Origin of the sequence: Brevibacillus sp. AG, from assembly GCF_028369215.1 — a bacterium.
Taxonomy (GTDB): Bacteria; Bacillota; Bacilli; order Brevibacillales; family Brevibacillaceae; genus Brevibacillus; species Brevibacillus porteri.
The window spans coordinates 1-57,059 of sequence record NZ_JAQMYO010000009.1 but is presented as its reverse complement, the minus strand read 5'-3'; the positions used below and the strand labels follow the sequence as shown (position 1 = coordinate 57,059).

Here is a 57,059-nt window from a genome sequence, read left to right as displayed (position 1 = left end):
TAGTTTCATTTTTGCACCGCCATGCACAACTTTTCCTGGCGAAAGGATATAAGGCGTACCATTAAATTGAAATTGTACCCTCCCTGTAAGTGGAAACACAAATCCAGGAAAGGAATCTGTATAGTCAGCGTAAGGCACACCTGGATTTCTAGCATATCGGTATATTCCTTCTACTTGGAAAGGAATGTGTGCAAAATGCTCTGCTAACTGATCAACGTCGATTTTCACATTGCATACCTCATTTCAATAGTAGTTTGCCGGAATCCTGAGATGGATCGTTGTACATCATATTCTCACATTATTGATAACGATTATCATTGTCAACCTATATGAATAATAAAAATGCCGCTACCCGGCTAGTGTTCAAACCGCCGGGTAGCGGCATCAGGTCAGGATGTTTTCAAAAATAGGGAAGGTGAGGATCAAAAGAAGTAACAAGATCTTCCTTGGTCTGTGTTGTGGTTTCGTCATCGGACGACACCCGTCCCGATCGTAAGCCTATTTCTATAGCACCTTCCTCCATCACTCCTCCACACCTCTACACCCTTCTTCTCACAAATTTTTCGCCATCACTTATGATAAGGCTCTCCGCGCTGTCCGTAACAGCAAGTTTTTAAGGCCATCCTTTGCGGAATGTAGCTATGGCCCTGTACCCACCGCCTTGTTACCCAACTTTCCTTTAACTCTCCTCCCCTTGTATCGATGGATTTTCATTAAGCCGCACTTTATAAGACTCGCCCCATGCTTTCATTGACATAATGACCGGTTCCAGAGTCCTTCCGAAATCAGTAAGGGAGTATTCCACTCTTGGAGGAACCTCTTTATATATTTCGCGATGAATGATGCCATCCCGTTCAAGCTCTCTTAACTGCAATGTGAGCATAAACTGCGTTATTCCTGGATTGAGCCGCCTGAATTCATTGAATCTTTTCGTTCCATTCAGGAGCTGATAGAGAATGATCCCCTTCCACTTTCCACCAATAACATCCAGCGTTGTTTCAACCGGACATGCTTGCATATCTGGACTTACTCCATATTTCTTTCTTCGGTCTCCCATCAGCTTATCCCCCAATGGTTTGATTTTTAATACTATACCATAAAAATATGCGTACTTACTTAAAGTAATTGAATCGATTTACAATGCAACTGTACAACATTTCCTATTTGAGAGGATGAATACCCATGAATACTCACCAAAAGATGAAAGCTGTCGGTGCTTACCGTTACCTCCCCATATCCAATCCGGAAAGCCTTATTGATCTGCACTTGGATAAACCAGAACCTACAGGCCGCGATTTGCTTGTACGTGTAAAAGCAATCTCTGTCAACCCTGCAGACGTAGGCGTCCGCGAAGTACATAACTACGAAGCCGATTCACCGAAAATTCTTGGTTGGGATGCCGCTGGAATCGTAGAACAAGTCGGTCCTGACTGCCAATTGTTTAAACCTGGGGACAAGATCTATTATGCGGGCAGTGTGTCTCGACCTGGCAGTAACAGTGAATTTCACTTAGTTGATGAACGAATTGTGGGAAATATGCCAAGAAGTTTGGATTTCGCTGCCGCCGCCGCATTACCGCTTACCTCGATAACTGCATGGGAGGGCCTTTTTGATCGTTTAGGAATTAGCGTAAATACAGGTGAAAACAAAAACATACTGATTATCGGTGCAGCTGGAGGAGTAGGATCGATTGCTATTCAACTTGCAAAATTAGCAGGGTTGACCGTCATCGGTACTGCTTCACGTCCAGAGTCAATTCAATGGGTCAACAGTCTCGGTGCGGATTTTATCATAAACCACAACGAACCTTTTCACCCTCAACTCAAGGAAGTTGGTATTGACACCGTAGATTATATCCTTTGCTTGAATGATACTGTTCAACATCTTGAAAATATGGCGGAAGTCATTGTCCCCCAAGGTAAAATTTGCTCTATCGTTCCTACAAATAAAGCTACCTGGACAGGGAGCTTGAAAATGGACTTGCTGTTTTCTAAAAGTGTAACGTTTGTATGGGAGTTCATGTTTACACGGTCCTTGTTTCATACCAATGACATGATCAAACAACACGAATTGTTGAATGAACTGGCGGACTTAATCGATGCTGGAAAAATAAAAACTACGCTGACTGAACGACTAGAGCCCATCAATGCAGCAAACCTACGTTTCGCGCATGAGAAGTTGGAGTCTGGACGGACCATTGGAAAAATTGTTTTAGAAAACTTCTGATACTATGAAGGCGAAGTAAGCGCGTTTGGTTCCAAAACGCGATAATGTGAATAAACAACTCTAAGGCCCCCTGCTAATACGGGGCCTTTTTGAGTACAACGGTATGTGCTAGCGAGACAATTTCTCCCCAGACTTCTGTAAAAGCTTGCCTTTACTTGTGATAAGGCTCAGCTTAACGGTGCCAGCTCATCTGCGATCATTTTTGCCTTTTCCGCAAGCTCTCTCATATCATCGGCCGGAACAAGCTCGGCTAATTTGTAAGCCAGCGGATTACGGGAAAACTTGTACAATTCATCCCGAAGCAGGTTCCTTTTTTCTTCGGAGGCATCTATATAAAGTTTGCACGGCTGCCTATCCTCATCCAAATCATGCAAATCGACATAGCCTGATTTTTGAGACTCCACCACAATGGCTGAAAGATCGATTAGAGCTGAGCAGGCCATATCAAGTTCTACTCGAAACGTGCCGTTAGCATTTTTTTGCAAAAAAGCAGCTTTCGGAAAGGATGAATTCACTATCTTCCAGTCGCAAACTTGTTCAATTTCGTCTCTGCAGCAAGAATGACAGCGGCAAGAACATTTCCGCGGCTACCCTGTCCTCTTCTGAAATATAGACTACGCAGAAAATTTTTACTGTTCACACGAGCGATCATCTGAACGTAGCTTCTCGGCCAGTCGACGCATTGTGTCAAACCGCTTATCCAGTCAGCGAGCTCCTGCTGTGGAAGCAGACCCTTTTCAATCATGGTATCCACGATACTGGCGATCCGCTCATCATCCTCATCGCTAAAAATTTGTTTCCCATTATGGAGCATCCCCTCAATAGCAGCAAGTACTTCAAGCTGTACCGCTGTATCGCCCTCCGGGCACTTGACCAGCTCCAGCAAAGCATCCGCACCGTGTGACGCACTATGAGCCCAGCCTCCTTCAGGCAGATAGCCGCGCAGATCCTTTTCCTCCTTATAATAGCGGAGCAGCGAATGCTTAAGATTCTGGAATTCAGCATAATCCAGAAAAGGCTTCTTGCTGTGACGCCGTACTATTAAAGCTACTGGCAGAACAGAGAACGTTCTTGTAAATACAGACTGGTCACCTTCGCTACCAATATGATAGAACAAATGATGCTCATCGGTCAGAATTGCCAAAAGAGTGCTCAATTCCGTTTCCGTAAACCGATCCTCTTCATAAATCCATTTATACAGTGTCGGATAGATCAGTTCATCCCGTAATTCCGGTTGAGGATCTCCGATAAATTGCAGCATTAGAGTTAAAAAATCCTGTGTCCGCTCACCTTCACGAAGCTGGTAATGTTCCTTCTCAATTCTTTGCAGGTCTATCATGAGTTTCATTCTTGTATTGCTCACTATCTCATCCCCTTGAATATACGCTATTTCCGGACTACTTACACCCCTACTATAAAACAAAATAACTGACACCTGTATGTCAGTCATTGTATGGTAGCAATATTGTTTTTATATATTCTTGTAATTCATTTCTCAAATAACAGGGCTCCACTATCTCGCATTCCTTACCAAAGCTTAAAATAAATTTCAGTAATCCCTCCTCATATGGAAATTGATCCACAACGATATATTGATTGTTATGTGTTTTAGTTATTTTCTCTTTTTGAAAATACTCAGTTAATTGCTCTCCCATTTTATGAGCAAACTTTAAGGTAACGGTTATGCCTCGCGTAAGATAGCTATTCTCAATTATTTCTTGGATTTCTTCATTTGGGATATCCTTTTTTTCGAAGTTCTCACCCATTTTCAAATTCTTGATCCGTACTAGCTTGAACCTTCTGTAGTCATTTCTTTCTTTGCAAAAGCCCACCAAATACCATTGACCGGCGGAAAATGTAATTTGAAACGGTTCTACTGTTCTTTCGAAATATTCCATACTTCTGTTGATATATTCGAATACCACTAGCTTATTTTTCTCAATAGCATTGTTTAATAGAAGCAGGTATTCCTTTAATTCATTTTCCATACTGAAATGAGACAGATTAATGTCTAACTTGCTTGTATTCTTTTCTTGTTTAAGCGTATTCTCAATCTTTAAAACAATATCATGAAACGTTGTGTTTTTCCCAAATAGAAAACTTAGATTATTCATTATCGCCATGAAAGTAGAAGCTTCATCTTTGTTTAAAAAAAGATTGTCCACATTATAGTCTTCCATAATGTAATAGCCCCCACCTTTACCACCAATGGATGCGATTGGGATACCTGCTTCACCTAACTTTTCTATATCTCTGTAAATTGTTCGTATGGACACCTCAAAATGTTCCGCAAGCTCTTTACCTGTAACCGTACCTTTTTTTGAGATAATGAGTAACATGGATAGTAATCGATCTACGCGCATTTATATATGACGTTGATTTGCAACGTATCCTCTCTTATTCTTTTTTACAAGACCGAACGGAGTCTTCCCTGCCCCCTCCGGTCATTTTGTTCTTTTCTCAAGTAAATAGTACTTTCTTATCTGATTCAACTGTACTTCTAGCTCGATCCGCTGTTTTACCACTATTTGTGGTAAGGCTCTCCCCGACTAATCCGAAACGCCCGATAAACCTGCTCCAACAACACCAACCGCACCAACTGATGTGGAAACGTCATCTTCGAAAACGACAGCAATGCATCCGCCCGCTTCAATACCTGATCGGACAACCCCAACGAGCCCCCAATCACGAACGCCACCTGACTGCGCCCATGCAAAGCCAGCTTGTCCATCTCCGCAGACAGCTTCTCCGATGACCACATTTGCCCATCAATCGCCAGCGCAATCACATACTGATCCTGCTTGATCTGCGCCAGGATACGCTCGCCTTCCTTGCGCTTCACCTGCTCCATCTCCGCCGCACTCATCTCTTCCGGCGCCTTTTCATCATTGACCTCAATCACTTGCAGCTTGCAGTAAGCAGACAGACGCTTGCTGTATTCATCAATGCCCTCACGCAAATATTTCTCCTTCAGCTTTCCTACCGTGATAATCGAAATTTGCATGATCCTACATTCCCTTCTCTTTCAAAAGCGCGATCTGCCCAGGCTCTCCACATTCCCGACAACGCTTGTCTACTCCATCGCCCTCAATCGCCTGTGCTGCATACGTATCCGGCGCCGCCTCAAAATCATTTACGTAATCATCCAACTCCTGCTCCAAATGCTCCATGCAAGCAAACCGCACCGGATATTCCGCCAACAGCTCAACTTCCTTGCCTTCTATCTGAATGCTCTTCATCTTCATGTCCATATCGATTGCCTCTTTTCCGTACGAATAATGTCGCTTCCTATTCTACCCCAGAACCGCAACAAAACAAATGAATCCAGTAAAATGACATAGCCTCTGCATTTTATAGCTTTTGTTTTTTAACTCTCGATCGACAGTTAAAGCTGTAGAGAGAAAAAAGAAGAAAACGGCGAAAGTCTTTGGGATACCATCCGAAGCGCAATGGAAAAAGGGAAACCTGCCTTTAGCGTCCACCTCTGAGACACTGCATAGCTGCGCGACTTTGGACGCGGGTTTCACTTTTTCCATGAAGCTGGGCAGAACCACCTCACAGCAGGTAGCCCAAGAACTTGAGCGTTTTCTTCTTTTTTCTCTCCTCCACCGAAAGTCTGATCAACAACAAAAAAAGAGAGCGCCGTATCAGCTCGGCGCTCTTAAGTAGGGATCTATTTAAAAATAGATAGAGGGGGGAACTTCAGATGCTGCATATATGCAAACGGGATAAAATGCATCCCGGAATTGCCCGTCAACGTTTGTTTCCTTCCCATGCCTGCCCGCAAAATGGCTTTGGTCAGTACCTCTTACTGCTGTGGCGGAGCGGTCAGCTTCACTTTGGCAGTCTTCTGGATACCGTCACGATAGTACGTAACCTCCATTGTATCGCCCGGCTTTTTGCTCATCGTCAAGTACTTGCGCAGCTGAGCGCTATTGGAAATGTTCTTGTCATCTAGCTTGACGATGACATCGAATTGTCTCAAGCCTGCTTCACCCGCAGGAGAGAATTTGCCTACCTCTGTTTGCACAACGACACCAGCATTCACATTGTCAGGCAGATTCAAAGTTTCTTTCCATTCGTAGCGCGGCACATTTGCCAAGTCGAGCGGCTGCACACCGAGGTAAGAACGTGCCAGCGTGCCTTTTTCCATCAGCTGGTCCACGATCACTTTGACATCATTGATCGGCAGGGCAAAACCTAACCCTTCGACACCGGCTTTGGAAATTTTCAAGGTGTTAATCCCGATGACCTGACCCTCGATGTTTACGAGAGCACCACCACTGTTACCAGGGTTGATCGCTGCGTCTGTTTGAATGACGTCCAGTTCCCAGTCATCCTGACCATCTTCGTTAATGTCCATTGGCATGGAGCGTTCCTTGGAACTGATAATGCCTTGTGTCACAGTCCGGGAGAACTGCATGCCGAGTGGGTTCCCGATGGCAATGGCCGGTTCGCCCACCTGTAAGGTAGAAGAATCACCAAACTCAGCAACGTCCGTAACCTTGGAGCCGTCGATTTCCAGTACAGCCAGATCAGTGTAACCATCGGCACCGACCACTTTCGCCGATACTTTTTCACCGGTTGGCAGGGCGACCTCTAGTTTTTGCGCCTTGTCGATTACGTGGTAGTTGGTAACGATGTAGGCTTTTCCGCCCTTTTTCTCAAAGATGACACCAGAGCCTTGGCCCTGCTCGACATCCATTGCATTCTGCATCCAGCTGTTTCTGCGCTGACCGATGTTGATTACACCAACGATCGCATTCTCCACTTTTTTCACCGCATCTACTGTACCAGAGCCCACGCTTACAGATACTGGCTTGGCAAACGGGTTAGAAGAAGAGGCATTGCTGCTTAGCGCATTTTCTGTTCCAGGCTTAACCATATTAATATATCCGGCATTGGAGAGAGTCGGCAGCGTGAGCAGGACGACCATCCCCCCAATTACAGCGGACGTTACCGATGTCACAACCATTCGTCCAATACTAGAACCGCGTTGTTTTTTCCGCTCTACATGAGTTATATCATCATAGAAACCCATGATTCATACTCCCCTTTCTACTTTCTACCATTACTAGCTTTACAGGTTTTTGATGCTCGTATACACAATGACATGCGCCGTAATTGGTTGCATGATTGATTTCGTTTATGTCTGTTTCCTTTTGACACCCTTAGTATACGACCCGCTTTCGGCAAAATGGCGTGAGAATTATGGAAAGGTTGTGGAATAGAAAAAAGCTCTCGGAATATTTCTCCGAGAGCACGGATATGATAGATTAAAAGCTTTTTCCTGCCAGACCAAATAGAAAGGATTGATAGACTTGAAAGAAGTCCACCTCATCGCCAAGCTGGCTGACCTTCAGGAAGTAGACTACCACAATACGCTTTTCCTGCATGCCTTGATCGAGCTGCTAGTAGCCAAAGGACTGCTGACACATGACGAGCTGACTGCCAAAGTGAATGAGCTCGATACACAATTAACTTTCCATATCGATACGTACGCGAAGCTCACAGAGCGCATCGCCAGTCGTCAAACGGGGATCAAACCGATCTTATAGCTCTTCCAGCTTGGTAGGCCGATCCGGGTACGTATCACGCAGATGCACATCGTCACCAACAGATAGCCCCCGCTCCTCCAAGATGTTTTTGACCGTCAGTCGGGCCAAATCAATCATGTTGTTTTCCTTACTCAAGTGGGCGAGGTATACACGTTCTGCCCCACCTGTTAGACAATCGAGCAAAGCATCGCCCGCCGCTTCATTGGACAAGTGCCCGACATCACTCAAGATACGTCGCTTAATGCTCCAAGGATACTGCGACATGCGCAACAGCTCAACGTCATGATTGGACTCGAACACGTACGCATCTGCTCCACGAATCGTCTCTTTAATCCTATCACTGACATACCCCAAATCTGTCGCGACACTGAGCTTTTTCTTGCCATCATAAAAACAGAAGCCCATCGGCTCGGCAGCATCGTGCGAGATTCCGAATGACTCGATGCCCAAATCCTCCAACTCTTTCTTTTCCCCCACAGAAAAGAAGCGTCGCTGATCTTCCTTGATCGTCCCGATTTGCCCCTCCAGCTCCGACCATGTCTTTTCATTGGCGTAAATCGGCAATCCATATCGCCGCGCCATGACGCCGACTCCTTTAATATGGTCGACGTGCTCGTGGGTGACGAGAATGGCGCTCAGATCGGCCGGATTGACACCAATAGTCTCCAGTGCCGCTTCTGCCTGCTTTCCTGTAATGCCTACATCGATCAATACGGAGACACGGTCTGTCGCCACATAAATGGCATTGCCTGTACTCCCGCTTGCCAACACACTAAATCTCACCGAACATCCCTCTTCCCGTATCTTTCCCAGGCTGTCTATCTATTCAGCGCTGCGTTACCATCGGACGCTCCAGCGCTCCTGTAATCGCGTTGACAAAATGCCATTTGCCATCGTGAACCACGCGCCATACAGGCACTAGCGTCTGAATATCCGCATCGTAAGAACCGTAATAACCCAGGCTCACATTCTCAATCCGTTCTCCTGGCGAAATGATTTGCTTGTCCACCAGAGAGCGTAGTGCCGCATAACCAGAGATCACCTGTCGTTCTCCCTGCTGCTTACGAAGGTGGAAAAAGGTCTGCCTGTATCCGAGTATCGTTCCGTTGTCCAAATACATTTCCAACGGAGCGACGAATACTGGCATTTTATCATAGACCTGCCAATACAAGAGCCGCGCTTGATTCGATTGATATGGATCGGATACGTACTGATCGGAATAAATCAGCCTCGGTCCGATTTGACGCAAGAGCTCCTGCGGATTCAGTTGACCACGAATCTGCATCGGTGGTTCCAGCTTGGCAGCCAGCGCCATCTTTTCTACCGTCGCCTCAAGTCCTGTTATCTCATGCAAGGAAATCGGATTAATTCCGATATACTCCGCATCCAAATTGGACATTTCCGGTGTATCCTGCGGTACTTCTGTATCCAATGTGATATTTTGCTGATTCAAGTACAGCTCTGTATTCCATTTCTCGCTCTGCGCGACTTCCTTGTCATTCCACAGGCTAATGCGCGTCACATACACCTGATACAGGAGAAACAAATCGAGGAGAAGAAAGGCCCAGATCAGAATCGTCTTGGTCCTACTCCAATCCATGCGCCTTCCCTCCTCCCTTATTGGTGTGCGCAGAAATATACAGGTTCGCCTGATTCGTCAATTCCACAACCCAGATTGGCATCAGGTCTACGTATCCTTCGCCTACTTTGGTCTGATAAGCCAAATAAGCGTTCGTGATTTTTTCTGTGTCCGCCAGCTTTTTGTCGCGGATATATTGATACAGCTCCGGACCAGACATAACCGTCCACTCTTTGTTATCGATATACTTGTCCAAATCCAGCAGCGATCGGCTCATCGTCACAACCTGGCCTGCCTCTGAAGTGATTTGGATGGTATCGATCTGCTTGGCCTCCCCTTCGCTGATCAAGGGATACGCCCCCAAGTAATGGCGGAACGTGATCAAGTCCTTTTCATTGTAGCTCTTCTTGATTCGTTCAAAATGATAGTCATCAAGCCAGCCCAAGTGCTTATTCATGAAGGTAACGGCACTCTGCACTTTTTCTTCATCAGACAGCTCCTGATCCCGCTGTTGGTATGCCGGATCAGTAAACGTGAACGCCTGCTGCTCCGATCTCAATTGAATCGATCTGCTGCCATCTGTAAAAATAACCGTTTTGTCCCGCTCCATAATCTGTCTGACGAGCGACTGATCGATAAAGTAGGACTCGATCAATCTATCATTCGTAACAGGTACGTAGCTGTAGCGGAATTGCTGCATGCGCATCTGATTCTTGGGCAAATAGTAAGTGCTCCACATCAGCGCAGGTCCTTCCAAATCTACGAAGCTTCGCTCTGGTTTGACGATTTTCATGATTTGCTCAGGCATTAAATCACCAGAAGCCAAATACGATTCTCGCAAATCCTTAGGGCTGATCGATGTTCGAGAACGCATCATTCGACCTTCCTCAGTCGACAAAAATAACGCGTAGACAACATCCTCGTCCTTCTCGTAGTACAACCACAATCGGTCAATCCCTTTCATTCGGTTGTCAAACTCATCCCGAAAGGTTACCAGCCGACCTACAATTGACAAGGGAACCGTGCTCCGAAAGCGCACTTCCAAACCCATCTTTTCCCGGGCAATATCTTCCCATTTCTCATTGGAGATGGTGAGCGGAGAAAAATCGAGGAAGATCCATTTCGACATTTCTCGCACGATCAAACTATAAGGAGCATCGGTCGCGGATGCTTTTGTGTGGCGATCTTCCCCATAGTGAAAAACAACGGATTCCGGCGTAACGAGCTGTTCGAGTTGTTTTTCCTGAACTGGCTTTGACTGCGTGTACTCTGCCGGCTCAATAAATTGAAGGTTAGGTTGATTCGACCACAACATCGCTGTCAAAACAAAGCTGGCTAGCACTAGCAGATTGAGTAAGACGGTCTTGGCAGGCTCTAGCATCCGCTTCATCCCGTTTTTCCTCCTTGGGCAAGTGGCACCCAGAACGTGACTGTCGTTCCTACGTTCCATTCGCTCGTAATCTCGATATCTGCACCGTGTGCCTGTACTAATTCACGGGCAATCGCCAATCCCAGGCCTGTTCCACCCTGACCGCGCGAACGCGCCTTGTCTACGCGGTAGAAGCGCTCAAAGATTCGCTTCAAATCGCGACTGGGAATACCGATTCCTGTATCGGTGATGGAGATTTGGACCCGCTTTTGCTTGTGGTTCTCTTTTGCCATGAGAACCACAGTGCCTCCTTGAGGCGTATACTTGATCGCATTGGACAAAAGATTATCCAATACTTGATTGATCGCATCCAAATCAATATAAACCAGCGGAAGCTTGCTCGGCATATCCAAGCTGAGCTGAACCTCCTGTTGCTCACTGAACATGGAAAAACGATCGGCAGCATAGCGAAGCAATCGATTGATGTCCGCTTCCTTACAATGCAGACGAACCCCCTGCGAATCAAAACGCGATAGCTGCAACAAATCGTTTACCAAGCGAATCATGCGCTCTGTCTCTGACGAAGTAACCTTCAAGAACCGTTGGGACAGCTCTGGATCTTCCACTGCACCATCCAGCAGCGCTTCCACATAGCTTTTAATGGTCGTCAGTGGTGTCCGCAGCTCATGCGACACATTCGCCACGAATTCGCGGCGCTGCTGCTCCAGTCGTTGCTGCTCCGTCACATCAGCTACGACAGCGATGATCCCACCCATTTTTTTGCTATCGTGCTGCAAGGGCGTAAACGTCACACGCAGGATCACTTCTTCCTTATTCGGCAGTGTCATCTCAATGAAAAGTGGTTCTTCCTGCGCATAGAGCGACATCTCATCCTCTGGCGGCAGACCCAGCAGATCGTACAAGGTGCGTCTCTTGAGAAGGACATCAGCCATCGTCACCTGCAACATATCTTCTGCAGCACGATTAAACAGGATGATTTGTCCATTCCGGTTAGCGGCAATGACACCGTCCGTCATGTTGCTCAAAATTCCCGCGAGCTTCTCACGCTCTTCTTCTTGCTGCAAAATCGCTTCCTGCAAACGCAAAGTCATATGATTAAAGGCCATACCGAGTTGACCAATTTCATCATCGCTATAGACACGTACACTACTGTTAAAATCCCCGTCTGCCACCAATCGTGCCTGACGGGTCATCTCCTTCACTGGCTTGGTGATGGTGCGGGCCAACACGACCCCGAGCACCGCCGTAATGACCATTGCGATCATCGTACCTGTCCCCAAGATACCGTTCATTTTACCAATCGTCGCATAAGTGCCTTCCATCGAAGCGATCATGTATACCGCGCCGTATACGATCTGATCGCCCTTAACAGGTAGTGCCAATACTTTCACCCGCGCCCCCGTCTTCGGATCGATCCGCATCGATTCACTGCGCGTCCCGAGCAAGGCAACCGTCACTTCAGGCTGCGAGGTCCGCTGTCCAATTGTACTTTTGTCCTCTGTCGTCGCAACCACCGTTCTTGTCTGATCGATGACCTGCACATTCGCTCCATTGATTTTTACCAGATTGTTGATCAGGTTGTCGATGTATTGACGGTTTTGTTCGGCGTTGGATTCCTTCCCGTCATGCGGGCGCAAATCGCTTTCCAGCAAACTCGCTAACAAACTAGCTTGTCCATTCAATGCCTCGGAAAAGTTGTTGATGTAGTAGCTCTCGACTTCCCGGGCAAAATAGGCGCTAATAAATTGCATCGCAAGCAAAATCAACAGCATGTAAATGATGACCATTTTCCACTGAACGGTTTTGAACAGCCGCCTCATCCAGGCTGGCCTCCCATGCCGGGATTGCGTAATGTATAGCCCAAACCACGCCGCGTGATAATGTACTTCGGCTGGCTCGGATCATCCTCGATTTTTTCCCGCAAACGACGGATGGTCACATCTACTGTCCGTACATCGCCAAAATAGTCAAATCCCCAGACCGACTGCAGGAGATGCTCTCGCGTCAATACTTGTCCCTGATGGCGAACAAGGTATACCAGCAGCTCAAACTCACGGTGCGTCAGCTCTAATGCTTCTCCCACCTTTTCGACGGTATATGAGTTCAAATCGATTTCCAGCTCATGCACGCGCAGTACATGCTGGCTATCCTTTTCCTCCACTTTCGAGCGGTTACGGCGCAAATGGGCCTTTACACGGGCTACCAGCTCACGCGTACTAAATGGCTTCGTCACGTAATCGTCCGCGCCCAATTCCAGCCCGAGTACTTTATCCAGTTCAGAGTCTTTGGCAGTCAGCATGATGATCGGAACATCATACGTTTGACGAACGGTTCGGCATACGTCCATTCCGTCTCTGCCTGGAAGCATAACATCTAGTAAAATCAGATCTGGTCGCTCATCCTTGACCACGACAAGTGCCTCATCACCATCGTAGGCGCATACGACCTGATATCCTTCTTTTTCAAACGTGAATTTCAAAATATCTGCAATCGGTTTTTCATCGTCAACTACGAGGAGTTTTGCCATCCTGCGCCCTCCTTTTTCTGTAAGTACGTGTTCCAACAGTCGCCTGTTTCCTCTCAAACTGCCTCTTCAAGGATTCCACTTCGACCCTCACTATTCCTCTACAATACACCATGTACGCCATGTAAAGAAGGGCTTGGCATTCAATCCCTGCCAACAAAAAAAGGGCCCCTCCTAAGAGTTGCCCTTTCTTATCCAGAAATTACATGTCTATTTTAAGTAACGAATCGGGTTCTGGTTTCGTCCATTTTGTAGAACCTCAAAATGCAGGTGGACGCCGGTCGATTGTCCAGTAGAACCCTTTACGCCGATTTTCTTTCCTTGGCTAACAACATCGCCGACTTTCACATTAATGCTGCTCATGTGACCGTACAATGTCTTCATTCCATTGCCGTGATCGATGATAACCGATTTTCCATAGTCACCATTCCAACCAGCGAAGGTGACACGTCCATTGTCTGCCGCCATGACAGAACCAGAACCGGCAATATCAATTCCTTTATGCATGCTGCCCCAGCGTTTGCCGAAGCCGCTGCTGATATATCCGCTAGCAGGCCAGCTCAAACGGCCTGTCCCGCGCGATGGAATTACTTTTGTACCGCGCTCCATAATTTTGGTTACAGGCTGCACAGTTACATCTTGTTTGATGACTTTGCGATCGACTACTTGTCCATTTTCTTTCAAAACTTCGTACTTAACTGTTTTAGTGCCGTTTTTACCTTCTTGTACGACTTTTGTTTCGCCTTTAGGGACCTTGTCATTGTTATTAATTTGAGTATTAAAAGCAATGACCTCTTGCTGATCTACTTCTTCTTTGACTTGTACAGTAACCAGTGGACGTACTGCGGTTACATTGATTTCTTGTCCCAATTTAAGGACCGTATTTTCCGTGACGCCTGGGTTGTTCGCGTAAATATCTTTTGATGTAATGCCGTATTTCTTCGCGATGCAACCGATGCAATCGCCTTCTACGACCGTGTGCTTCATATCCTTGAAGGTGCCTTTTACCAGCAACTCCTCGAGTTTATCGGCAGACAAAATTTGAGATGCATCGACTGTTTCGGTTTGCATCTCTACGTTTTCTTTAAATGCGACTTCTTTTACCGGATTTGGTTTGACTGGGACTGCTGATGCTGCTGCTACAAAAGTCTTTTTCCCTGTCGTTGCAGGAACTCCGGAATATTTTTGCTTCACTTCAGCCAGTACTTCATCAGCTGATTGCTGGTCTGGCAGGTAACCTACCACTTTGCCATCAATCGTCAGCTTAACGCTCTGAACCTTGAGATCCGCTACGGATGCCAGAGCTTGTACAGCGGCATCATTATTGAACGGTGCCTTGAATTCACGCTCTTCTTCAAATGCGATATAGTTAGCCAATTGCAAGTTAAGGCCTGTTTTTGCCTTTTCCTCTTCCAGCTTGGCTGCTGTCCAGTTATGTATCACATTTGGATCGTTTACCACGCCAATCTCTTTGCCGTTCACACTGACATGGTAGACAGAATTGACGTTGCTTGTGTAATAGTATTGTGCAGATGCTCCACCAGCAATCGTCAATACTAGACCTGCCGCAATTGAAAGCGATTGTTTTTTATGCGACTGGATGTAAGAGCTTGTACGTTTCATTGTACGTTTCGCCAGATCACTGCAATCCCGAACGATTCGTGATGACCGTTCCTGCAGCTTGGCCTTCCATTCCGACCAATGCATAACTTGTCCCTCCTGAAAACAGATACAACTTGCTCGTTCTATTTCCTGAAAATTTTTAATTTATTGATTAGGTCGTATATACCAAAATTTAGTTTCCATTTATCTGCCAAATTGCCTAAAGAAACCAACTATGTCGACTTTACCATAAGATAAACGACAACATCAAGTGTAAATTGCTGTCGAATAAAAAAATAGCCGTAGAGTCACTATATGTACAAATAATTGGTAGCATTTATCATAAATGGGAGCTGATATACGTGAAGGAACGTAACATTCTTGCAGGATTTCAAACCGAGGACGATGCCCAAGAGGCAGAAAAAGCACTTCGACAAGCTGGTTTTTCCATCATTCAGATCGACAGAATTGGACAATTCCCTGGTGATGGGAATGAACAGATCATGAATCCTATTTCCGGAGATTTTCCCAGCTTGGGCAGCCTTACATTGGCAGGTGACTTCCCAAGCGGCAGGGATGCAAGCATCATGGCAGCAGTAGATCCTGACGCCAGCGGCATGGCAGACCGGGGCGACGATAATTTATATCGGAGTGTCTTATTAACGGCAGTCGTACCAGAAGATCAGGGTGATCTTGCAATCGAGATCATCCGATCGTATGGAGGCATGATCTAAAATAAATATAGCCATCTTCCCTTAACTAACTAGGAAAGATGGCTTATTTCGTTATGGACATCTGTGAACTCACACCTCTTGCATCGAGGTAACGTCTTTTAACGCAAGTCTGCGTATTTTCGTTTTCTCGGCGTCATTTTGTTGTTTGTATGTGGTGATAAAGCATAAGTAGCCATTGTTAAAATGAGTCATGGTTCCCTTGATGACGACGCCATTGATCATCTTTACCTGTACATTTTTGCCCAGCAGCTTCATGGCCTTTTGGTCAAATCCAAAACCCATCATCACTTTTCACCTCTCCATTTCTCCCTATGTCTATCCATATGCCCAGAGGGTGTCGTTTCGTGTCTGTCCGTTGCAAAAAAAGAAAGCTGCCGATTGATCGACAGCTTTCTTCTATTATATAGTCTATTGCTTATCCGTAAATGCCACGAACAATGACAGTTTGTTCACGATCCGGTCCTACGGAGAAGATCGACATTGGAATACCAGTCAGTTGCGTGATGCGCTCAATGTAGTGACGAGCGTTTTCTGGCAAGTCGTTCAGATTGCGAACGCCTGTGATATCCTCAGTCCAACCTGGCAACTCCTCATAAACTGGCTCACATTTCGCCAGCAGGTTGAGGTTCGCTGGGAACGCTTCGATAACTTCTCCATTGTATTTGTACGCTGTGCAAATACGCAGGGTCTCGATTCCAGACAGGGTATCCAGCTTGGTGATCGCCAAACCAGTGAGACCACTGACACGACGAGCATGACGAACAACAACACTGTCAAACCAGCCTACGCGGCGTGGACGACCTGTTGTCGTACCATATTCGAATCCAACCTCACGAATATGGTCGCCTGTTGCATCAGTCAGCTCAGTCAGGAACGGACCATCACCTACACGCGTCGTGTAAGCTTTTGCAACCCCGATTACTTGGTGAATCTTAGTTGGTCCTACACCAGAACCGATAGTCACGCCACCCGCAATTGGGTTGGAGGACGTTACGTAAGGATACGTACCTTGGTCAATATCGAGCAATACGCCTTGTGCACCTTCAAACAATACGCGGTTGCCGCTATCAATGGAATCATTGAGGACAACAGATGTATCAGTTACGTAAGGACGAATGATTTCTGCCAGAGCCAAGTATTCATCCAGAATTTCTTGAAGCTCAAAGCCAGTTGTGTTGTACATTTTCTCCAGCAGCATGTTTTTCTCTGCCAGGTTGCGCTCGAGCTTGCGAGCAAACTCTTCGCTATCCAACAAGTCAGCGATACGAATACCGATACGGGCTGCTTTATCCATGTAAGCAGGTCCGATACCTTTACGGGTTGTACCGATTTTGTTAGCACCGCGGCTATCTTCCTCTACGCCATCCAGCTTGATGTGGTACGGCAGAATCACATGCGCGCGATCACTGATTTTCAAATTGCTTGTAGAAAAACCGAAGCTATGAATGTACTCCAGCTCTTTTACCAATGCTTTCGGATCGATTACCATACCGTTTCCGATTACGCAGGTCTTGTCACTATAAAAAATTCCGGATGGAATCAAATGCAGCTTATACTTGTTACCATCAAAAATAATGGTATGGCCTGCGTTGTTACCGCCTTGGTAACGAGCCACTACCTCTGCACTTTCAGCTAGATAGTCTGTAATTTTACCTTTACCTTCATCGCCCCACTGGGTTCCGACGACAACGACTGTTGACATCGAAAAACACCTCCTGATATTATCATGTCTTTTCGGGCCTGAAACAATCTAAGTTTACTAAACGAGACTCCCCATGTCAACGCTAAATACGAACATTCATATAGTTAGTTCTTAATATGTTCGGCAATTCAATATAGAAAAAAAAGCCGGAATTTCTCCGGCTTTTTTTCCATTCCAACTATTAACCTGCTTGATTTCGAAAGCGATGATCCAAGTTAACGAACTTGTTGAATTCTTTCAAGAACGCCAACTCCACCGTCCCGGTCGGGCCGTTACGCTGTTTGGCGATAATGACTTCGATGACATTCTTGTTTTCTGATTCCTTGTCATAGTAGTCATCACGGTACAAGAAGGCAACGATATCGGCGTCCTGCTCAATTGACCCCGACTCACGGATATCAGACATCATCGGTCGCTTGTCCTGCCGTTGCTCTACACCACGGCTCAACTGCGACAGGGCGATAACTGGCACGTTCAGCTCACGCGCGATCCCTTTTAGCGTACGAGAGATCTCAGATACTTCCTGCTGACGGTTATCTCCTTTGCCTCGTCCATGAATCAGCTGAAGGTAGTCGATCAGGATCAAGCCCAAGCCCTTCTCTGTTTGAAGGCGACGGCATTTCGCCCGGATATCCTGTACAGTAACCCCGGGTGAATCGTCGATGTAAATCGGCGCTTTCGCCAGCGTACCAATTGCCATCGTTAGCTTTTGCCAATCATCTTCCTCCAGTGACCCTGAACGCATCCGGGACGCATCCAGATTGCCCTCCGCACAAATCATACGCTGTACCAACTGAGGAGCCCCCATCTCCAAGGAGAAGATGGCTACGGTCTCACCTGCACGTGCTGCTACATTTTGCGCGAGATTCAAGGCAAAAGCCGTCTTCCCTACAGAAGGACGGGCTGCCAAGATAATCAGGTCACTACGCTGCAATCCTGCTGTCATCTTGTCCAAATCCGTATATCCCGTAGAAATCCCCGTAATATCACCGCGTCGCTGACTCAAAAACTCAATCCGCTCATACGTTTCCAGAAGGGCATCACGAATCGGTGTAAAACCGCCACTGTTGCGATTTTGACCGATCTCCATGATGTACTTCTCCGCATCCGCGATGATCTGCGTGACATCATCTTCACGGGAATATCCGTCATTGGCAATCTTGGTAGCTGTATGAATCAATCGCCGAAGCAGCGATTTTTCTTCTACAATTTTTGCATAGTATTCGATATTGGCAGCCGTTGGAACTGAGCTGGCGATTTCCGTGAGATACGTAACGCCACCGACTTCATCCAACAGCTTGTGGTCCTGTAGATCCGCTGTAACAGTAACCAGATCGACAGGTTCGCCTTTTTCATACAGGTCCACCATCGTTTGAAAGATGCGCTGATGCGCTGTCTTGTAAAAATCCTCCGGACGGAGAATCTCAATGGCCGTGATTAAAGCTTCCTTAGACAAGAACACGGCACCCAGTACCGATTGTTCCGCTTCCTTGTTCTGTGGCGGCACACGATCCAAAAACAGGTCGCTCACGTCACACCCCCCACAATTGAGACATTATTCTTCCACAACGTGTACTTTCAGAGTCACAGTTACTTCGTTGTGCAGTTTTACTTTGATTTGCGTCACGCCCAAAGCACGGATGGCATCCATTTCGAGCTTACGCTTGTCTACTTTGATTTTATACTGATCTTCCAGCGCTTGCGCTACTTGTTTGCTGGAAATTGCACCGAACAAGCGACCACCTTCGCCTGCTTTTCCTACTACTTTCACTGTCAGCTCTTCCAGCTTTTTGCCCAGCTCCTGAGCATCCAGCTTTTCTTGCTCCTTGCGCTTATCTTCGCTGCGCTTTTGAGCGTCGAGCGTTTTCACGTTGCTATCTGTCGCTTCTTTTACCAGCTTCTTTGGCAACAAGAAGTTGCGTACATAGCCCTCTGACAAATCCTTAACTTCGCCTTTTTTCCCTTGGCCTTTTACATCTTGAAGAAAAATGACTTTCATCATCGTTTCCCCCTTTATATTTTGGCCTATACGACCGAGTCAATCGCTTCTTTCAAACGACGTGTAGCTTCTTTTATTGATATGCCTTGAATTTGTGTCGCAGCACCAGTGAGGTGACCGCCTCCACCCAGCAGTTCCATGATGGACTGAACATTGATGTCGCCCAGAGAACGTCCACTGATCAAGATCGTATCGTCGGATCGCTCTGCAACAACAAACGACGCCTGGATACCTGACAAAGTGAGTAGCTGCTCAGCAGCTTGAGCCACCTGTACCTGCGTGTAATCCTCGGACGGATCGCCTATGGCAATCGCCATGTTGTCGCGGTACGTTTCCGTGTTCATGATGATTTTTGCCCGCTTCACATACTGTCCCAGATCTTCCTTCAACAGACGCTGGACAGCCGCGGTATCGGCCCCGTTACGGCGAAGAAAAGACGCCGCTTCAAAGGTCCGTGAACCTGTGCGGAAGGCAAAGCTTTTGGTATCCACCACAATCCCTGCTAAAAGTGCCGTTGCTATCAGATTGTCGATATTCAATCGCTCGCTCTGATATTGCAAGAGCTCCGTGACGAGCTCGGCTGTAGAAGAAGCATATGGTTCCAGATACAAGAGTACTGGCTCAATGAACTCCTCTGAACGTCGATGGTGGTCAATCACTACAATTCGGCTCGTTTCCGTCAACAGCTTCGGCTCAATCACCAGCGATGGTCGATGCGTATCAACAACTACCAGCAATGTGCGGCCAGAAATGAGTCGGATCGCCTGTTCTGGCGTGATAAAGGTCTCAGCCAACTCTTCATTGGCATAAATCTCTTTCATCAGACGCTCGACAGAATGATTGCCTTCGTCCATGACGATATAAGCCGTTTTGTTGTGCAGCTGCACAGCCTTCAATACACCAAGTGATGCCCCGATGGAATCCATGTCAGGCTGTTTATGCCCCATGACAATGACGTGCTCCGCCTCATGAATGAGATCACGCAAAGCATGTGCAATAACACGAGCCCGGACACGTGTCCGCTTTTCCACCGCATTCGATTTCCCACCGTAGAAAGTGAGCTTGTTGCCAATCTTGACAGCGCACTGGTCGCCACCGCGCCCCAATGCGATATCCAAGCTTGATTGCGCCATTTGTCCCAGCTCAATGTAAGTGGTAGCAGCCGCTCCAACCCCGATACTAAGCGTAATCGGAATTTTGTTGTCAGCCGTCATCTCCCGTACTACATCGAGAATGTCAAATCGCGATTCTTCCAATTTATCAAGTGCTTCCCGTTCCATCAGAGCCAAAAACTTGTCGGCCGTGATTCGGCGAAGATATATGCCATGTTTGTTGGCCCACTCTGTAATCACACCAGCCACGCTTGTAGAGAGCAGCGTACGGCTCTGATCATCCATGACTTGTCCAACCTCATCCAAATTGTCGAGGTGAATGATGGCAAGTGCAGCCTTTTCTCGATGGTAACGAGTCGTCAGTTCTTTGAAGTCCGTAATGTCCTTGAAATACAAAAGGCGCTCATCGGACCGCACAATGACCTCGTATACCCGCTCGTTATAAGTAAACTCCAGCCGTTTTTGCTCCGGCTTCCAAACCAGTTGGGGGAATACCTCTTGGAGGCTTTTCCCGATCATGGATTCATCCCCGGACATATGCGTCATATACGGGTTTACCCACTCAATTGCCTTTTCCTCGTTGTATAAAAGAATTCCGATCGGCAGTTCCTGGATAACGCCTTCTCCCGCCTTCTTCACGCGATGGGTGACCGTCGCCAAATACAGGCGCAAGTCTCGTTGGAACCCCTTTTCTGCTTGAAGAGCGTAAAGAACCAAGCCAATCAAGCAAATCATGCCGATCGCCCCGTACATCCAATGGAACAAGGTCAAAATCCCCAACAACAGCAAGCTAAAGCTGAGTGCCAGGACCATGTGCATCCCGTACCAACGCTTTAACAGGAACTTGGGCATTTCCTCAGCCCCTCTTCACTCTTGTTTCCAGTTTTTCACGCAAACGAATTCCTAGGTCAAATATCCCTACCAGACTAAGTATAGTACTTAGGGGGGGAAAAATAAATAGACAGACAATGAGCACAGGAGTCAATCTCTTCCAGCCATACAAATAGGCAGCAAATAGACAAAAACTCAAGCCCTGCAAAACAAAAATAACATCCAGCATGACTTTCAGGTTCATCAAGGCAATTTCCCAAAACGTGCCCTGCATGCTTTCAGCAAACAACAAAAGACTGATCATCGCAATGAAGTAGTAATAAATCAATGATCGCGGGAAGCTCCATTCCCGAATTGGCTTCAATGCTGGAATCGGTCTGCGCAGACGTCGCCCAATCAGACTCGCCAATCCATGAATAATGGCGGTCGATAAAAAGCTGAACATGATAAGACTCGTAGGCAAAACGATTTTACCCAGTTCAAGGAGCTGATCAAACTGCTCTTTTGGCATCATTGCTGGACGCATCTTAGCAACTTCTTGCACGATGGCATTAAAATCAACGTTCATTCCGAATGCCGCGAATGCCAGCATGGAAACGACACTCAAAAAGGCAACGCCTGCCCCTGCCACAATCGCCGGAAGAGCCGCTCCTTTTTTCGCATAAAAAATCCCCATGACTGAACCCCAAACCGCACTTGAAAAAGCAAGTGTAGCCGCAAACGGACCAGTAATGATCCAGCCTAGAAACGAAAAGGCAAGGGAGATCCAAACCATGTTAGGTACTGTTCGATTTACTGCCAAAAGGATAAAAGGCAGAGGTATCAAGAAACTGACGAGTCCTCCCAGTATGGTATATGTACTGAGAAACAGCAGCACCAGTGCGATACCCAGCATAAGGGCATTTTCAGCCAAGTGTTTCGTTTTGGACGGCATGTCAGCACCTCATTATTCATGTCTCATGTACACTTTCCATAGAAAACTATGGAAAAAAGAGGGCCACGCAATTGTGCCCCTCTTTGTATAGCTTTTGAAAATTATTCAGCAGTGTAAGGCAACAGTGCTACTTGACGGGATCGCTTGATTGCGATTGTCAGTGCACGTTGATACTTCGCAGAAGTACCAGTTACACGACGTGGCAAGATTTTGCCGCGTTCGCTGATGAACTTTTTCAGCAAATCAATATCTTTATAATCGATGTGCTTGATTTTGTTCACTTTAAAGAAGCATACTTTACGACGCTTATTAGGACGTCCTTTGCGTGCCATGATAGTCCCTCCCTCTTAGGAATGTGAAAGTTATACGATACTAGAACGGCAAGTCATCATCTGAAATGTTGATCGGCTTGCCTGCACTCGCGAAAGGATCACCAAACGGATCATAGTCATTATTTCGTTGACCGGATGGTTTGTTACCGCCACCCATGCCTGGTCCTGGATCGTATCCTGAATTGTCTCCGCCGGATTCATTGCCTCGACCGCCCAAAAATTGAACGTTCTCCGCAACGACTTCCGTCACGTATACCTTTTTACCTTCTTTATTATCATAGGAGCGTGTTTGCATACGTCCCTCGATGGCTGCTTGTCTACCTTTACGCAAATAGCTTGCGCACAGGTCGGCAAGTTTTTGCCAAGCGACAATGTTAATGAAGTCCGTTTCTTTCTCTCCCGCTTGATTGGTGCGGGGACGATTAACGGCCACAGTAAAAGTAGCAACGGCAACGCCATTTGGCGTGTAGCGAAGTTCAGGATCTTTCGTCAGGTTGCCGATGAGAATGACTTTATTCATCTTGGTTCCCCCTCTGATCGCGACAATGATTACTTCTCATCACGAACAAACATAAAGCGGATTACGTCGTCATTGATTTTCATCAGACGCTCAGCTTCCGCAACAGCATCGGAGTTCGCTTTGAAGTTCATCAAAACGTAGTAACCTTCACGGAACTTGTTGATCTCGTACGCAAGACGACGTTTACCCATTTCTTGAAGCTTAGAGATTTCGCCACCATAGTTAGTTACAACATCGCTGTAACGAGCTACATTGGATTTTACTTTCTCTTCTTCAAGGTCTGGACGCAATACATACATTACTTCGTATTGGCGCATACCTTTTCACCTCCTTATGGACTTTAGCGGCCCTGTTCGGGCAAGGAGCGAGTGCTAAAACGAAACGCACAAAACATGCACTCCATAAATACTCGCATTATCGTATTATAGCAAACCGCCTAGTTCGAATCAAGAATTTCGTACTAAACATTGAAGCGGAAATGCATAACATCTCCATCTGCCACTACGTACTCTTTCCCTTCAAGGCGGTACTTCCCACGTTCTCTAGCTACTGCTACGGAGCCAGCATCTACCAGATGATCATAAGCAATCACTTCGGCACGAATGAAGCCGCGCTCGAAATCAGTATGAATCACGCCTGCTGCTCCTGGAGCCTTTGTACCTTGACGGATGGTCCAAGCGCGTACTTCTTGTACACCTGCTGTGAAGTATGTTACCAATCCCAGCAGCTTGTAAGCAGCACGAATCAAGCGGTCGAGACCAGACTCAGAAAGTCCCAACTCTTCCAAGAACATTTCTTTGTCTTCGCCCTCGAGCTCAGCAATTTCTGCTTCCACCTTCGCGCTGATGACAACCACTTCTGCGCCTTCACCCGCTGCATGCTGACGAACTGTCTGCACATGCGGGTTGTTGTCTGCATCGTTAATGCCGTCTTCTGCTACGTTGCACACATAAAGCATCGGCTTGATTGTCAGAAGATGCAAATCACGAATCCATTTGCGCTCTTCGTCATCGAGTTCAACACTGCGAGCAGATTGACCCTCTTCAAATGCTGCTTTCAATTTCTCCAGCACGTCCAGCTCTTGCTTGGATTCCTTGTCACCGGATTTCACTTTGCGTGCAATTCGGTCAATACGACGATCAACAGAGTCCAGGTCAGCAAAAATCAGCTCCAGGTTGATTGTCTCGATATCGCTCAAAGGATCGACACGACCTGATACGTGAGTGATGTTCTCATCTTCAAAGCAACGTACAACATGAGCAATCGCGTCCACTTCACGGATGTGTCCAAGGAACTGGTTACCAAGTCCTTCGCCTCTGCTCGCGCCTTTTACCAAGCCTGCAATGTCTACGAACTCAAACGCAGTTGGAACTACCTTGTTTGGTACAACGATCTGTGTCAGCTTTTCCAGACGCTCGTCTGGTACCTCTACGATCCCTACGTTCGGGTCAATCGTACAGAACGGGTAGTTAGCCGATTCAGCGCCCGCTTGTGTAATGGCATTAAACAATGTCGATTTTCCTACGTTAGGAAGACCTACAATCCCGCATGATGCACCCATCTATATACACCTCGTTCATTTATTATCCAACTCAAATAGTCTATCACATTCTGTCATTGCGTCCAATCAGCCATTAACTTGAAAACAATGAATACGATTTAAACTAGTAAACACCCCGTCTCCTAAAATAAGGTCGGGTTAAATAGGCTACTCACACGCTATTCCCATTTCGTGAGCTGATAGAAGTAGGTAATAAATACCTTTTTTAGCAGTAGGTGGATTCGTGATATTAATACGAGGTATAATAAAGCTAAATGCACCTATAACAGAGAGCGGAGTACAACTAGATTGGACGAATGCTACGTACCATGTTCCATGGGGAGTCGAGCAGAGAAATAAGAGGAGGAGTAAAATGTTACCTAAGAAATCAAAAATAATTATTACTTTATCGCTTTTGTCAATCGTTTTCTTTAGTTTTTGGATTAATGATAGTAATGCCGTACAACAAAAAATATCTATTTATCTTAATGGTGAACAAAAGACAGGTTGGGATCCCCAATTCCTAAATGGGCGTGTCTATGTACCAGCTAAGTTAATTGCGGAATCTCTAGGTTCTAAAGTAAGTTGGGAAGACAACAAAAAGACAGTTGATATTAACGCTGATATCAAAATGATTGCGTCTATTCCAGAAGAAGAAATTTACGTATATGCTTTAAATAAAAATGAAAACATGTATAAGGATTTAATAGTAAGCATTAATGGGGTTAAAAAAGTTTTTGATTGGGAAACCATTGCAAAGATTGAAGATTTACCCCAATTGCATTATTTAGATTTAAATAATGATCAAAAGAAAGAATTGGTTATTATTTTAAGTAAAGGTCATGGGACAGGTTTTTCTAACAAAACAATTCATATTGTAAATCCTGAAAACTTTACTGAGTATCATATAGAAAATCCATTAGATATCATTAAAAACAACGTTACAACAAAAATAATATCTGATACTGAAGTGGACATAAAAATAGGCGAAACTATTTCAAACATAAAGTTAAAGGATATCCCTTTTAAATTGTCCAAACTTTTTCCTGAGAAAATTTCTGAAATTAGTTATGGAAATCTTATTTATTATGAAATCTCAAATCATACAATAAAGGCCATCATTGGTGTGGAAGGTGATTATTTGAAATATGTAGGAGACATAATCATTGAATATGATTTTAAAGATGGCAAATTCAAAATGAAAAATATTTCATTTAAAAAGACAAGCGTGACGAACTAAGTAATATTTCACAGCCCCTTGTATATGAAAAAAAGGGAGTGTCACCAGACTACTACAAAGTAGTAAGGCGACACTCCCTTATCACTATCTTCAATTAATAATTGAAAAACCAATGATTCCCAAGTTGAAAGATATCTTTTGCTTTCGAAGATTTAGGTTTATTAGGCAAGAAGTATAGCCGGTTACCAATCGGATTATGCTGTTTAGCCATATCCGAAGCGATAGAAAGTGATTCCTCCCACGCTTGCGAATTTAAATCCGGTTCCCGTGCCCTTTTCGTTGTCATACCTTCAAATTGACTTTCAGCTAACAATACCGCTTCATAAGTTTCACCAAATCGGCCATCAGCTTTTCTATTTTTAGCTACATGTGCAACTCCTTGTTTGCCTACGTACTCTTCCCCTTCGGCCTCACTATAAATCATTCTTGCAAGCAAATCTACGCTATCTCTACCTTTAAATTCCGAAAGATCCCACTTATCCTTCCCTTTATTCGCTATTGGTTCTCCGTACGTTGCCATAATTATGATTCTCCTTTTTGAGTTTCATTGATAAGCAACAGTTTTTGACCGGTCAATGTCGCCTTCACTTATCTAGGAAAAAAACAGGGGTACAACGGAACAGCTTATACGAAAAAAATGCGAAAATTTTTCATCCCCTGATTTTCTCAATAAACTGCGCTGTAATCTCCTGAATCCCCTCCTCTTTCGGGAGCATAAGAAAACCAGCTAGGGAGTCAATTTCAGATCGCATCTCTTCCAAAACTCTTAGTAATGCCTCATTATCACCCTCTTTTGCTTGCTCCAACGTTAAACTGAATGCGTTATTACATAATTGTGTAGTTTCTTTAGGCCCCGATTTTTGCATTGATTCACGCCTCTTTCCCCCATTTGTAAACTTTCCCCGACTTCTTTTGCTGTGAAGCCTTCCAGTACAACCTTTCGAATTACGTATCTTTCCTTTTTACTAGAAAGTTGCTGTAACAGTTCCTCAACATAAAGACTATTGTCCTTATCAATCGTTCCTTGTTGCTTGCCAAAGTCGTCTAAGATCGGGCACTCATTACTTAACCGTTTTCTCTCTCGATAGTTCAGGTTCCAAGCAATACGTCGCAGTATTTTTCTGCATTCCTCTCTCGTCAAACGCTCACCTACTTTCCTGTTATGAAAGTTATAAGAACAAGATCGTACGTTCGGTTCTTAGAACAAAAAATAAACGTACCAGCTTTACACTGGCACGTCTCTAATCAGCGCTTTCCATGCATGAGCACTAATAATAATTTTTACAGTTCGTCGTTCATAGTTTTATCCCCCTTCTGTGGTTTTTGTTCAACCAGCCTTCGTACCTCTGTGAAATTCCTGCTGTCCAAACGGTTTCATTTCTATTTTTTTTATCTTACCAAATCATTTAATTCCATCACTGAAAACGCCTGATATGTAAATTTATGTAAACTTTGTAATATTACACACTACCTTTCAGGTGGTGGGACAAAAAAAGAAATGCTAAACTGGAAAAAACTTGTTCTTTGAAATATCTCGACATTTTCATAAATGAGGTGACTACAAAAATGAAGCTCTTACTTCTCGGTGCCACTGGTCGCGTAGGAAGCCATATCCTCGACTATGCATTAAAAGATAGGCATGAAATAACCGTGCTCGTTCGCTCAGCAGACAAGCTCGCTCACCTGGCTGCTGAAAACCTGCGTGTCCTGACGGGAAATGTCCTCGATCAAAAGGATGTTGCATCAGCCATGCGTGGAGTTGATGCGGTCATTAGCGCACTCGGGACAGACAAGGCAACGACGTTATCCGAGGGAACTCCTTATATAATTGAAGCAATGAAGCGAGAAGACGTTTCACGCATTATTACGGTGGGCACCGCCGGCATCTTGCAAAGCAGAGTTTCTCCTGACCTGCTCCGCTATCAATCCAGTGAGTCCAGACAAAAATTGACGCGTGCTGCCGAGGAACATCACAAGGCATACTCGCTCTTGGAACAGTCCGAGCTCGATTGGACCATTGTATGTCCGACATATTTGCCTGATGGAGAGTATACTGGCAGTTACCGGGCCGAGGCTCACCAGCTGCCTGTAGATGGGATGCAAATCTCCGTGCCGGATACGGCGGAGTTTACGTATCAGCAGCTTTCTACTTCTGAATACATACGAGCGCGAGTCGGCATTGCCTATTGATACATACAGGAAAAAAACAGGCTCCTATCCGTAATGGAAGGGAGCCTGTTTTGCTTCTGCCGTTTCTTTACTTCTCGTTTACCAGCTTTTCCAACTCATTCAATGTCTCTTCAAAGATTTCCATTGCTTGCTCGATCGGCTGGGACGTGGACATGTCCACACCCGCTGCTTTCAGTACCTCGATAGGCGGAGCAGAGTTACCCGCTTCGAGGAAGTTTTTGCGAACTCGATCCACTGCTGGCTGACCTTCATCCATGATTTGCTTCGCTAATGCTTGTGCAGCGGCAAAGCTCGTCGAGTATTGATAGACGTAGTATTTATAGTTATAGAAATGGCTCACACGTGCCCATTCCATACCGATTTCCTCATCGGAAACCATGTCTTTTCCGTAGTACTTTTTGTTGATGTCGAGGTAGATCTTCTTGATCGCTTCCGCATTCAGAGATTCCCCAGCTTGCTCCTTCTCGTGAATCGCTCTCTCGAACTCCGCGAACTGCGTCTGACGGAACAGCGTAGAACGGAAGTTTTCCAGATAGTGATTCAAGAGATACATCTTCTCTTCTTTCGTCTTCGCCTTCGCGTACATGCTCTTGAACAGCAGGGTTTCATTCATGGTAGAAGCCACTTCTGCCGTAAAGATTGGATAGTTGGACGAAATGTACGGCTGGTTTTTGTTCGTGTAATACGATTGCATGGCATGTCCCATCTCATGGGCGATGGTATACACATCATCGAGCGTACCTTGGTGATTCAACAGTACGAATGGATGTGTGTCATATGCCCCCCATTGGTAAGCACCGGTGCGCTTGTCATCCGTGGAATAGACATCTACCCAGCCGCCATCCAGGCCGTCAGACATTGCCTTCACATAGTCATCACCCATTACCTGTAACCCATTAACGACAATTTTCTTTCCTTCGTCGAAGGAAATATATTTGTCATCAGATGGAACGATCGGCACGTAAATGTCGTACATGTGCAATTCCTTCACGCCAAGCATTTTCTTTTTCAAAGAAATGTAGCGATGCAGCAATGGTAAATTGTCATTCACCGTGTCAATCAGCTCATCATACACCTTCGTCGGTACGTTGTTCGGTGTCAGGCTTGCTTCCAGCGCAGAATCGTAATTGCGTACAGCTGCGTAAAAATTATCCCCCTTTACTTTGGCAGCCAACGTCGATGCAAACGAGTCTTGGAAATTGATCAGTGCACCATAGTACGCCTTAAACGCTTCTCTGCGCACATTTTGATCCTTGCTTTCCAGATAGGAAATGAAATTGGCACGCGTCAACTGAACTTCCTTGCCTGTCTCATCCTTGATTTTAGGGAACCTCACGTCTTTGGACAGCATGCTGTAAATGTTTGTCGGTGCACCGCCCAACGGAGACGATTTTGCCAAGAGCTGCTCCATATCCGCAGAGAGTGAGTACGGCTTCGTTCTCAGCATGTCTTCGATAAACAGCTTGTAAGGCTCAAGCTCCTTTTCGGACAGCAAGCTCTTTATTTTGTCATCGGGAATCGCAACGATTTCAGGCTGTACCCACGAGGTTTTTTCTGTGACAAGCGTGGACATTTTCTCACCACGGTCTCCCAGCTTTTGCAGATCAGGATTCGCGGAGTTTACATCGAGAGACATGTTTGCGTACACGTATGCTTTGTCATTTAAACGCATCAATTCAACATAGTCATCGAATGCCGCCTGCATCGCAGCAGATGATGTACCCAGCTTGCCTTGGTGCTTTGTGAAAGCGTTTGCCAAAGATTCAACCTTAGCAACATCCTTTTCCCATTCCTTAACAGTCGGATAAATATGATCCAGCTTCCACTTGTACGCATCTGGGATCTCAGCGCGAGTTTGATAAGAAGGCTTCTCAGCAGCAAGAGCTACCGCCTGCGTGCTGTAAGGAATGAATGGTACGGATACTGTCGACAATGCAATGGCCAAAGCCGTAACTGATGCAAATACTTGCTTCTTCAAATCTCAATCGCCCCTTTTCTTCTATCTATTTTTGCCAAATTTATAAGTGTGTAATTATATTTTCACCTGCCAAATTCCTTCTTACTAATAAAAATTTTTCAAATATTCAATAACAACCGTCAATTTATCCAGAGAAAATCCCCTTTTGTGGATAAGTCTGTGGATAAGTATTTACTAACAACTTTTTATCCCCCACAACGATTGCAGACACTCCTTTTTCCTGCAAAAAGTTGTCCACATTTTCTGTGGATATGCTGTGAATAACTTATTTTCTTTGGAACTAGGGCATCCGCCTATACCTCATATTGGGTTCCTACATAGCATGAGTATTGAAACTACGGTAGGAGGTGTTAGCAAGTGGGTATCTTTAACGGCTTCGACGATTTCGCGCTGATCTTGGTTCTGTTCATCCTTCTCGTTATCGTAGGTTGCGACTGCGACTAACCTACTCCGCTGCCATCCAGCCTATCTGAAGGTAAGCTTGCATCCTCAGCAGCCTTACCTTCTCCATTGCACATAGATCATAACCAGGCGATGCAGCCCAGGGATAATGATCAGTCATAACCTAAGTACCACCACCGGGAGATACATGTAATCGTACAAAAGGAAAAAGGATGCGCCTCTATTGGCTGCATCCTTTTTTTTTACCCACATGCTTGAATTATTTAGATCCTGTTTGAAAAGTTATCCACTGCACTTGATTTACATTACCTGCTGTGTCCTTTACCAAACCCATAATGAGACTTACCTGATATCTCGTATGTGGCTGCCATTTTCCTTTTGGCTTCACAGACAACATCCGCTTGCTTTTGTTCCACGTAATGGTATGCGGAACGATAGCCCCTTTTTCATCTGTCACGCGAACTAATGGCCCGGCCGTTTTGCTGGAGAGGACTCCACCACCAACCAAAGCAATCTCTTCTGCAAACTGGAGTGTCACTTTATTCTGGAGCCCTACATTTTTAGCCCCGTGACCAGGCAATATGACTGCTTGTGGAGCGATATTATCCACAGGTTTTTTCGTTTGAAACGTGCTGGTCAGCTCTGGATTCAAATTACCGCGCTGATCCTTCACTTTTTTGGCCAGCAAGCTTATTCGATAAGACGCCCCTGCTTCCAGATTTCCTATCGGATCAATCGTCATGCTTCGATCTGTTTTGTTCCATTTTGCCGTAAAACGAACCTTCTTTTTTTTCGCATCCGTGAGCGAAATGATCGAGAGACCAGATTTGTCAGTGAGCTCTTGACCATTTTTCAGCGATACTGTTCCCGAAAATGTCAGTGTAATGATTTCATCCGGGTCTATTTCTGCCGATTTGTCAGCCAGGGATATTCTCACTCCCCATTCGTTTGCTGACTTTGCCCACACTCCCTGTGATGGAAGTAGGAAAATCGCAAGCACTACTACCCACTGCAACCACCGAACACTCATCTTTCCCATCGAACCCCTCCCGTCTATAACGACAAAGCCGCTCCCTGAAGCATATAAACGCATCGCTTCATCGTTTACAGGCATTGTAGAAAAAGACAGATGGGTTGATCAAAGAAATATGGTCTATGCTTGCGGTTCTTCCTCTGCGCGAATCAGTATCTTTTTCAGCTTGCGTTCAAATTCTAGTCGTCCAATCATCACACTATGATCGCAACCCGTACATTTGATTCGCACATCCATGCCCATGCGTATGACCTTCCACGCATTCGTGCCACATGGATGTGGCTTTTTCATCTGTACGACATCCCCCAGTCCAAATTGCTTGCGTTCCATTTCTCTTTCTCCTCTCTACACTGTTCCCTTTCCAGACACCGCGACAATTTTGGGATACGGAATTTGAATGCCTCGGTTTGTTAATTCCGTTCTGATCTTCGCACGCAAATTTCGATTGACCCCGTGATGCGTGTTTGGCTTGCACTCAGCCGTAACCCGGATGATGACTTCGGAAGGTCCCAGTGCATGTACTCCCAAAATTTGCGGCTCAGCTACGATATCCGTCAATTCCGTTTGAGCCGATGCCAACACTTCTTTGAGCACAGACTCAACTTGGTTCAGATCTTCTTCATACGCTACAGATACGTCGACAACCGCTAACGTATTTTGCAAAGAAAAGTTGGTCACTTGATTAATCGTGCCGTTTGGAAAGATGTGTACCTCACCCGTCCAGCTTCGCACCTTTGTAATGCGCAGACCAATCTCCTGCACCGTGCCCGTCAAATTGTTGATCGTTACGACGTCTCCGACAGCAAATTGGTCCTCAAAAATAATGAAGAATCCCGTAATGATATCACGAACGAGACTCTGCGCCCCAAAACCAACTGCCAGCCCAAGTACCCCTGCGCTTACCAAAACAGGACGCAAATCAATGCCCAACAGCTGCAAAATCATGAGAATCGCCAAAAAGTAAATGCCATACTGCACGACATTGTTGACAAGAACCCGCATCGTGTCTACTCGACGTTGATCCATTTGAATCTTGCTTCCATGCCGGTGCTGGAACACTTTATTTACGCCTGATTGCACAACCGACACGACGATTCGCGATAACAGGATAATCGCTGCGATTTTCAGTACAGCCATCCCTATATTTACCCACATATCTGCATCGGTCACATACGAATATACTTGGGCATAAATTCTCTCAAAAAAACCAGCCTGATTCATTCCTCCCGCTCCTTCTGCTCCCCGTTTTCGTCGACCTCGCTATACTGGCCAAAAAACTGACGGAAGTATCCTCGTATTACCACTTGTTGTTCCATCATGATCGCTTTCGCTCGTGAGTAATCCGACAGTGGGAACTCAATGGAAAGGGCACAGCCTGCCGTTATTTCTTTCGGCGTTGGTCTTGTATCGATCTCAATATCTTCGTACTCCAGCAGCATTTCTGCCCGCAAGGCTTGCTGCGTGGAATCAAACGCGATCAGCACTGTCTCTCCTCCCATTTCACTCCCCCTCATCTATTTCACACAAACTGCTATAGGCTCCTCTTATTTTACCTGTTCGTTTTCATGCATGCCAGCCTCACTGAGTTTTCAAAACCTACGTAACTTTCCCATTAGCAGGTATAAAAATGTCATATCGGTACGATACTGTGAATACTTTTATATAACCTTTTACAGGTTGGTTTAAGCCAAGTCGGCAAGAGTGGGGGTTTCCATGAGCACATCCGATAATCGCAAGGATTATTCTTTGCCACCTTTTAAAGTGGAATACCGCAGTGAAAACGCAGACGAGCATCTCGCCGGTCACCTTGCACAGCGCTTTCGCTTAAATCGGTTCGATGACGACCTTGTCATTGTATGTATTGGGACAGACCGTTCTACTGGTGATGCTCTAGGCCCATTAGTAGGAACCAAGCTCATCGCACAGTCAACTCGTTTTTTGCAAGTGTACGGAACGCTTGAGGACCCTGTACACGCCATGAATCTTAAGGAAAAATTAGAGCTCATCCAAGCGAATCATCCGACAGCTACACTCATTGCAGTCGATGCCTGTTTAGGTCAATTTAGCCACGTCGGAAACATCAATGTGATTAATGGTCCACTAAAACCAGGGGCTGGTGTTAAAAAAGAGCTGCCTCCTGTTGGTTCCTTTCACATTACCGGGATTGTCAACGTAGGAGGATTCATGGAGTATTTTGTCCTTCAAAATACCCGCCTCTCCATCGTCATGAACATGGCAGATATCATAGCTTCCGGACTGGCAAAAGCCGTAACACTGGCTTCTACGCCGAGTCGATTCGATAGTGTCTTATATGATTGACCGTTTCTTTTTGCAAAAGGTTCCATCCCTCTTTAGAAAACTTGCTTTACGATCTGTTCTCTCCCTCAACGGATGACAGGTCTATTTTTTTTTACACAAAAATCGTCAGACGCTTTTCAATCACTTGAGCACTGATCGTCGTTGGCGCTACGCTTTCTCCATCTGCATGGACGGGCAGTTGTCCTGCTGCTTGTATCGTTACCTGCTTGCCCCTATAAAAACGGACACCCGGATGATGACGGTGAGCTCCTGTGAATATTTTCGGGAAAGCTGCTAACAATCCGAATCGACTCATACCACTTACTACGCAAATATCCGCAATCCCATCGTCCGGTATAGCATCGGGGCAAATCAGCATTCCGCCTCCGTAATTCGGAATATTGGCAGCGACAACTAGCCAGACAGCCTTTAAACGAACCTCAAGACCATCAACGTTCAGTACGATGTCACGTGGCTGATACGTAAATACGACGCGAATCACCGATATAATGTAGGCGAGTGCTCCTAGCTTGTACTGATTCAGCCAAGCTTTGTACACAGCTTGATCCGTTATCTTTGCTACCTGTGCATCGAATCCGGCCCCGATTGAATTCGCAGCCACTTCTCCATTCAATAAAATCAGATCGATTCGCTTTTCCCCTTTTTCCGACAGAATTCTCTCTAATGCCTGTAACGGTTTCATCGGAATTCCATGTCCGCGAGCGAAATCATTCCCGGAACCAGCTGGTACCAATCCAAATCGGCAATCTTGATTCGACTCGTATATTCCGTTTATCACGCCGCGGACCGTTCCATCGCCTCCGACAGCAATGATTTTATTTACTCCCTCTTTTTGAATCAGCTCTTTTGATAATTTTTCTGCTTCCCCCTCTCCTGATGTCATCCTGACATGAAAAGGCGCTCCTAGACGTCGTAGCGTTGGCTCAATTTTCCTCCATACTTTCAACCCTGTGCCATTGCCCGATACAGGATTGACGATTACACCCAACATAGTAATTCTCTCCCCAACATGCCGTCATACTGTACTGTTTCGTCCCACTTATCCATACTTGCTCGCAAATCAAGTTTTTGTATCATATTATCGCATGCTATTTTTATCGATGATAGTTGATTTTTCATTAAAAAAGACTCCTCCCGAAGGAAGAGCCTCTGTGCCATCTATGAAAACAGCTTTGAAATCCAATCTATAAAGGGAACTCCGACTGCTGCGATCACTAATGCTGGCATCATGTTGGCTACCCTTATCTGTTTGATCTCTAAGACGTTTAATCCAATGGCAATGATCATCAAGCCACCTACCGCCGTTACTTCTACCAGGATCGCATCCAGCATCGTTTCGCTTACCACACTGTAAATGCGTGTAGATAATAACGCAATCATGCCTTGATATAAAAACACGGGCACAGCCGAAAAGATAACACCGATTCCTAGCGTTGATGTGAAAATGATCGCAGAGAATCCGTCTAGCAATGCTTTCATAAACAATACATCATGGTTGTTACGCAAACCACTGTCCAATGCACCCAGTACAGCCATGGCTCCAATACAGTACACCAGCGTCGTCGTGATAAAACCAGTGGCGATACTGCCTTGGCTTCCCCCAACTTTCCTCTCCAGCCAATGCCCCAGATTGTTTAAGCCTTTTTCTATCCCAATCCATTCACCTAGTACTGTTCCTAGCACAATACTGATAATCACGAGTAAAAAATTATCCGAACCCAGGCACATTTTAATGCCCAATATGAATACGGCCAGAGCAATTCCTTGCATGACGGTTTGTCGCATCGACTCCGGAATTCGCTTCAACATTCTGCCTAACAATGCTCCTAAGATGATTGCTCCGGCGTTGACCAATGTTCCAAGCAAGATCACTTGCGCTGTCCCCCTACAGATGCCTTACCCTTACACAAACGCTGCTGCTATTTCTCGAACAGCGTTATGAAGCGCTTCTACATCTTTCTCTGAGTTGAAAATTCCAAAGCTGGCGCGAACCGCTCCACGTTGTTCGGTACCGGCAGTCTGGTGACCCAGTGGCGTGCAATGAAAACCCGATCTGGTCGCAATCCCGTATTGTTGATCCAGGATAAACGATACCTCTGCTGCATCCACCTCTCCGATATTAAAAGCAACCACACCTACACGTTCCGTCTCAATCCCCGGTCCGTAGACATGTACACCCTCGATCTGCTGCAATCCAAGGATCGTTTGTTTCACTAACTCCCATTCGTGCTGACGAATGTTGTCCACACCTTTTTCCATGACAAAATCAACGCCTGCTTGCAGCCCTGCCAAACCAACCGTATTGAGTGTCCCGCTTTCGTATCGATCTGGACGAGTTGTTGGTTGATCGATCGCTTCAGACTGACTACCTGTCCCCCCATGAATCAAGGGCTCGAGATCAATATCATTGCTCACGTACAAACCACCTGTACCTTGTGGACCATACAGTCCCTTGTGCCCAGGAAAAGCAAGCATGTCAATATTCATTGCCTCTACATCGATAGGCAAAACACCAGCAGATTGAGAAGCATCCACCAAAAACGTAATTCCGTGCTCTTTTGCCAGTTTCCCCAGTTCGGCTACAGGCAGGATGACACCTGTCAAATTGGAGGCATGACTCACAACGATTAACCGCGTCGCGGGCGTAATTGCCTTGGCAAAATCCTCTACATAGAATTGATGGTCTTCTCTCGGCTCGACAAAAGTAGCTTCTACCTGGTTGTTTTTGCGCATGTACTCGATGGGACGTCTTACCGAATTATGCTCAACAGACGAAGAAATAACATGATCGCCTGCTTGTAAGAATCCTTTTATCGCCTGATTAAGTGCTTGAGTAGCATTGAGATAAAAAAAGAGGTTATTCGGGTTTTGAATCCCAAACAACCGCGACACTTGCACCCGTGTCCGAAACACAGCTTTACTCGCTTTCATCGCCAGTGCATGTCCACCTCGGCCAGGATTTGCAGCAAAATCTTCGATGACTTCCGCCATCATTTCTTTGACTGCTGGTGGCTTCGGCCATGTAGAAGCTGCGTTATCCAAATAGATGATCGCCATGACTACCTCCTGGACTTACTTCTCTATATTCAACATATCGATGATTCGCTCCAAGTCTTCCTGTGAATAGAAGTCAATTTCGATCTTGCCGCGCTTCGATCCTTTTTTAATCTTGACCGATGTTCCAAAACGACTGCGTAGCCGTTCCTCCATCTCGATCAATACTGGCTCGTTTTTCGCTGGCTTTTTCTTTTTTGTTTCACGTGAAACATTGAGCTGCTTCACAAGCTCCTCCAGCTGACGAACACTCAATCCTTTTTCCACCACGTCATTTGCGAGCTGTTGTTGTAATTTCTTATCCGTTACCCCAAGCAAAGCACGCGAATGTCCCATGGATAGTTCGGATGCCGAGACCATTTTCCGGATCTTCTCTGGCAGTTGCAGCAAACGCAGCATGTTGGCTACATGTGGTCGACTCTTCCCTATCTTTTGTGCAAGCTGTTCTTGCGTATAATCATGGTGAGAAATTAGCTTGTCATAAGCCTCTGCCTCTTCGAGTGGATTCAGATTTTCCCGTTGCAAGTTCTCAATCAGGGCAATCTCCATTAATTGCTGATCTGTGTACGCCTTTACTACTACCGGAACCTCTTTTAACCCCGCTACTTTTGCAGCACGCAATCGTCTTTCTCCAGCTACCAGCTCGTAACCTTTGATGCTTTTCCGAACTATCAGCGGCTGGATGATCCCATGCTCTTTGATCGATTGTGCTAGTTCCTCGATAGCCGATTGCTCGAATTCTTTCCGGGGCTGATAAGGGTTAGGACGAATCTCATTGATGGAAACTTCTTTTACCTGTTCCCCTTCTTCGATGAGATTGGAAGTAATAAGCGCATTCAGCCCTTTTCCCAATCCTCTACTCATACCCCTACCACTTCCTTCGCCAAATCAGTATAGACTTCCGCTCCTCTTGAGCGTGGATCGTACGTAATGATGGCTTGTCCGTGTGACGGCGCTTCACTCAAGCGAACATTTCGAGGAATAATTGTCTTGTATACTTTGTCCTGAAAATACTTTTTCACTTCTTCAATCACTTGCAAACCGAGATTCGTACGTGCATCGAGCATTGTCAGCACGACACCTTCGATAGCAAGCTGTGAATTCAAGTGTTTTTGGACCAAACGAATGGTGTTCAACAGTTGGCTTAATCCCTCTAGCGCATAGTATTCACACTGGATTGGAATTAAGACGGAATCAGATGCTGTCAAAGAATTAACGGTCAAAATCCCTAAGGATGGCGGGCAATCGATGATGACGTAATCGTACTTGTCCTTGACAACTTCCAGTGCCTTTTTCAGACGAACCTCACGAGAAATCGTAGGAACCAGCTCGATTTCCGCACCTGCCAATTGAATGGTGGCAGGAATGATCATTAATCCTTCAATTTCAGTTGGCAAAGTCGCATCGACGGGGTTGATATCATTGATCAGGACATCATAAATGCAGTACTTAACATCTGCCTTATTTACCCCGATCCCACTGGTTGCATTTCCTTGCGGATCAATATCAACCAGCAGCACCTTTTTCCCCAATGCGGCCAAACAAGCACTTAGATTGACGGACGTAGTCGTTTTCCCGACGCCGCCTTTCTGGTTCGCAACCGCAATGATTTTTCCCAACTTCTCCACCTCTTTTTTGTCGTGTAGGAAAGCTTGTGGTTTGACCAGTACACTCTCCAGTACGTCTTTCAAAGTCATCTTCTGTATCCTCATCTAGTTAGTCATTCGAGTCTATTTACGATTTGCTCGTATTCTTGTAAAACGATAGTCTTTTATACATTTTCCTTCGTTCGTTGCCATTCAGTAACCTTACATGGCCTGTACATGATAAGACGAAAAAAGTCTCTGCAAAGTTATCCTCATTTATTATTGAGTAAACCTGCTAGTATGCACAGGTTGGTACTCTCCATGTTATCAGATTTACAGCTTGGTCGTACGCTGTTTTTTTTAGATAATGAGACAAAAAAGCCTGATTTTTGTCCCAAAAATGCAAATTTCCCTAGCTTTTTTTATACGAAATGCTTTTTTCTGGAAATTAAACATTACCGAACGTCTCTTTTTCCTCTAAATAATCAGCATTTGCCCAAAAAGAAAGGCGACCTTGTCGCCTTTTTTGTTACCATCTCATTTATTTCCCTGTTTCCTTGTTTTTCGGAATACGAATGGTGAATTGATAGAATTCATCATGATCTTCTTCCGCCGTCTCTACAGGTAGGCCCGTCTGGATCACCATATCGATCGATTGTCGAACAGTATTAATCGCAATCCGCGTATCTCTTGAAAATGCTTTCCAGCGAGGCTTCGCATCTTTTTCCGATTTTGGGTTCTCAGCCAATTCTAGAAGCTGCTTCACGCGCACTTCCGTCTGTTTCACATTCCATTCCCGCTCCAAAATCTCCAACAAGACCTTATTTTGTAATTCTGGATCTTTTAACGGAATCAGAGCCCTTGCATGACGCTCTGTTACTTTTCTGGACAACAATGCATCTTGAATTTCTTGCGGTAAATGGAGCAAGCGCAGTTTGTTTGCGATTGTCGATTGTCCTTTGCCTAAACGTTGAGCAAGACTCTCTTGCGTCAAATTGTGCAAATCAATCAGCTTTTGATATGCGACTGCCTCTTCAATGGCTGTCAAACCTTCTCGTTGCAAATTCTCAATCAAAGCGATAGAGGCTGTTTGCGAGTCATTAAACTCTTTGACAATCGCAGGAATCCTCTCCATGCCCAATTTTCTAGTTGCGCGCAAACGTCGTTCTCCAGCAATCAATTCATAACGACCATCGCGAACCCGCACGACAATCGGTTGAATGAGCCCATGAGTACGTATCGTTTGACACAACTCATCAATTTTCTCGTCATCAAATACAGTACGAGGTTGATATGGATTCGGTACAATCTCCTCAACTGGTATTTGTTTGATTTCTTCGTTATCTGTCTTGTCCGTCAAGCCAAAAATCCGAGAAAATGAATCTTTAACTGCCATAGAAAAATCCCCCACTTCTACCCGTTCCATCCGTGCTATTTTAAAGTCTTTGAAGAGGTGTTCAAAAAGTCATTTTTGATCACGAAGTAATCCTGAAAGATTGCGCAACAACGAAACAAGCGTTCACCTTCGAAATCCTGGTGCTCATGTAGCTCCCCTACATTCCGCCCCTCCATCTTCAGCTTCTCGCCACTTTCTTGGTGCTGAAAAGACAACTTTTTGAATACGTCCTTGAAACTGAAAAAGGTCCTGTCCAATCAACGACAGAATCTCCCTCGAAATATTTTGTATCCCTCGCCCATCCATTGTCCGGATATGACAGATTGAATATGTTCTTTGATTGTTGCTGCTAAGGAAAAATGGCATATTGGCGTCGTAAGTGAGTGCAGTCCTACTCTTTTTACATAGGTCCTCCTCTTACATCGTTAGAGACAGCATGCATTTATTTGAAAAAAGCTTCACAAGCCCTATCGTACACACTGCTTAACAGACTCTTCCTGCCCATCCGGTCGGTTTGTAAAATTGCCTTTGACCTAATATTCTTTCCCTATACGCTTTCTTCAGGTTCATTTATATATATGTAATTCTGCAAGATTCGTCCAATTCCTGCTAACGAAAAACGTTTCACGTGAAACATCAATCGTGATCTTCGTCATAAAAATCGCGATCGTCACGGTGCTTTGGCCTCTCTTCACTTCCAATGCTCTCATCAGTAGGATGTGAAATCTTGGTGACAGAAAACAATCGAGGGAAAAGTCTATGAAAGTCTAACGTCAGGTACGAGAAAATCGCGGCAACGATCGCAGCGACATACATTCCTGCACTGAACATTAGACCAATGGCTGAAGCAACCCACATCCCTGCTGCCGTCGTCAGGCCTTTCACCGTACCATTGAATTTAATAATAGCTCCGGCTCCCAAAAATCCCATTCCCGTCACGACTTGTGCAGCTACCCTCCCTGGATCGTGATTTACACCACTCGAATAAAAGCCATAAATAGAAGCTAGTCCAAAAAGACACGAACCAAAGCAAACGAGACTATACGTTCGAAACCCAGCGCCTCTTTGCCTACTCACATCCTTTATGAATCTCTCTCGCTCCCATCCCATGATGGCACCTGCTAGAAAAGCAAGAAAGAGCCGAAGCAATATGGTCGGGAGTTCTGGCGGAAAAAAGGAGGAAAGTACTGCTGCTTGCATAGTCTAATCACCCTCTCATACGATGTCATTCCTTCGAAGGAGCTAGTACTATGTATATGCCGAGCTGTAGACTCCATGATCCAAGAAACAAACCTGAGAGACTACTTTTGAGGCATACTTTCCCTTTCATCAGGAATGGGCAATTTCACTTAAACTATCCATACGAAAAAAGGCCGCAGCACGTGGCTACGACCCTCTCGTATGACTGACTCCTACACTAACGGCTTTTTCGCAGGAACTCCTGCCTTCCGCGGATAGCTTTTCGGTGTCGCTTCTATTTTTTCCATGATGACGATGTTACGCTCTCCCGCTTCCTCTAGAAGCTGGAATGTCTCGACCTTTCTCGTCTTTCCACCGAGCGTCTTGATTGCCTTTTTCGCTTCAGCAAGCTCTGGAGTAATCTCCGCTCCCTTGAGAGCGACGAAGTGTCCTCCGACTTTGGCAAAAGGAAGGCAGAACTCCGATAACAGATTGAGTCTCGCAACAGCACGTGCCACTACGAGATCAAACTTTTCCCGATAAATCGCTTCTTGCCCTCGATCTTCAGCACGCCCATGTACGGGATTTACGTTCTCCAGGCCCAGTTCCTTAGCCACATGCTGCAAAAAGCTCATTCGCTTATTCAAGGAATCAATGATCGTCATTTTCAGATGTGGGAAGCAAATTTTCAAAGGAATGCTCGGAAAGCCTGCGCCCCCACCGATATCTACAACCGATTGCACCTGGTCAAATGGGAAGTAAAAAGCCGGCGTGATCGAATCATAAAAATGCTTGTTGTACACTTGCCCCTCTTCGGTAATCCCGGTCAGGTTCATCTTCTCATTCCATTCCACCAGCAGGCGGTAAAAATGATCAAACTGCTCCTTCTGACGATCCGTCAAAGAAATCCCCTGGGCTGCAAGTACCTCGGCAAACTGTTCTTTCGTCATAGCTTTTCTCCTTATTCGGCTACTCCCACGCGTTTGTACTCCAGATATACCATCAACACGGAAATGTCTGCTGGAGTAACCCCTGCAATACGAGCCGCCTGCCCGATGTTCAATGGACGAATTTTGGTCATATTGTCGCGGGATTCCTTGGACAAACCAGAGATTTGGTGGTAGTCAATATCCGTTGGGATGCGGCGCTCCTCCATTTTTTTCATCCGCTCAACCTGTTGCAAAGACTTTTTGATGTAGCCATCGTATTTAATCTGGATTTCAACCTGTTCGGTCACATCCTCTGGCAGTGCTTCTGGTGCAGGGACCATTTGAGCAATGTGGCTGTAGTTGATTTCCGGACGACGCAGCAATTGAGCCAGCTCGATGACATCTGTCAGTTCAGGAGAGCCTGCGTTGCGCAAAACCTCTTGGACATGTGCCATTTCAGGGCGTACACGCGTGTTTGCCACACGTTCTTTTTCTTGCTCGATCAGCTCGCGTTTTTGGATAAATCGATTATAGCGCTCTTCGCTAATCAGACCAATTTCACGGCCGATATCCGTCAGGCGTAAGTCTGCATTATCATGACGCAGCAGCAAGCGATATTCTGCACGAGAAGTAAGCAAACGATAAGGCTCATGCGTTCCTTTCGTAACAAGGTCGTCAATCAAGACACCGATGTACGCCTCTTCTCGTCCCAAAATAACTGGTGGTTTCTCTTGAACGCGACGTGCTGCGTTAATTCCTGCCATGAGACCTTGACCCGCTGCTTCTTCATAGCCAGAGGTACCATTGATTTGTCCTGCTGTGAACAAGCCAGGCAAGATTTTGGTTTCCAAAGAAGGCCAGAGCTGCGTCGGCACGACCGAATCATACTCAATCGCATAGCCAGGGCGCATCATTTTGACTTCTTCCATTCCAGCCATGGAGCGCAGCATGGAAAGCTGAACATCCTCCGGCAAGCTGGTCGACAAGCCTTGTACATACATTTCTTCGGTATTGCGTCCTTCTGGCTCCAAGAAAATTTGGTGACGCGGCTTATCGTTAAAACGAACTACTTTATCTTCAATCGAAGGGCAATAACGCGGGCCTGTTCCTTCGATCATCCCCGAGTACATTGGAGCACGATGCAGATTGCTATTGATGAGTCCATGTGTTTCTTCATTCGTATATGTCAGCCAGCAAGGAAGCTGATCCATAATAAACTCCGTTGTTTCATAAGAAAAAGCGCGCGGTACCGGATCACCAGGCTGAATCTCCATTTTAGAGAAATCCACACTGCTGCTATGAACACGTGGTGGCGTCCCCGTCTTGAAACGTGTCATTTCAAAACCGAGTTCCTTCAAATGATGGGCCAGACGAATGGACGGACGCATGTTGTTCGGTCCACTTTCGTATTGGAGATCTCCGAGGATGATCTTTCCGCGCAAATAAGTTCCGGTCGTCAATACAACAGATTTGGCCATGTATCGAGCCCCAGTTTGCGTAATAACCCCTTCACAGACACCGTCGTTCACGATCAGCTCTTCCACCATCGCTTGACGCAGGATCAGATTCGGAGTATTTTCAATCGTTTTCTTCATTTCATGCTGATACGCAAATTTGTCTGCTTGTGCGCGCAAGGCATGCACAGCAGGTCCTTTCCCTGTATTCAGCATACGCATTTGGATATGGGTTTTGTCAGTATTGCGTCCCATCTCTCCACCAAGCGCGTCTAATTCGCGTACGACGTGGCCTTTTGCCGGACCACCTACGGAAGGATTACATGGCATGTACGCCACAGCATCCAGGTTGATCGTCAACAGCAATGTACTGCAACCCATACGTGCAGCCGCCAATGCAGCTTCCGCACCGGCATGACCCGCACCAATGACAATGACGTCAAACGAGCCCGCTTCATATGCAGGTACAACGTTCATTTTTTGTCCTCCTCTATCACTTACCCAGACAGAACTGGGAGAAAATCTGGTCAATCAAATCCTCGCCGACGCTTTCCCCGATGACTTCCCCAAGCAGCTCCCACGACTTTTTAATGTCGATCTGAATCATGTCTACTGGCATCAAGTCGTCGATTCCACCCAGTGCTTCATCTATGGCTCGCTCTGCCTGACGAAGCAGTTGAATATGTCTGGCGTTACTCACGTAGGTCAAGTCATCCTGCTGCACGCGGCCACTGAAGAAAATCTCCCCAATTGCCTGCTCCAGAAGATCGATCCCCGTCTCCTCACGCGCAGACGTCATAATCAACGGCTGCTGAGGGAAATGACGCTTGATCTCTTCCAAATCCACTTTTTGCGGCAGGTCGAATTTATTAACAATCACAATCACATGGAACCCTTTTGCCGCTTCAAAAATCGCGTAATCATCGGCGGAGAGAGGCTCGTTGTAGTTGATCACGAGCAACACGAGGTCAGCCTTTTGCAGCAGCTGTCTGGACTTCTCTACCCCGATTTTCTCCACGATGTCCTCTGTATCACGAATTCCTGCGGTATCGATGAGTCGCAAAGGAACCCCACGCACATTGACATACTCTTCGATAACATCGCGTGTCGTTCCGGCAACGTCAGTCACAATCGCCTTTTCCTCTTGGACCAGACTATTTAATAGAGAGGATTTTCCTACATTCGGACGTCCAATAATCGCGGTCGACAAGCCTTCACGCAAAATTTTTCCTTGCTGTGCGGTCTGCAACAGTCGTTGGATTTCACCTTTAACCTCCAGGCACTTTCCTCGCAAGAAATTTTGTGTAAACTCCTCAACGTCATGCTCTGGATAGTCCAGTGTTACTTCTATATGGGCCATCGCTTCAATCAAGTTTTGGCGCAGCTGCCGAATGAGCCTGGACAGCTTCCCTTCTACTTGATTCAATGCGACCTTCATCGCTCTGTCTGTTTTCGCCCGGATCAAATCAATGACGGCCTCAGCCTGAGACAAATCGACACGTCCATTTAAGAACGCACGCTTTGTGAACTCGCCCGGCTCCGCCAATCTTGCACCATTATCCAAGATTAACTCCAGAACCTTTTCAACGGAAACAATTCCTCCGTGACAGTTGACCTCAACTACATCCTCCCTCGTAAATGTACGGGGAGCCTTCATTACGGAAACCAGTACCTCTTCCACTCGTTCACCTGTGTTTGGCTCATACAAGTGCCCATAATGGATCGTATGGCTGTCCACAGTGGACAACCGCTGCTTTCCTTTATATATCTTATCCACAACTTCGATCGCTTCCGTACCGCTTACCCGGATCACGGCAATACCGCCTTCACCCATCGGTGTTGCGACCGCCGCTATTGTATCGAATTTCATGCTGTTCACCTCAAGCTTTCCACTCTTACAAGTCAGCCACTAACTTACTAGCATAACAGATCGTCTAGAAAAATTCCAAAAGAAAGTGCAGCCAATCCATATAGCTAAACATCTAATAGGAAAAAGCAACCCTATCCGCCAAGGTTGCTGTCCATTTTGGTTATCCACAGTATAATCATTTTCGCAAATCCTCAACCATTTGGTCAATTATCCACAGTGGACAACTTTTTGAAGAGATTGTTCAAAATGTCGACGCTTGCTCACTTAATTTCAGCAAAAAAAAGAAGCCTAGCGAGAGGCTTCTTTCGGTGCAATCACGATATAACGATTTGGCTCGTCTCCTTCACTGAAAGTAACCACATCCGCTCTCTTTTGCAAGAAGGCATGGATTACTTTCCGTTCAGCAGCAGACATTGGTTCCAGACGCACATCCCGTTTGGTCGATAACGCTTTTTTCGCCACACGATCTGCGAGCTGCTCCAATGTTTCCTTGCGACGCAGCCTGTAATTTTCGGCATCCAAAGTGATACGTACATGTTTGTCCGCATGACGGTTCGCTACGACGTTTACGAGATACTGTAATGAATCAAGAGTTTGTCCCCTGCGGCCAATAATGATTCCCAGATTGGTTCCCTGGATGTCAAACAGCATACCCTCTTCATTTGTACGCGTCTCCACTTTGGCATTCACCTTCATGTTCGACAAAACGTCTTGAAGAAAGTCACGTCCCTGTGCAACCGGATCAAAGTGAAATTCTACTTGCACTTTAGCGTCCTTTGCCCCAATCAGTCCAAACAATCCTCTGCTTGGTTCTTCTAGAACTTGGATCGTTGCCCGCTCACGCGGCACTCCCAATTCCAGCAAAGCTTTTTGCACAGCATCGTCGATCGTTTTTGCCGTAGCTACCACCTTTTTCACTTGGAGGCTCCCCCTTTAGGAGTAGGCATATTTCCTTTATCACGATACAGGAAGTAGGTTTGTACAATGGTAAACAGGTTACCGTATACCCAGTACAGAGACAGCGCTGATGGCAATGTGACGGCAATCGCCAAAATCATCAGCGGCATCATGATGATCATCATTTGCATTTGTGGATTTCCTTGTGTTGCTTGACCCATCATCTTGGATTGCAGGTACGTCGTAATCGCCGCAACAATCGGCAAAATGTAGTACGGGTCTTTTTCTCCCAACGTTAACCACATGAACGTTTGCGAGTTAATCTCGGTCGTACGGATGATCGCATGGTAGAACGCGATCAAAATCGGCATTTGTACCAACATTGGCAAGCATCCAGCCAACGGATTGACACCGCTCTTCTGGAACAAAGCCATCGTTTCCGCTTGCGCTTTTTGTGGATCATTCTTGTGCTTCTCACGGATTTTTTGCATCTCCGGTTGAATCTCTTGCATTTTCTTGGAGCTCTTGATTTGCTTGACCATCAATGGAAGCACAATGATTCGAATGATGATCGTTGCAATCAGAATACCCAGACCGTAGTTGTTTCCGAGTATCAATGCGCTCTCTTTAATTAGCCAGGACAGTGGATAAACAAAATACTTGTCCCAAATGCCGGTTGCGTCAGGGCCAATTGGTGCAGCAGCTTGGGGGTTACAGCCCGACAAAACTAGAACCAGCATAGTCAGCATAAGAATGCTGAGTGTACGTCTACTCAAGGGTGATCCTCCTTTTCCCCGCTTCAATTGAGGTAATCTTATTTGTGCTGATCCGGGACTGGATCATACCCGCCCGGGTGGAACGGATGGCATTTCAAGATGCGACGAAGGGCCAACCAGCCTCCCCTCCACGCCCCAAATCGACGAATCGACTCGATTGCGTAGTGAGAACAGGTGGGCGCGAATCTGCATGAAGGTGGTTTATACGGAGAAATCATCAGTTGGTATCCCCGAATCAACCAAACCATGATCTTCACCATCATCGTTTCACCCTCTTTTTCCATTATGTACGGGTGCCTGTTTGATCACTTTGGCTCGCTTCATCACATGTAACAGAGATTGCTCAATGGCTTCAAGCGTCATCGCTTCCACACCCGGACGGGCGATGATGACGAGATCGAGACTGACCGGAATATCAGACTCCATTCGAGCTACTGCTTCGCGTATAAGCCGCTTGACTCTATTGCGGACAACAGCATTGCCAATTTTTTTACTGACGGAAATTCCCACGCGAAAAGCCGCTTGTCCTTCTTGCTTTGCTGAATACAAGACAAACTGCTTATTAGCAGCAGAACTTCCTCGTTGAAACACAGCTTGGAATTGCTCATTTTTTTTGAGCCGGTGTGAACGATGCAAAGGTAAACAACCCCTAACATCACAATTATAGTAGAAAACGTACACAGCATCTACCAGTATATCCTTGTTTCGTCCACTTTTTTCCCTAAGTATACTCGGTTTAGAACAAAATCAAAAATTCAGTGGAAAAAATGAATGCTATCAGCCAATTTCCGCGATGATTTCTGCACTGGCATAGCGCAAGTCAGAGAGCAATTGCTCATCCGCTTGGAAAAAGCCCAATTTTTGAAGGGACAAGGAAAGCTTAGCAGGCAGATCCGCCCAATGATTCTCCAGCCATTCATCAGAATCCACGCTATGATATAACCAGATCGCCTCTGAAAATAATAAAAACCCGGCCATATCAAGCTGATTTCTCTCCTGCAATCTCTGAACCTTCTTCTTTACTAACCAATCATTTTCAACCGCCAGCGCAAACTGGGTCCCCTCATATTTTGACCGTAGATGAGCTCGATAGTCCGCCAATAGCATGAGTGCATCCTGTACCTCTTCATTACGCTGGTATGTCTCCTGAAAAAAGCCTTCCATACCGTCGGAACGTCCTGCTTTCTGTACCAACTGATACAACTGTGCATCACTCAATGAATGCCCCTGGAAAAAGGCACTCATTTGATGCGCACCGATCCATCCTGCCCATGCAGCCAAATAAGCAGAGTAAGGGAAGCCTTCCATTAAGGCAGCCTGCGCCTCTTCGTGGAATGAATCTACCACCGCTTTTGCCTGTGCGAACATTTTCTCTTTTCCAGCCAGAGAATCCATGTAGGCACACATGTCATTCATCCAGGAAGTGAAACGATCCTCTGGGTCCAGAACAACCTTTGCTTCCTTTAAGTAACGCCATGCCCACGGATTCTCGTATACTTCTTCATCTGTAGGAACAGCTTGGACCTGTAGCTGTATCACATGCCCTCTAAACAGACGATTTTCACAGGAAGGATCACCTTCTCCCTCCACAAAGATGTGTAAATCGAGGTCGCTGTATGCGTCCGCTTCTCCCCTCCCGACAGATCCACCAGCATAGGCACATACCAAGCTAGCTAGAGGCCATTCGTCAAGAAACTCTCGCGCCAATGATACAAAAAACTCGGTTACGTCCTTGCTTTGCTCCATCGGCCTCCTCCTGTCCCTTCAATAAATAGTAGGATTTTCGGTAGCTAGGTAACGATTATCCCTCAAAAGTTTTCCACATCGGAGAGAGCCTTCCTCTTTTTATAAGAACAAAGAATTTTCAGACATATGTAAGCAAACAAAAAGGCCACTGAAAGTGTGGCCTAAGCGGAAAGAACTTTTCTACCTCTTTGACGACGAGCAGCCAAAATTTTGCGGCCATTCTTTGTGCTCATGCGCTTACGGAATCCATGATCCTTTTTGCGCTTGCGGTTGTTAGGATTGAAAGATGGTTTCATTACGTATACACCTCCGTCTTGCAAAGACATTCTTTTGCATTATAAGAACATATGCCTAAAAAGTCAAGTGACAGTGGAATTTCATTACCAAGGCAAATATCCCCATAAAACTATTTCCCGAACCTGTGGATATCATTTTATCCACAAAAACAGGTTTCGACAAGTTTATCTACAGCTTGTACACAAAATATAGGGATGTGAATATGTGGGGGGTACCAGAAGTTGTGTTTGTGGATAAGTATGAAAAAACCATTGATACCATGCCTTATATCTGTTATTATGTTTTTGTTTTGAAGCGTGAATAACTCCGATACGTAAATCGGTTTTTCCACAGGGTGTGGATAAGTTTGTGGACAGATTCTTTCCTATGTGTATGTCGTTACTCACAGGATTGAGGATAACCGTCTGCTTTTTTTCACTTCTACGAGCGGAATCCCTATATTTCGACTTTTTTTATCCACAGTCGCTACATTCGACTGTGTTGACAATTAGGTCACAACATAGCAGGTTTTTGCACTTTTTCTCGATCATTATCGATCGGTGCTTCATCAATTTTTCGGATGGTCCAGAGGGAGGGATTCTGGTTGGATGCAGCGATTAGCGAACTATGGCGCAAAGTACTCGCCAAGATAGAAAAATCGCTAAGCAAACCCAGTTTTGATACCTGGCTGAAGGCGACAAAGGCAACTACATTAGAAGAAGATGCACTGATCGTCGTCGCACCAAACGACTTTGCTCGTGATTGGCTAGAAACCAGGTACGCACAACTGATTACCGATACACTATATGAAGTGACGGGTATCAATATGAAAGTAAAGTTCGTCGCGATGCAAAATCCTGATGCGGCTTTTGCCGACGAACAACCTGCCCCACGGGTGAAAATGAGCGAGCCGCCAACAGTCGCGGATGACCAGCCACCCAGTATCTTAAATCCCAAATACACCTTTGACACGTTTGTCATCGGCTCAGGGAATCGATTCGCTCACGCCGCATCGCTTGCGGTTGCTGAAGCTCCTGCAAAAGCTTACAATCCCCTCTTCATATACGGAGGAGTCGGACTTGGCAAAACCCACTTAATGCATGCAATTGGCCATTATGTCATTCAGCACAACCCATCGGCGAAAGTGGTCTATTTGTCGTCTGAGAAATTCACCAATGAATTCATCAACTCTATTCGTGACAACAAAGCCGTCGAATTCCGCAATAAATACCGGAGTGTTGACGTTCTTTTAATTGATGACATTCAGTTTTTAGCGGGCAAAGAATCGACACAAGAAGAGTTTTTCCATACGTTCAATGCCTTACATGAAGAAAGCAAACAAATCATCATCTCCTCCGATCGGCCTCCCAAGGAGATCCCGACACTGGAGGATCGCCTCCGCTCACGCTTCGAATGGGGACTGATTACGGATATTCAGCCGCCAGACCTCGAAACGCGGATTGCGATTTTGCGCAAAAAGGCGAAAGCGGAAAATCTCGATATCCCTAATGAGGTAATGGCGTACATCGCCAACCAGATCGACAGCAACATCCGCGAGCTGGAAGGCGCACTGATTCGTGTCGTTGCCTACTCTTCCTTGATTAATCGCGATATCGACACGCAGCTGGCAGCGGAAGCACTGAAAGACATTATTCCTTCCTCCCGCCCACGCGTGATTACCATTATGGACATCCAACGAACAGTCGGAGAAGCGTTCAGCCTGAAACTAGAAGATTTCAAGGCGAAAAAACGGACAAAAACCGTCGCTTTCCCACGTCAGATTGCGATGTATCTCTCTAGAGAGCTGACGGATGCCTCCTTGCCGAAAATCGGTGATGAATTTGGCGGCCGTGACCATACGACAGTCATCCATGCCCATGAGAAAATCTCTCGTGCGCTGGCAAATGACCCTCATATGCAAACAACAATTCAGTCGCTCATTGAAAAGTTAAAAGCAAACCATTAAACCTGTGCATAACGCAAAAAGCCTATACACAACTTACCCACATGTGTATAGGCTCTCTTTTACGTATTGAACCCACATATCCACAAATCCACAGGCCCTATTACTACTTCTGTTAAAAAGATCTATCCTAATAAGTTATGATAAAGGCGCAGCCATTATGCAGATTCCAACCAAAAATAATGGCGCCGGAGAGGGAGGCTCACGTCGATGCATATTACCGTTCAGCGTGAAAAGCTATCGAACGCCGTATCGCATGTTAGCAAAGCAGTTTCTAGCAGAACTACGATTCCAATTTTGACCGGGATTAAAATCAAAACGGATGATGAAGGTTTGACACTGACAGCAAGCGATTCTGATGTGTCTATTGAAGTTCAGATCCCGCTGGAAGAAGCCGGAGAATGGGGAGTAACCGTACATCAACCTGGTAGCATTGTGTTGACTGCACGTATTTTCAGCGAAATCGTGCGTAAGTTGCCAAGCAATGAAATCGATATTCAAGTTGATGATCGTCTCGTAACCCAAATTCGTTCCGGACAAGCGGAGTTCACCATTAACGGAATGGATGCCAACGAATATCCACAGCTGCCGCATCTGGAAGAAGATAAAGTCTTCAGTGTTCCCTGTGATTTACTGAAGGCAATGATTCGCCAGACTGTATTTGGTGTCTCTACTTCCGAAATGCGTCCGATCTTGACTGGTTTGATGTGGTCGCTTGATCAAGGCAAATTGCGTTTTGTGGCAACCGACAGCCATCGCTTGGCTAGTCGTACTGCTATGGTCGAATGCCCAGAGGATCTTTCTTTCCATAACGTGGTTGTTCCGGGTAAAAGCTGCAATGAATTGGTAAAAATATTAGATGACGACCAAAATCTCGCGGATATCGTTGTTGCTGACAATCAAATTTTGGTGAAGTCCAAGCATATCTTGTTCTATTCCCGTCTCTTGGAAGGAACATATCCAGACACGACCAGAATTATTCCACAAGGAAGTAAAACGGAAATCACCGTCAGCACCAAGGAGTTTTTGCAATCCATTGAGCGCGCTTCCTTGCTGAGCCGCGAAGGCAAATCGAACGTAGTCAAGCTCGTTACGATGCCTGATGGAACCGTCGAAATTACGTCCAATGCACCTGAGATCGGGAAAGTAACGGACATTTTGACGCCAAAAGCAATGAATGGCGAAGAATTGAAAATTTCCTTCAACGCCAAATACATGATCGATGCGCTGCGTGCAATCGATAGCGCGGAAATCAAAGCGAGCTTTAGCGGCCCGATGAGTCCATTTGTGATTCGTCCGACCGATCACGACTGGATGCTCCATTTGATTTTGCCGGTTCGTACGTACTAATTTGTTTTTACGTAAAAGAAAGGAGCCAAGCCATGCGTGAGGTTTCCATTAGCACAGACTATATTGCTCTCGGCCAATTTTTGAAGCTGGCTGAAATCATTGACACAGGGGGAATGGCCAAAGCTTTTTTGGCTGAGGTTCCGATCCAGGTCAATGGAGAGTTGGACAACAGACGTGGACGCAAGCTATATCCTGGCGATGAAGTGGCGATTGAAGGCTATGGTCGCTATCAAGTGGTACGCCCCTGAGAGGAGAGCGTGATTCTTGTTTCTCAAGAACCTGTCTCTAACCAATTATCGCAACTACGAAACGATGTCCCTGTCGTTTGACGGTCCCATCCAGTTGTTTATTGGCAACAACGCTCAAGGGAAAACGAATGCTCTCGAATCGATCTATGTTTTGGCACTCGCCAAATCCCACCGAACGCCCCGTGACAAGGAGCTAATTTCCTGGGATGCCGATTATGCCACGATCCGTAGCGATGTTCTTCGTCGCTACGGTTCTGTTCGTTTAGAGCTACAGTTGACAACCAAGGGAAAGCGGGCCAAAATCAACGGAATGGAGCAGCAGAAGCTGAGCGCCTATGTGGGGGCATTGAATGTCGTCATGTTTGCACCTGAGGATCTTTCCATTGTCAAAGGCGCACCTGCCCAGCGCAGACGCTTCATCGATATGGAAATCGGTCAGGTTTCACCTACGTATCTTTATTATTTGAGCAATTACAACAAAGTGCTGGCCCAGCGAAATCAGCTTTTAAAGGATTTGGCCATGAAAAAAAGTAACTCGCTGGAAATGCTGGCAATTTGGAATACCCAATTAGCCGATTTAGCGGTAAAATTGTTACGGAAGCGTTTTGAGTTCCTTCGGAAGTTGGAGACGTGGGCACAGGAAATCCACACCGGCATTACCGATGGCAGGGAAAGACTTTCTTTGCATTACGTAAACTCATCGCCCGTTACAGAAGAAATGACGATAGATCAGGCTGTAGATAAAATGCTTGCTGCCTACGAAGAGGTTCGCGACCGGGAAATCATGCGGGGGAGCACCCTTATTGGGCCACACCGTGATGATTTTTCACTTAAAGTGAACAACATGGATGTGCAAACGTATGGTTCCCAGGGACAGCAACGCACCAGTGCGCTGTCTATTAAATTAGCCGAAATTGAGCTGATTAAAGAAGAAGTGGGAGAATACCCCGTTTTGTTGTTGGATGATGTCTTGTCAGAGTTGGATGAACATCGGCAAACATTGCTGCTCGAAACCATTCAGGATCGAGTACAGACGTTTGTAAGTACCACAGGTGTGGAAGGCTTAAAGCATCAGGTTCTCCAGCAAGCCTCTCGTTTTTACGTGAGGGAAGGGAAAATCTCCGGAGAAAGGTAGGGGGTACAGGGATGTTTATTCACATTGGTGGAGATACTGTGGTGAGCACGAAGGAAGTCATTTCCATTCTTGATCATCAGACTGTGAAATCCTCAAAAATCAACAAAGCGTTCTTACTCGAAAAAAGTAAGACAATTGTTGATCATAGCGAGGAAGAAACGAAGTCTTATGTAATCACCCAGAACGCCATTTACTGTTCACCTATTTCTTCTCTGACGCTGAAGCGACGCGCTCAGTTCGTGGACAGCTTGGATCAGTTTCCCTTTGTACAAGCTGAAGTGGAGGAGTTGACAGAGTAGTGGATCAAGTGACGACGAAAGATACAAACTACGATGCGAGTCAGATTCAGGTACTGGAAGGGTTAGAGGCAGTTCGGAAACGTCCCGGCATGTACATCGGTTCGACCAGCAGCCGAGGTTTGCATCACCTGGTATGGGAGATTGTCGACAATGCCATTGACGAGGCGCTGGCCGGTTATTGCGACGAGATCTTGGTGGTCATTCATCCAGACAACTCCGTATCTGTAACCGATAACGGACGAGGAATCCCGACTGGCATTCATGAAAAGACCGGAAAATCTACTGTTGAAACCGTTTTGACTGTATTGCACGCCGGTGGTAAATTCGGCGGTGGCGGATACAAAGTGTCCGGCGGTCTTCACGGGGTAGGTAGTTCGGTAGTGAACGCGCTATCCGAATGGATGGAAGTCGAGGTTAAACAAAATAATCAGGTATACTACATGCGCTTTAAAGTAGGCGCACCGGATGCCGATCTTGCTGTTGTGGGCGAGACCGAAGAGACGGGAACAAAAGTTACCTTCAAGCCCGACCCGACTATTTTTACCGAAACAACGGTATTTGAATACGAGATTTTGCAAAAACGTATTCGCGAGCTGGCGTTCCTTAACAAAGGATTGCGCATCACGCTGAAAGATGCGCGTCCAGATCATGAGAAGGAAGAATCCTTCCACTACGAGGGCGGTATCATCCAGTTCGTAGAATACTTGAATAAAAACCGGGAAGCCCTGCATGACGATGTGATTTATTGCGAAGGAGAAAAAGAAGGTCTTGTCATTGAGGTTGCCCTTCAGTACAACGACAGCTATGTGAGCAACATCTACTCTTTTGCCAATAATATCAACACGCATGAGGGTGGTACCCACGAAACCGGATTTAAAACGGCTCTTACCCGTGTTATCAACGACTACAGCCGCAAGTTTAACTTCCTGAAGGAAAAGGATCCGAATCTTTCCGGGGACGATGTGCGTGAAGGTATTACCGCGATTATCTCCGTAAAAATTCAAGAGCCTCAGTTTGAAGGACAAACAAAAACGAAGCTGGGCAACTCGGAAGCGCGAAGCATTACTGAGTCAGTCTTCGGTGACCGTTTTAACACCTTTATGGAAGAAAACCCGGGTGTAGCCAAAAAAGTTGTGGAAAAAGCGCTCATGGCATCTCGTGCCCGTGAGGCAGCTCGTAAAGCACGTGAAATGACTCGTCGCAAGAGTGCCCTGGAAGTAAGTGCTTTGCCAGGGAAACTGGCGGACTGCTCTTCCAAGGACGCATCCGAATCTGAACTGTTCATTGTAGAGGGTGACTCTGCGGGTGGTTCTGCGAAGATGGGACGCGACCGTCATTTCCAAGCCATTCTTCCTCTTCGCGGGAAGGTATTGAACGTAGAAAAAGCACGTCTGGACAAAATTCTCGGGAATAACGAGATCCGTGCCATTATTACTGCTTTGGGAACGGGTGTTGGCGAAGATTTTGATATTTCAAAGGCACGTTACCACAAAGTCGTCATTATGACGGACGCCGACGTCGACGGGTCGCATATTCGTACGCTTCTGCTGACGTTCTTCTTCCGTTACATGAAACAGTTGATTGAAGCGGGGTATATTTATATTGCGCAGCCGCCTCTCTACAGCATCAAGCAAGGGAAGACGTTGCATTATGCTTATACCGACAAGCAACGTGATGCGGTACTCGCTACCTTGAAGGCTCAACCTAAGCCTAACGTCCAACGTTATAAAGGACTAGGTGAGATGAATGCGGATCAATTGTGGGAGACTACGATGGACCCAGAAGTCCGTACGTTGCTTCAGGTAGATCTCGAGGATGCTATGGATGCCGATATGGTGTTTGAGACACTGATGGGAGACGAAGTAGAGCCTCGCAGGGAGTTTATTGAGCAATACGCGGCAAACGTACGCGATCTTGATATTTAAGTTGGAACGAAGAAAAGCTTGTCCTTTACCGGGCAAGCTTTTTCTTTATGAAAATACAAAACACATTTGAAAAATACGATGAACATAAATTATAATAGAGTGTACGTTTGTTAAGCTCGTATTTCACAAAAAAAGTTCACCCATGCAATAAAAAAAATCAAATTTTCTATTGCAATGAATTTAAAAGTGTGATAGATTTAAGTTCCGGAAGTAATTATGGGCCTATAGCTCAGTTGGTTAGAGCGCACGCCTGATAAGCGTGAGGTCGGCTGTTCGAGTCAGCCTAGGCCCACCACTTACATAGCTGACATGGCAATTGCGTCATTAAAGCATTAGGATGGGGCTGTAGCTCAGTTGGGAGAGCGCCTGCCTTGCAAGCAGGAGGTCATCGGTTCGATCCCGTTCAGCTCCACCATTCTAAAATATGATTATTCCTCGGTAGCTCAGTTGGTAGAGCAATCGGCTGTTAACCGATCGGTCGGCGGTTCGAGTCCGTCCCGAGGAGCCATTGAAACGGCCCGTTGGTGAAGCGGTTTAACACAGCAGCCTTTCACGCTGTCATACAGGGGTTCGAATCCCCTACGGGTCACCTAGCAAAACGCCCTGCAAACGCAGGGGTCCTGGAGGCTTAGCTCAGCTGGGAGAGCATCTGCCTTACAAGCAGAGGGTCGGCGGTTCGATCCCGTCAGCCTCCACCACTTTTAACAACTGAATGTTTTACATGGAGCTGTGGTGAAGTTGGAGTTCACGCCGGTCTGTCACACCGGAGGTCGCGGGTTCGAGTCCCGTCAGCTCCGCCATTTTTCTCAAGCGATGGCGAAATAATTACGCTTGAGGCTCGGTAGCTCAGTCGGTAGAGCAGAGGACTGAAAATCCTCGTGTCGGCGGTTCGATTCCGTCCCGAGCCACCATTTATACAAAACACGCCGGTATAGCTCAATTGGTAGAGCACCTGACTTGTAATCAGGGGGTTGTGGGTTCAAGTCCTATTGCCGGCACCACTTTTTCTTTGAAAGTTGAATAAGGTTTACTTTTGAAGGACAAGCTTGGGGAGATAGTGAAGTGGCTAAACACGGCAGACTGTAAATCTGCTCCCTCCGGGTTCGGCGGTTCGAATCCGTCTCTCCCCACCATCTTTACTTCATGGCTATTGGGGTATAGCCAAGCGGTAAGGCAACGGACTTTGACTCCGTCATTCCTAGGTTCAAATCCTAGTACCCCAGCCATTTTT

The 57,059-nt window shown here is 46.0% G+C and carries 61 protein-coding genes and 10 tRNA genes (1 of these 71 running past the window's edge); 23 read left to right on the top strand and 48 right to left on the bottom strand.

Going from position 1 to position 57,059, the window contains the following annotated elements; translation table 11 throughout:
* Together POF51_RS23405 and POF51_RS23400 are read right to left on the bottom strand one after the other, a co-directional pair.
* Positions 1-228, bottom strand: the 5' portion of a protein-coding gene (locus POF51_RS23405; RefSeq protein WP_069850127.1) for a helix-turn-helix transcriptional regulator. The gene continues 600 nt to the left of window position 1, outside the view; 228 of the gene's 828 nt are visible here — the first part of the coding sequence; it begins with the start codon at positions 226-228; the stop codon falls past the left edge of the window.
* Positions 229-679: 451 nt separating this feature from the next.
* The gene (locus POF51_RS23400) at positions 680-1,057 is read right to left on the bottom strand and encodes a winged helix-turn-helix transcriptional regulator (protein ID WP_069850130.1); all 378 of its coding nucleotides are present in this window, start codon (positions 1,055-1,057) and stop codon (positions 680-682) included.
* A 125-nt stretch (positions 1,058-1,182) separates the two neighbouring features.
* Between POF51_RS23400 and POF51_RS23395 the strand changes: the two genes are divergently transcribed.
* On the top strand, positions 1,183-2,226 hold the full coding sequence (locus POF51_RS23395; RefSeq protein WP_069850132.1) for a zinc-binding alcohol dehydrogenase family protein: 1,044 nt from the start codon (positions 1,183-1,185) through the stop codon (positions 2,224-2,226).
* Between the two features lie 167 nt (positions 2,227-2,393).
* On the opposite strand, the gene POF51_RS23390 is transcribed toward POF51_RS23395, so the two are convergent.
* The 6 genes from POF51_RS23390 to POF51_RS23365 form a co-directional block, all read right to left on the bottom strand.
* Positions 2,394-2,741: an imm68 putative immunity domain-containing protein gene (locus POF51_RS23390; RefSeq protein ID WP_244521795.1), complete on the bottom strand. Its 348-nt coding sequence runs from the start codon at positions 2,739-2,741 to the stop codon at positions 2,394-2,396.
* A complete protein-coding gene (locus tag POF51_RS23385) occupies positions 2,741-3,589 on the bottom strand; it encodes a DUF2785 domain-containing protein (RefSeq protein WP_271756184.1) in 849 nt (282 codons plus the stop codon). Before POF51_RS23385 ends, POF51_RS23390 begins: the two co-directional genes overlap by 1 nt.
* A 79-nt stretch (positions 3,590-3,668) precedes the next feature.
* Positions 3,669-4,565: a helix-turn-helix transcriptional regulator gene (locus tag POF51_RS23380; protein WP_244521796.1), complete on the bottom strand. Its 897-nt coding sequence runs from the start codon at positions 4,563-4,565 to the stop codon at positions 3,669-3,671.
* A gap of 185 nt (positions 4,566-4,750) precedes the next feature.
* Complete coding sequence (gene rlmH / locus POF51_RS23375; protein WP_017246805.1) at positions 4,751-5,230, bottom strand: 23S rRNA (pseudouridine(1915)-N(3))-methyltransferase RlmH; 480 nt, start codon at positions 5,228-5,230, stop codon at positions 4,751-4,753.
* Positions 5,231-5,234: 4 nt separating this feature from the next.
* Positions 5,235-5,477, bottom strand: a complete 243-nt coding sequence (locus POF51_RS23370; RefSeq protein WP_069850145.1) for a CxxH/CxxC protein — start codon at positions 5,475-5,477, stop codon at positions 5,235-5,237.
* Positions 5,478-6,034: 557 nt separating this feature from the next.
* Complete coding sequence (locus POF51_RS23365) at positions 6,035-7,267, bottom strand: S1C family serine protease (RefSeq protein ID WP_069850149.1); 1,233 nt, start codon at positions 7,265-7,267, stop codon at positions 6,035-6,037.
* 280 nt (positions 7,268-7,547) lie between these two features.
* On the opposite strand from POF51_RS23365, the gene POF51_RS23360 reads away from it, so the two are divergent.
* Positions 7,548-7,784 (top strand): hypothetical protein, encoded by a 237-nt coding sequence (locus POF51_RS23360; RefSeq protein ID WP_069850151.1) that lies wholly within the window; start codon positions 7,548-7,550, stop codon positions 7,782-7,784.
* Here the strand turns inward: POF51_RS23360 and POF51_RS23355 are convergent.
* From POF51_RS23355 to POF51_RS23330, 6 genes are all read right to left on the bottom strand, one after another.
* The gene (locus POF51_RS23355; protein ID WP_069850153.1) at positions 7,779-8,567 is read right to left on the bottom strand and encodes an MBL fold metallo-hydrolase; all 789 of its coding nucleotides are present in this window, start codon (positions 8,565-8,567) and stop codon (positions 7,779-7,781) included. The two genes, POF51_RS23360 and POF51_RS23355, sit on opposite strands and share 6 nt — an antisense overlap.
* Positions 8,568-8,610: 43 nt before the next feature.
* On the bottom strand, positions 8,611-9,384 hold the full coding sequence (locus POF51_RS23350; RefSeq protein WP_069850155.1) for a two-component system regulatory protein YycI: 774 nt from the start codon (positions 9,382-9,384) through the stop codon (positions 8,611-8,613).
* Positions 9,371-10,753 (bottom strand): YycH family regulatory protein, encoded by a 1,383-nt coding sequence (locus POF51_RS23345; RefSeq protein WP_069850157.1) that lies wholly within the window; start codon positions 10,751-10,753, stop codon positions 9,371-9,373. Before POF51_RS23345 ends, POF51_RS23350 begins: the two co-directional genes overlap by 14 nt.
* Positions 10,750-12,573 carry a cell wall metabolism sensor histidine kinase WalK gene (gene walK, locus POF51_RS23340; protein WP_069850159.1) on the bottom strand — a complete coding sequence of 608 codons (1,824 nt, stop codon included), beginning with the start codon at positions 12,571-12,573 and terminating at the stop codon, positions 10,750-10,752. The genes POF51_RS23345 and walK overlap by 4 nt, the downstream gene beginning before the upstream one ends.
* Positions 12,570-13,280 (bottom strand): response regulator YycF, encoded by a 711-nt coding sequence (gene yycF, locus POF51_RS23335; protein WP_017246812.1) that lies wholly within the window; start codon positions 13,278-13,280, stop codon positions 12,570-12,572. The genes walK and yycF overlap by 4 nt, the downstream gene beginning before the upstream one ends.
* Positions 13,281-13,487: 207 nt before the next feature.
* Positions 13,488-14,984 carry a LysM peptidoglycan-binding domain-containing M23 family metallopeptidase gene (locus POF51_RS23330; protein WP_069850163.1) on the bottom strand — a complete coding sequence of 499 codons (1,497 nt, stop codon included), beginning with the start codon at positions 14,982-14,984 and terminating at the stop codon, positions 13,488-13,490.
* A 173-nt stretch (positions 14,985-15,157) separates the two neighbouring features.
* Between POF51_RS23330 and POF51_RS23325 the strand changes: the two genes are divergently transcribed.
* The gene (locus POF51_RS23325) at positions 15,158-15,613 is read left to right on the top strand and encodes a hypothetical protein (protein ID WP_083261692.1); all 456 of its coding nucleotides are present in this window, start codon (positions 15,158-15,160) and stop codon (positions 15,611-15,613) included.
* A gap of 69 nt (positions 15,614-15,682) precedes the next feature.
* On the opposite strand, the gene POF51_RS23320 is transcribed toward POF51_RS23325, so the two are convergent.
* The 10 genes from POF51_RS23320 to ychF all read right to left on the bottom strand — a co-directional run bounded on the left by POF51_RS23320 (position 15,683) and on the right by ychF (position 24,604).
* A complete protein-coding gene (locus tag POF51_RS23320; RefSeq protein WP_020477510.1) occupies positions 15,683-15,898 on the bottom strand; it encodes a hypothetical protein in 216 nt (71 codons plus the stop codon).
* Between the two features lie 130 nt (positions 15,899-16,028).
* On the bottom strand, positions 16,029-17,315 hold the full coding sequence (locus POF51_RS23315; RefSeq protein ID WP_069850168.1) for an adenylosuccinate synthase: 1,287 nt from the start codon (positions 17,313-17,315) through the stop codon (positions 16,029-16,031).
* A 181-nt stretch (positions 17,316-17,496) separates the two neighbouring features.
* Positions 17,497-18,846 (bottom strand): replicative DNA helicase, encoded by a 1,350-nt coding sequence (gene dnaB, locus POF51_RS23310; RefSeq protein WP_017246818.1) that lies wholly within the window; start codon positions 18,844-18,846, stop codon positions 17,497-17,499.
* A 24-nt stretch (positions 18,847-18,870) separates the two neighbouring features.
* Positions 18,871-19,314, bottom strand: coding sequence for a 50S ribosomal protein L9 (gene rplI, locus POF51_RS23305; RefSeq protein ID WP_017246819.1), 444 nt, complete (start codon positions 19,312-19,314; stop codon positions 18,871-18,873).
* A gap of 26 nt (positions 19,315-19,340) precedes the next feature.
* Entirely contained in the window at positions 19,341-21,278 is a 1,938-nt protein-coding gene (locus POF51_RS23300; protein WP_007720189.1) for a DHH family phosphoesterase, read from the bottom strand.
* Between the two features lie 4 nt (positions 21,279-21,282).
* Entirely contained in the window at positions 21,283-22,191 is a 909-nt protein-coding gene (locus tag POF51_RS23295; protein WP_069850170.1) for a DUF2232 domain-containing protein, read from the bottom strand.
* 101 nt (positions 22,192-22,292) lie between these two features.
* Positions 22,293-22,523 carry a 30S ribosomal protein S18 gene (gene rpsR, locus POF51_RS23290; protein ID WP_007720187.1) on the bottom strand — a complete coding sequence of 77 codons (231 nt, stop codon included), beginning with the start codon at positions 22,521-22,523 and terminating at the stop codon, positions 22,293-22,295.
* Between the two features lie 40 nt (positions 22,524-22,563).
* On the bottom strand, positions 22,564-23,043 hold the full coding sequence (locus POF51_RS23285) for a single-stranded DNA-binding protein (protein ID WP_007720185.1): 480 nt from the start codon (positions 23,041-23,043) through the stop codon (positions 22,564-22,566).
* A gap of 29 nt (positions 23,044-23,072) precedes the next feature.
* Positions 23,073-23,360, bottom strand: coding sequence for a 30S ribosomal protein S6 (gene rpsF, locus POF51_RS23280; RefSeq protein WP_007720183.1), 288 nt, complete (start codon positions 23,358-23,360; stop codon positions 23,073-23,075).
* A gap of 143 nt (positions 23,361-23,503) precedes the next feature.
* On the bottom strand, positions 23,504-24,604 hold the full coding sequence (gene ychF, locus POF51_RS23275; protein ID WP_017246821.1) for a redox-regulated ATPase YchF: 1,101 nt from the start codon (positions 24,602-24,604) through the stop codon (positions 23,504-23,506).
* 352 nt (positions 24,605-24,956) lie between these two features.
* Here ychF and POF51_RS23270 point away from each other — a divergent pair, with 352 nt between their 5' ends.
* Positions 24,957-25,823 (top strand): stalk domain-containing protein, encoded by an 867-nt coding sequence (locus tag POF51_RS23270; RefSeq protein ID WP_069850172.1) that lies wholly within the window; start codon positions 24,957-24,959, stop codon positions 25,821-25,823.
* Between the two features lie 94 nt (positions 25,824-25,917).
* Here the strand turns inward: POF51_RS23270 and POF51_RS23265 are convergent, their stop codons facing one another.
* From POF51_RS23265 to POF51_RS32210, 3 genes are all read right to left on the bottom strand, one after another.
* Positions 25,918-26,343, bottom strand: coding sequence for a cell wall hydrolase (locus POF51_RS23265; RefSeq protein ID WP_069850174.1), 426 nt, complete (start codon positions 26,341-26,343; stop codon positions 25,918-25,920).
* 130 nt (positions 26,344-26,473) lie between these two features.
* Positions 26,474-26,689 (bottom strand): hypothetical protein, encoded by a 216-nt coding sequence (locus POF51_RS23260; RefSeq protein WP_069850177.1) that lies wholly within the window; start codon positions 26,687-26,689, stop codon positions 26,474-26,476.
* A complete protein-coding gene (locus POF51_RS32210; RefSeq protein ID WP_139135941.1) occupies positions 26,632-26,964 on the bottom strand; it encodes a sigma factor-like helix-turn-helix DNA-binding protein in 333 nt (110 codons plus the stop codon). The genes POF51_RS23260 and POF51_RS32210 overlap by 58 nt, the downstream gene beginning before the upstream one ends.
* Before the next feature lie 425 nt (positions 26,965-27,389).
* On the opposite strand from POF51_RS32210, the gene POF51_RS23255 reads away from it, so the two are divergent.
* Positions 27,390-28,013 (top strand): NAD(P)-dependent oxidoreductase, encoded by a 624-nt coding sequence (locus POF51_RS23255; protein ID WP_069850179.1) that lies wholly within the window; start codon positions 27,390-27,392, stop codon positions 28,011-28,013.
* A 67-nt stretch (positions 28,014-28,080) separates the two neighbouring features.
* On the opposite strand, the gene pepF is transcribed toward POF51_RS23255, so the two are convergent.
* Positions 28,081-29,991 carry an oligoendopeptidase F gene (gene pepF / locus POF51_RS23250; RefSeq protein ID WP_017246823.1) on the bottom strand — a complete coding sequence of 637 codons (1,911 nt, stop codon included), beginning with the start codon at positions 29,989-29,991 and terminating at the stop codon, positions 28,081-28,083.
* A gap of 357 nt (positions 29,992-30,348) precedes the next feature.
* On the opposite strand from pepF, the gene POF51_RS23245 reads away from it, so the two are divergent.
* Positions 30,349-30,435, top strand: coding sequence for a YjcZ family sporulation protein (locus tag POF51_RS23245; RefSeq protein WP_017246824.1), 87 nt, complete (start codon positions 30,349-30,351; stop codon positions 30,433-30,435).
* A 217-nt stretch (positions 30,436-30,652) separates the two neighbouring features.
* Here POF51_RS23245 and POF51_RS23240 read toward each other — a convergent pair whose 3' ends face one another.
* The 4 genes from POF51_RS23240 to POF51_RS23225 all read right to left on the bottom strand — a co-directional run bounded on the left by POF51_RS23240 (position 30,653) and on the right by POF51_RS23225 (position 32,925).
* Complete coding sequence (locus POF51_RS23240) at positions 30,653-31,432, bottom strand: Ig-like domain-containing protein (RefSeq protein WP_069850182.1); 780 nt, start codon at positions 31,430-31,432, stop codon at positions 30,653-30,655.
* A gap of 114 nt (positions 31,433-31,546) precedes the next feature.
* Positions 31,547-31,756: a DUF951 domain-containing protein gene (locus POF51_RS23235; protein WP_007720174.1), complete on the bottom strand. Its 210-nt coding sequence runs from the start codon at positions 31,754-31,756 to the stop codon at positions 31,547-31,549.
* Positions 31,757-31,771: 15 nt separating this feature from the next.
* Positions 31,772-32,647, bottom strand: a complete 876-nt coding sequence (locus POF51_RS23230; protein ID WP_069850184.1) for a mechanosensitive ion channel family protein — start codon at positions 32,645-32,647, stop codon at positions 31,772-31,774.
* Positions 32,644-32,925, bottom strand: coding sequence for a DUF3343 domain-containing protein (locus POF51_RS23225; protein WP_026042915.1), 282 nt, complete (start codon positions 32,923-32,925; stop codon positions 32,644-32,646). Before POF51_RS23225 ends, POF51_RS23230 begins: the two co-directional genes overlap by 4 nt.
* 214 nt (positions 32,926-33,139) lie before the next feature.
* On the opposite strand from POF51_RS23225, the gene yyaC reads away from it, so the two are divergent.
* The gene (gene yyaC / locus POF51_RS23220) at positions 33,140-33,745 is read left to right on the top strand and encodes a spore protease YyaC (protein WP_017246828.1); all 606 of its coding nucleotides are present in this window, start codon (positions 33,140-33,142) and stop codon (positions 33,743-33,745) included.
* A 91-nt stretch (positions 33,746-33,836) separates the two neighbouring features.
* Here the strand turns inward: yyaC and POF51_RS23215 are convergent, their stop codons facing one another.
* The 16 genes from POF51_RS23215 to rpmH form a co-directional block, all read right to left on the bottom strand.
* Complete coding sequence (locus tag POF51_RS23215; RefSeq protein ID WP_069850186.1) at positions 33,837-34,736, bottom strand: diacylglycerol/lipid kinase family protein; 900 nt, start codon at positions 34,734-34,736, stop codon at positions 33,837-33,839.
* Positions 34,737-34,903: 167 nt separating this feature from the next.
* A complete protein-coding gene (locus tag POF51_RS23210) occupies positions 34,904-35,617 on the bottom strand; it encodes a DUF554 domain-containing protein (protein WP_069850187.1) in 714 nt (237 codons plus the stop codon).
* Positions 35,618-35,647: 30 nt separating this feature from the next.
* Positions 35,648-36,802: an aminotransferase class V-fold PLP-dependent enzyme gene (locus tag POF51_RS23205; protein WP_069850189.1), complete on the bottom strand. Its 1,155-nt coding sequence runs from the start codon at positions 36,800-36,802 to the stop codon at positions 35,648-35,650.
* A gap of 15 nt (positions 36,803-36,817) precedes the next feature.
* On the bottom strand, positions 36,818-37,663 hold the full coding sequence (locus POF51_RS23200) for a ParB/RepB/Spo0J family partition protein (RefSeq protein ID WP_017246833.1): 846 nt from the start codon (positions 37,661-37,663) through the stop codon (positions 36,818-36,820).
* Positions 37,660-38,418: a ParA family protein gene (locus POF51_RS23195; RefSeq protein ID WP_015894094.1), complete on the bottom strand. Its 759-nt coding sequence runs from the start codon at positions 38,416-38,418 to the stop codon at positions 37,660-37,662. Before POF51_RS23195 ends, POF51_RS23200 begins: the two co-directional genes overlap by 4 nt.
* Positions 38,419-38,926: 508 nt before the next feature.
* Positions 38,927-39,781, bottom strand: a complete 855-nt coding sequence (noc, locus tag POF51_RS23190) for a nucleoid occlusion protein (RefSeq protein WP_106835589.1) — start codon at positions 39,779-39,781, stop codon at positions 38,927-38,929.
* Between the two features lie 636 nt (positions 39,782-40,417).
* Entirely contained in the window at positions 40,418-40,981 is a 564-nt protein-coding gene (locus POF51_RS23185) for an MgtC/SapB family protein (protein ID WP_271756182.1), read from the bottom strand.
* Between the two features lie 212 nt (positions 40,982-41,193).
* Positions 41,194-41,910, bottom strand: a complete 717-nt coding sequence (gene rsmG / locus POF51_RS23180; protein WP_017246837.1) for a 16S rRNA (guanine(527)-N(7))-methyltransferase RsmG — start codon at positions 41,908-41,910, stop codon at positions 41,194-41,196.
* Between the two features lie 11 nt (positions 41,911-41,921).
* Positions 41,922-43,820, bottom strand: a complete 1,899-nt coding sequence (gene mnmG / locus POF51_RS23175; protein ID WP_017246838.1) for a tRNA uridine-5-carboxymethylaminomethyl(34) synthesis enzyme MnmG — start codon at positions 43,818-43,820, stop codon at positions 41,922-41,924.
* A 16-nt stretch (positions 43,821-43,836) separates the two neighbouring features.
* Positions 43,837-45,213 (bottom strand): tRNA uridine-5-carboxymethylaminomethyl(34) synthesis GTPase MnmE, encoded by a 1,377-nt coding sequence (mnmE, locus tag POF51_RS23170; RefSeq protein WP_047070294.1) that lies wholly within the window; start codon positions 45,211-45,213, stop codon positions 43,837-43,839.
* Positions 45,214-45,501: 288 nt separating this feature from the next.
* Positions 45,502-46,131, bottom strand: coding sequence for an RNA-binding cell elongation regulator Jag/EloR (jag, locus tag POF51_RS23165; protein WP_007720132.1), 630 nt, complete (start codon positions 46,129-46,131; stop codon positions 45,502-45,504).
* Entirely contained in the window at positions 46,128-46,886 is a 759-nt protein-coding gene (gene yidC / locus POF51_RS23160) for a membrane protein insertase YidC (RefSeq protein ID WP_017246840.1), read from the bottom strand. Before yidC ends, jag begins: the two co-directional genes overlap by 4 nt.
* A gap of 38 nt (positions 46,887-46,924) precedes the next feature.
* The gene (gene yidD / locus POF51_RS23155) at positions 46,925-47,149 is read right to left on the bottom strand and encodes a membrane protein insertion efficiency factor YidD (protein ID WP_205669431.1); all 225 of its coding nucleotides are present in this window, start codon (positions 47,147-47,149) and stop codon (positions 46,925-46,927) included.
* Between the two features lie 4 nt (positions 47,150-47,153).
* Positions 47,154-47,522, bottom strand: coding sequence for a ribonuclease P protein component (rnpA, locus tag POF51_RS23150; RefSeq protein WP_271756181.1), 369 nt, complete (start codon positions 47,520-47,522; stop codon positions 47,154-47,156).
* Positions 47,523-47,663: 141 nt separating this feature from the next.
* The gene (locus POF51_RS23145; protein WP_271756180.1) at positions 47,664-48,632 is read right to left on the bottom strand and encodes a hypothetical protein; all 969 of its coding nucleotides are present in this window, start codon (positions 48,630-48,632) and stop codon (positions 47,664-47,666) included.
* 161 nt (positions 48,633-48,793) lie between these two features.
* Complete coding sequence (gene rpmH, locus POF51_RS23140; RefSeq protein WP_007720125.1) at positions 48,794-48,928, bottom strand: 50S ribosomal protein L34; 135 nt, start codon at positions 48,926-48,928, stop codon at positions 48,794-48,796.
* 584 nt (positions 48,929-49,512) lie between these two features.
* Here rpmH and dnaA point away from each other — a divergent pair.
* The 16 genes from dnaA (at position 49,513) to POF51_RS23060 (ending at position 57,054) form a co-directional block, all read left to right on the top strand.
* Positions 49,513-50,874 carry a chromosomal replication initiator protein DnaA gene (dnaA, locus tag POF51_RS23135; RefSeq protein ID WP_017246844.1) on the top strand — a complete coding sequence of 454 codons (1,362 nt, stop codon included), beginning with the start codon at positions 49,513-49,515 and terminating at the stop codon, positions 50,872-50,874.
* A gap of 207 nt (positions 50,875-51,081) precedes the next feature.
* Positions 51,082-52,221 (top strand): DNA polymerase III subunit beta, encoded by a 1,140-nt coding sequence (gene dnaN, locus POF51_RS23130; RefSeq protein ID WP_017246845.1) that lies wholly within the window; start codon positions 51,082-51,084, stop codon positions 52,219-52,221.
* Positions 52,222-52,253: 32 nt separating this feature from the next.
* Positions 52,254-52,469 (top strand): S4 domain-containing protein YaaA, encoded by a 216-nt coding sequence (yaaA, locus tag POF51_RS23125; protein WP_017246846.1) that lies wholly within the window; start codon positions 52,254-52,256, stop codon positions 52,467-52,469.
* Between the two features lie 16 nt (positions 52,470-52,485).
* The gene (gene recF / locus POF51_RS23120; RefSeq protein WP_106835596.1) at positions 52,486-53,604 is read left to right on the top strand and encodes a DNA replication/repair protein RecF; all 1,119 of its coding nucleotides are present in this window, start codon (positions 52,486-52,488) and stop codon (positions 53,602-53,604) included.
* An 11-nt stretch (positions 53,605-53,615) separates the two neighbouring features.
* Positions 53,616-53,903: an extracellular matrix regulator RemB gene (gene remB, locus POF51_RS23115; RefSeq protein ID WP_017246848.1), complete on the top strand. Its 288-nt coding sequence runs from the start codon at positions 53,616-53,618 to the stop codon at positions 53,901-53,903.
* Positions 53,903-55,828: a DNA topoisomerase (ATP-hydrolyzing) subunit B gene (gyrB, locus tag POF51_RS23110; protein WP_069850204.1), complete on the top strand. Its 1,926-nt coding sequence runs from the start codon at positions 53,903-53,905 to the stop codon at positions 55,826-55,828. The genes remB and gyrB overlap by 1 nt, the downstream gene beginning before the upstream one ends.
* A 218-nt stretch (positions 55,829-56,046) precedes the next feature.
* A tRNA-Ile gene (locus POF51_RS23105) sits at positions 56,047-56,123 on the top strand.
* Between the two features lie 44 nt (positions 56,124-56,167).
* A tRNA-Ala gene (locus POF51_RS23100) sits at positions 56,168-56,243 on the top strand.
* 17 nt (positions 56,244-56,260) lie between these two features.
* Positions 56,261-56,336, top strand: a tRNA-Asn gene (locus tag POF51_RS23095).
* Between the two features lie 7 nt (positions 56,337-56,343).
* A tRNA-Glu gene (locus tag POF51_RS23090) sits at positions 56,344-56,417 on the top strand.
* 33 nt (positions 56,418-56,450) lie between these two features.
* A tRNA-Val gene (locus POF51_RS23085) sits at positions 56,451-56,526 on the top strand.
* 25 nt (positions 56,527-56,551) lie between these two features.
* Positions 56,552-56,628: transfer RNA gene (locus POF51_RS23080), tRNA-Asp, on the top strand.
* A gap of 35 nt (positions 56,629-56,663) precedes the next feature.
* A tRNA-Phe gene (locus POF51_RS23075) sits at positions 56,664-56,739 on the top strand.
* Positions 56,740-56,753: 14 nt separating this feature from the next.
* Positions 56,754-56,829, top strand: a tRNA-Thr gene (locus tag POF51_RS23070).
* Between the two features lie 47 nt (positions 56,830-56,876).
* Positions 56,877-56,961, top strand: a tRNA-Tyr gene (locus tag POF51_RS23065).
* Between the two features lie 18 nt (positions 56,962-56,979).
* A tRNA-Gln gene (locus tag POF51_RS23060) sits at positions 56,980-57,054 on the top strand.
* The last annotated feature ends 5 nt before the right edge of the window (positions 57,055-57,059 follow it).

Excerpts from the sequence above, each read along its gene's own strand:
- rlmH (WP_017246805.1), bottom strand. The coding sequence starts at position 5,230 with ATGCAAATTTCGATTATCACGGTAGGAAAGCTGAAGGAGAAATATTTG.
- ychF (WP_017246821.1), bottom strand. The coding sequence starts at position 24,604 with ATGGGTGCATCATGCGGGATTGTAGGTCTTCCTAACGTAGGAAAATCG.
- POF51_RS23345 (WP_069850157.1), bottom strand. The coding sequence starts at position 10,753 with ATGAAGCGGATGCTAGAGCCTGCCAAGACCGTCTTACTCAATCTGCTA.
- rsmG (WP_017246837.1), bottom strand. The coding sequence starts at position 41,910 with ATGACGAAAGAACAGTTTGCCGAGGTACTTGCAGCCCAGGGGATTTCT.
- walK (WP_069850159.1), bottom strand. The coding sequence starts at position 12,573 with ATGAGGCGGCTGTTCAAAACCGTTCAGTGGAAAATGGTCATCATTTAC.
- POF51_RS23350 (WP_069850155.1), bottom strand. The coding sequence starts at position 9,384 with ATGGATTGGAGTAGGACCAAGACGATTCTGATCTGGGCCTTTCTTCTC.
- dnaN (WP_017246845.1), top strand. The coding sequence starts at position 51,082 with ATGCATATTACCGTTCAGCGTGAAAAGCTATCGAACGCCGTATCGCAT.
- POF51_RS23260 (WP_069850177.1), bottom strand. The coding sequence starts at position 26,689 with ATGCAAAAATCGGGGCCTAAAGAAACTACACAATTATGTAATAACGCA.
- POF51_RS23295 (WP_069850170.1), bottom strand. The coding sequence starts at position 22,191 with ATGCCGTCCAAAACGAAACACTTGGCTGAAAATGCCCTTATGCTGGGT.
- POF51_RS23265 (WP_069850174.1), bottom strand. The coding sequence starts at position 26,343 with ATGGCAACGTACGGAGAACCAATAGCGAATAAAGGGAAGGATAAGTGG.
- POF51_RS23380 (WP_244521796.1), bottom strand. The coding sequence starts at position 4,565 with ATGTTACTCATTATCTCAAAAAAAGGTACGGTTACAGGTAAAGAGCTT.
- yyaC (WP_017246828.1), top strand. The coding sequence starts at position 33,140 with ATGAGCACATCCGATAATCGCAAGGATTATTCTTTGCCACCTTTTAAA.
- POF51_RS23230 (WP_069850184.1), bottom strand. The coding sequence starts at position 32,647 with ATGAATCAGGCTGGTTTTTTTGAGAGAATTTATGCCCAAGTATATTCG.
- POF51_RS23370 (WP_069850145.1), bottom strand. The coding sequence starts at position 5,477 with ATGGACATGAAGATGAAGAGCATTCAGATAGAAGGCAAGGAAGTTGAG.
- POF51_RS23300 (WP_007720189.1), bottom strand. The coding sequence starts at position 21,278 with ATGCCCAAGTTCCTGTTAAAGCGTTGGTACGGGATGCACATGGTCCTG.
- POF51_RS23330 (WP_069850163.1), bottom strand. The coding sequence starts at position 14,984 with ATGCATTGGTCGGAATGGAAGGCCAAGCTGCAGGAACGGTCATCACGA.
- rpsR (WP_007720187.1), bottom strand. The coding sequence starts at position 22,523 with ATGGCACGCAAAGGACGTCCTAATAAGCGTCGTAAAGTATGCTTCTTT.
- POF51_RS23395 (WP_069850132.1), top strand. The coding sequence starts at position 1,183 with ATGAATACTCACCAAAAGATGAAAGCTGTCGGTGCTTACCGTTACCTC.
- POF51_RS23215 (WP_069850186.1), bottom strand. The coding sequence starts at position 34,736 with ATGTTGGGTGTAATCGTCAATCCTGTATCGGGCAATGGCACAGGGTTG.
- rpmH (WP_007720125.1), bottom strand. The coding sequence starts at position 48,928 with ATGAAACCATCTTTCAATCCTAACAACCGCAAGCGCAAAAAGGATCAT.
- rpsF (WP_007720183.1), bottom strand. The coding sequence starts at position 23,360 with ATGCGCCAATACGAAGTAATGTATGTATTGCGTCCAGACCTTGAAGAA.
- POF51_RS23255 (WP_069850179.1), top strand. The coding sequence starts at position 27,390 with ATGAAGCTCTTACTTCTCGGTGCCACTGGTCGCGTAGGAAGCCATATC.
- yaaA (WP_017246846.1), top strand. The coding sequence starts at position 52,254 with ATGCGTGAGGTTTCCATTAGCACAGACTATATTGCTCTCGGCCAATTT.
- yidD (WP_205669431.1), bottom strand. The coding sequence starts at position 47,149 with ATGATGGTGAAGATCATGGTTTGGTTGATTCGGGGATACCAACTGATG.
- POF51_RS23320 (WP_020477510.1), bottom strand. The coding sequence starts at position 15,898 with ATGATGGGTTTTGGATTTGACCAAAAGGCCATGAAGCTGCTGGGCAAA.
- mnmE (WP_047070294.1), bottom strand. The coding sequence starts at position 45,213 with ATGAAATTCGATACAATAGCGGCGGTCGCAACACCGATGGGTGAAGGC.
- POF51_RS23200 (WP_017246833.1), bottom strand. The coding sequence starts at position 37,663 with ATGAGTAGAGGATTGGGAAAAGGGCTGAATGCGCTTATTACTTCCAAT.
- POF51_RS23270 (WP_069850172.1), top strand. The coding sequence starts at position 24,957 with ATGTTACCTAAGAAATCAAAAATAATTATTACTTTATCGCTTTTGTCA.
- POF51_RS23365 (WP_069850149.1), bottom strand. The coding sequence starts at position 7,267 with ATGGGTTTCTATGATGATATAACTCATGTAGAGCGGAAAAAACAACGC.
- POF51_RS23400 (WP_069850130.1), bottom strand. The coding sequence starts at position 1,057 with ATGGGAGACCGAAGAAAGAAATATGGAGTAAGTCCAGATATGCAAGCA.
- POF51_RS23285 (WP_007720185.1), bottom strand. The coding sequence starts at position 23,043 with ATGAATAAAGTCATTCTCATCGGCAACCTGACGAAAGATCCTGAACTT.
- POF51_RS23235 (WP_007720174.1), bottom strand. The coding sequence starts at position 31,756 with ATGGAACGCAAGCAATTTGGACTGGGGGATGTCGTACAGATGAAAAAG.
- mnmG (WP_017246838.1), bottom strand. The coding sequence starts at position 43,820 with ATGAACGTTGTACCTGCATATGAAGCGGGCTCGTTTGACGTCATTGTC.
- yycF (WP_017246812.1), bottom strand. The coding sequence starts at position 13,280 with ATGGCAAAACTCCTCGTAGTTGACGATGAAAAACCGATTGCAGATATT.
- POF51_RS23225 (WP_026042915.1), bottom strand. The coding sequence starts at position 32,925 with ATGGGAGGAGAGACAGTGCTGATCGCGTTTGATTCCACGCAGCAAGCC.
- rplI (WP_017246819.1), bottom strand. The coding sequence starts at position 19,314 with ATGAAAGTCATTTTTCTTCAAGATGTAAAAGGCCAAGGGAAAAAAGGC.
- POF51_RS23240 (WP_069850182.1), bottom strand. The coding sequence starts at position 31,432 with ATGGGAAAGATGAGTGTTCGGTGGTTGCAGTGGGTAGTAGTGCTTGCG.
- POF51_RS23205 (WP_069850189.1), bottom strand. The coding sequence starts at position 36,802 with ATGGCGATCATCTATTTGGATAACGCAGCTTCTACATGGCCGAAGCCA.
- remB (WP_017246848.1), top strand. The coding sequence starts at position 53,616 with ATGTTTATTCACATTGGTGGAGATACTGTGGTGAGCACGAAGGAAGTC.
- POF51_RS23185 (WP_271756182.1), bottom strand. The coding sequence starts at position 40,981 with ATGCAAGCAGCAGTACTTTCCTCCTTTTTTCCGCCAGAACTCCCGACC.
- POF51_RS23145 (WP_271756180.1), bottom strand. The coding sequence starts at position 48,632 with ATGGAGCAAAGCAAGGACGTAACCGAGTTTTTTGTATCATTGGCGCGA.
- noc (WP_106835589.1), bottom strand. The coding sequence starts at position 39,781 with ATGGCAGTTAAAGATTCATTTTCTCGGATTTTTGGCTTGACGGACAAG.
- POF51_RS23315 (WP_069850168.1), bottom strand. The coding sequence starts at position 17,315 with ATGTCAACAGTCGTTGTCGTCGGAACCCAGTGGGGCGATGAAGGTAAA.